At 54.0% G+C, this 57,422-nt stretch carries 56 protein-coding genes (2 of these 56 cut by a window edge); 20 read left to right on the forward strand and 36 right to left on the reverse strand.

Going from position 1 to position 57,422, the window contains the following annotated elements; genetic code table 11:
* A protein-coding gene (gene phoB / locus EYY67_RS11325; protein ID WP_131693517.1) for a phosphate response regulator transcription factor PhoB crosses the window boundary here: on the reverse strand, window positions 1-462 show its 5' portion. It extends 228 nt beyond the left edge of the window; only the first 462 of its 690 coding nucleotides appear in the window; the start codon lies at window positions 460-462; its stop codon lies off the left edge, out of view.
* Window positions 463-700: 238 nt separating this feature from the next.
* Here phoB and sbcD point away from each other — a divergent pair, with 238 nt between their 5' ends.
* From sbcD to EYY67_RS11350, 5 genes are all read left to right on the forward strand, one after another.
* Window positions 701-1,939 (forward strand): exonuclease subunit SbcD, encoded by a 1,239-nt coding sequence (gene sbcD / locus EYY67_RS11330; RefSeq protein WP_095924919.1) that lies wholly within the window; start codon window positions 701-703, stop codon window positions 1,937-1,939.
* Window positions 1,936-5,184 carry an exonuclease subunit SbcC gene (gene sbcC, locus EYY67_RS11335; RefSeq protein WP_131693518.1) on the forward strand — a complete coding sequence of 1,083 codons (3,249 nt, stop codon included), beginning with the start codon at window positions 1,936-1,938 and terminating at the stop codon, window positions 5,182-5,184. Before sbcD ends, sbcC begins: the two co-directional genes overlap by 4 nt.
* Window positions 5,185-5,423: 239 nt before the next feature.
* Complete coding sequence (locus EYY67_RS11340) at window positions 5,424-6,437, forward strand: ABC transporter substrate-binding protein (protein ID WP_119826815.1); 1,014 nt, start codon at window positions 5,424-5,426, stop codon at window positions 6,435-6,437.
* An 11-nt stretch (window positions 6,438-6,448) separates the two neighbouring features.
* A complete protein-coding gene (locus EYY67_RS11345; RefSeq protein WP_095924916.1) occupies window positions 6,449-7,213 on the forward strand; it encodes an ABC transporter permease in 765 nt (254 codons plus the stop codon).
* Window positions 7,210-8,031 (forward strand): ABC transporter ATP-binding protein, encoded by an 822-nt coding sequence (locus tag EYY67_RS11350; RefSeq protein WP_229920935.1) that lies wholly within the window; start codon window positions 7,210-7,212, stop codon window positions 8,029-8,031. The genes EYY67_RS11345 and EYY67_RS11350 overlap by 4 nt, the downstream gene beginning before the upstream one ends.
* Window positions 8,032-8,101: 70 nt before the next feature.
* Here the strand turns inward: EYY67_RS11350 and mak are convergent, their stop codons facing one another.
* Complete coding sequence (gene mak, locus EYY67_RS11355; RefSeq protein ID WP_095924915.1) at window positions 8,102-9,022, reverse strand: fructokinase; 921 nt, start codon at window positions 9,020-9,022, stop codon at window positions 8,102-8,104.
* A 210-nt stretch (window positions 9,023-9,232) separates the two neighbouring features.
* Between mak and rdgC the strand changes: the two genes are divergently transcribed.
* Window positions 9,233-10,147: a recombination-associated protein RdgC gene (gene rdgC, locus EYY67_RS11360; protein ID WP_119826819.1), complete on the forward strand. Its 915-nt coding sequence runs from the start codon at window positions 9,233-9,235 to the stop codon at window positions 10,145-10,147.
* Between the two features lie 68 nt (window positions 10,148-10,215).
* Here the strand turns inward: rdgC and ppnP are convergent, their stop codons facing one another.
* The 8 genes from ppnP to EYY67_RS11400 form a co-directional block, all read right to left on the reverse strand.
* A complete protein-coding gene (gene ppnP / locus EYY67_RS11365; RefSeq protein ID WP_013576688.1) occupies window positions 10,216-10,506 on the reverse strand; it encodes a pyrimidine/purine nucleoside phosphorylase in 291 nt (96 codons plus the stop codon).
* Between the two features lie 181 nt (window positions 10,507-10,687).
* A complete protein-coding gene (locus tag EYY67_RS11370) occupies window positions 10,688-11,365 on the reverse strand; it encodes an AroM family protein (protein WP_131693519.1) in 678 nt (225 codons plus the stop codon).
* 4 nt (window positions 11,366-11,369) lie between these two features.
* Window positions 11,370-12,299, reverse strand: a complete 930-nt coding sequence (locus tag EYY67_RS11375) for a DUF1177 domain-containing protein (RefSeq protein ID WP_131693520.1) — start codon at window positions 12,297-12,299, stop codon at window positions 11,370-11,372.
* Window positions 12,300-12,434: 135 nt separating this feature from the next.
* A complete protein-coding gene (locus tag EYY67_RS11380; protein WP_095924911.1) occupies window positions 12,435-14,012 on the reverse strand; it encodes an OPT/YSL family transporter in 1,578 nt (525 codons plus the stop codon).
* A 73-nt stretch (window positions 14,013-14,085) separates the two neighbouring features.
* Window positions 14,086-14,865 (reverse strand): IclR family transcriptional regulator, encoded by a 780-nt coding sequence (locus tag EYY67_RS11385; RefSeq protein ID WP_095924910.1) that lies wholly within the window; start codon window positions 14,863-14,865, stop codon window positions 14,086-14,088.
* A gap of 547 nt (window positions 14,866-15,412) precedes the next feature.
* Window positions 15,413-15,937 (reverse strand): shikimate kinase AroL, encoded by a 525-nt coding sequence (gene aroL, locus EYY67_RS11390; protein ID WP_095924909.1) that lies wholly within the window; start codon window positions 15,935-15,937, stop codon window positions 15,413-15,415.
* Window positions 15,938-16,211: 274 nt separating this feature from the next.
* Window positions 16,212-16,790, reverse strand: coding sequence for a class I SAM-dependent methyltransferase (locus EYY67_RS11395; RefSeq protein ID WP_095924908.1), 579 nt, complete (start codon window positions 16,788-16,790; stop codon window positions 16,212-16,214).
* A 252-nt stretch (window positions 16,791-17,042) separates the two neighbouring features.
* Window positions 17,043-17,318: a YdgH/BhsA/McbA family protein gene (locus tag EYY67_RS11400; protein ID WP_131693521.1), complete on the reverse strand. Its 276-nt coding sequence runs from the start codon at window positions 17,316-17,318 to the stop codon at window positions 17,043-17,045.
* Between the two features lie 389 nt (window positions 17,319-17,707).
* On the opposite strand from EYY67_RS11400, the gene EYY67_RS11405 reads away from it, so the two are divergent.
* Window positions 17,708-18,628: a DUF808 domain-containing protein gene (locus tag EYY67_RS11405; protein ID WP_095924906.1), complete on the forward strand. Its 921-nt coding sequence runs from the start codon at window positions 17,708-17,710 to the stop codon at window positions 18,626-18,628.
* Window positions 18,629-18,683: 55 nt separating this feature from the next.
* On the opposite strand, the gene EYY67_RS11410 is transcribed toward EYY67_RS11405, so the two are convergent.
* Entirely contained in the window at window positions 18,684-19,454 is a 771-nt protein-coding gene (locus tag EYY67_RS11410; RefSeq protein ID WP_095924905.1) for a class I SAM-dependent methyltransferase, read from the reverse strand.
* A gap of 138 nt (window positions 19,455-19,592) precedes the next feature.
* On the opposite strand from EYY67_RS11410, the gene EYY67_RS11415 reads away from it, so the two are divergent.
* The 3 genes from EYY67_RS11415 (at window position 19,593) to sseA (ending at window position 21,934) form a co-directional block, all read left to right on the forward strand.
* Window positions 19,593-20,384: a helix-turn-helix transcriptional regulator gene (locus EYY67_RS11415; protein WP_119826823.1), complete on the forward strand. Its 792-nt coding sequence runs from the start codon at window positions 19,593-19,595 to the stop codon at window positions 20,382-20,384.
* A 121-nt stretch (window positions 20,385-20,505) separates the two neighbouring features.
* Entirely contained in the window at window positions 20,506-21,054 is a 549-nt protein-coding gene (locus EYY67_RS11420; RefSeq protein WP_095924903.1) for a GNAT family N-acetyltransferase, read from the forward strand.
* Between the two features lie 34 nt (window positions 21,055-21,088).
* On the forward strand, window positions 21,089-21,934 hold the full coding sequence (sseA, locus tag EYY67_RS11425; RefSeq protein WP_131693522.1) for a 3-mercaptopyruvate sulfurtransferase: 846 nt from the start codon (window positions 21,089-21,091) through the stop codon (window positions 21,932-21,934).
* Here the strand turns inward: sseA and EYY67_RS11430 are convergent.
* The 5 genes from EYY67_RS11430 to purL all read right to left on the reverse strand — a co-directional run bounded on the left by EYY67_RS11430 (window position 21,903) and on the right by purL (window position 30,068).
* A complete protein-coding gene (locus tag EYY67_RS11430) occupies window positions 21,903-22,736 on the reverse strand; it encodes a phosphate/phosphite/phosphonate ABC transporter substrate-binding protein (protein WP_131693523.1) in 834 nt (277 codons plus the stop codon). The two genes, sseA and EYY67_RS11430, sit on opposite strands and share 32 nt — an antisense overlap.
* 12 nt (window positions 22,737-22,748) lie before the next feature.
* Window positions 22,749-23,756, reverse strand: coding sequence for a fatty acid desaturase (locus EYY67_RS11435; protein WP_131693524.1), 1,008 nt, complete (start codon window positions 23,754-23,756; stop codon window positions 22,749-22,751).
* A 101-nt stretch (window positions 23,757-23,857) separates the two neighbouring features.
* Window positions 23,858-25,159, reverse strand: a complete 1,302-nt coding sequence (gene agp / locus EYY67_RS11440) for a bifunctional glucose-1-phosphatase/inositol phosphatase (RefSeq protein ID WP_131693525.1) — start codon at window positions 25,157-25,159, stop codon at window positions 23,858-23,860.
* A 150-nt stretch (window positions 25,160-25,309) separates the two neighbouring features.
* Entirely contained in the window at window positions 25,310-25,921 is a 612-nt protein-coding gene (gene pagP / locus EYY67_RS11445; RefSeq protein ID WP_095924898.1) for a lipid IV(A) palmitoyltransferase PagP, read from the reverse strand.
* Window positions 25,922-26,174: 253 nt separating this feature from the next.
* A complete protein-coding gene (gene purL / locus EYY67_RS11450; RefSeq protein ID WP_207391090.1) occupies window positions 26,175-30,068 on the reverse strand; it encodes a phosphoribosylformylglycinamidine synthase in 3,894 nt (1,297 codons plus the stop codon).
* Between the two features lie 275 nt (window positions 30,069-30,343).
* Here purL and mltF point away from each other — a divergent pair, with 275 nt between their 5' ends.
* Window positions 30,344-31,804 (forward strand): membrane-bound lytic murein transglycosylase MltF, encoded by a 1,461-nt coding sequence (gene mltF / locus EYY67_RS11455; RefSeq protein WP_131693527.1) that lies wholly within the window; start codon window positions 30,344-30,346, stop codon window positions 31,802-31,804.
* Between the two features lie 12 nt (window positions 31,805-31,816).
* On the opposite strand, the gene tadA is transcribed toward mltF, so the two are convergent.
* The 4 genes from tadA to murQ are packed head-to-tail and all read right to left on the reverse strand — an operon-like array spanning window position 31,817 to window position 35,369.
* Complete coding sequence (gene tadA / locus EYY67_RS11460) at window positions 31,817-32,380, reverse strand: tRNA adenosine(34) deaminase TadA (protein ID WP_205948386.1); 564 nt, start codon at window positions 32,378-32,380, stop codon at window positions 31,817-31,819.
* Between the two features lie 41 nt (window positions 32,381-32,421).
* Window positions 32,422-33,060, reverse strand: a complete 639-nt coding sequence (yfhb, locus tag EYY67_RS11465; RefSeq protein ID WP_095924895.1) for a phosphatidylglycerophosphatase C — start codon at window positions 33,058-33,060, stop codon at window positions 32,422-32,424.
* Window positions 33,061-33,064: 4 nt separating this feature from the next.
* Window positions 33,065-34,435 carry a PTS transporter subunit EIIC gene (locus EYY67_RS11470; RefSeq protein WP_095925289.1) on the reverse strand — a complete coding sequence of 457 codons (1,371 nt, stop codon included), beginning with the start codon at window positions 34,433-34,435 and terminating at the stop codon, window positions 33,065-33,067.
* Window positions 34,436-34,463: 28 nt separating this feature from the next.
* Window positions 34,464-35,369: an N-acetylmuramic acid 6-phosphate etherase gene (gene murQ / locus EYY67_RS11475; protein ID WP_131693528.1), complete on the reverse strand. Its 906-nt coding sequence runs from the start codon at window positions 35,367-35,369 to the stop codon at window positions 34,464-34,466.
* Window positions 35,370-35,511: 142 nt separating this feature from the next.
* On the opposite strand from murQ, the gene EYY67_RS11480 reads away from it, so the two are divergent.
* Together EYY67_RS11480 and EYY67_RS11485 are read left to right on the forward strand one after the other, a co-directional pair.
* Window positions 35,512-36,360 carry a MurR/RpiR family transcriptional regulator gene (locus tag EYY67_RS11480; protein WP_095924893.1) on the forward strand — a complete coding sequence of 283 codons (849 nt, stop codon included), beginning with the start codon at window positions 35,512-35,514 and terminating at the stop codon, window positions 36,358-36,360.
* 102 nt (window positions 36,361-36,462) lie between these two features.
* Window positions 36,463-36,717: a YfhL family 4Fe-4S dicluster ferredoxin gene (locus EYY67_RS11485; protein ID WP_095924892.1), complete on the forward strand. Its 255-nt coding sequence runs from the start codon at window positions 36,463-36,465 to the stop codon at window positions 36,715-36,717.
* A 33-nt stretch (window positions 36,718-36,750) separates the two neighbouring features.
* Here EYY67_RS11485 and acpS read toward each other — a convergent pair whose 3' ends face one another.
* From acpS to lepA, 7 genes are all read right to left on the reverse strand, one after another.
* Window positions 36,751-37,131: a holo-ACP synthase gene (gene acpS / locus EYY67_RS11490; RefSeq protein ID WP_095924891.1), complete on the reverse strand. Its 381-nt coding sequence runs from the start codon at window positions 37,129-37,131 to the stop codon at window positions 36,751-36,753.
* Window positions 37,131-37,862, reverse strand: a complete 732-nt coding sequence (gene pdxJ, locus EYY67_RS11495) for a pyridoxine 5'-phosphate synthase (protein WP_095924890.1) — start codon at window positions 37,860-37,862, stop codon at window positions 37,131-37,133. The genes acpS and pdxJ overlap by 1 nt, the downstream gene beginning before the upstream one ends.
* Window positions 37,863-37,966: 104 nt before the next feature.
* Complete coding sequence (recO, locus tag EYY67_RS11500) at window positions 37,967-38,704, reverse strand: DNA repair protein RecO (RefSeq protein WP_095924889.1); 738 nt, start codon at window positions 38,702-38,704, stop codon at window positions 37,967-37,969.
* A gap of 11 nt (window positions 38,705-38,715) precedes the next feature.
* Window positions 38,716-39,621: a GTPase Era gene (gene era, locus EYY67_RS11505; protein ID WP_095924888.1), complete on the reverse strand. Its 906-nt coding sequence runs from the start codon at window positions 39,619-39,621 to the stop codon at window positions 38,716-38,718.
* Complete coding sequence (gene rnc, locus EYY67_RS11510) at window positions 39,618-40,298, reverse strand: ribonuclease III (protein ID WP_015698392.1); 681 nt, start codon at window positions 40,296-40,298, stop codon at window positions 39,618-39,620. Before rnc ends, era begins: the two co-directional genes overlap by 4 nt.
* A 211-nt stretch (window positions 40,299-40,509) precedes the next feature.
* Window positions 40,510-41,487, reverse strand: a complete 978-nt coding sequence (lepB, locus tag EYY67_RS11515; protein WP_131693529.1) for a signal peptidase I — start codon at window positions 41,485-41,487, stop codon at window positions 40,510-40,512.
* A 28-nt stretch (window positions 41,488-41,515) separates the two neighbouring features.
* Window positions 41,516-43,315 (reverse strand): translation elongation factor 4, encoded by a 1,800-nt coding sequence (gene lepA, locus EYY67_RS11520; protein WP_095924886.1) that lies wholly within the window; start codon window positions 43,313-43,315, stop codon window positions 41,516-41,518.
* 424 nt (window positions 43,316-43,739) lie between these two features.
* Here lepA and EYY67_RS11525 point away from each other — a divergent pair, with 424 nt between their 5' ends.
* Window positions 43,740-44,558, forward strand: a complete 819-nt coding sequence (locus tag EYY67_RS11525) for a DUF6585 family protein (RefSeq protein WP_095924885.1) — start codon at window positions 43,740-43,742, stop codon at window positions 44,556-44,558.
* A 58-nt stretch (window positions 44,559-44,616) separates the two neighbouring features.
* On the opposite strand, the gene rseC is transcribed toward EYY67_RS11525, so the two are convergent.
* The 4 genes from rseC to rpoE are packed head-to-tail and all read right to left on the reverse strand — an operon-like array spanning window position 44,617 to window position 47,344.
* On the reverse strand, window positions 44,617-45,093 hold the full coding sequence (gene rseC / locus EYY67_RS11530) for a SoxR-reducing system protein RseC (protein WP_095924884.1): 477 nt from the start codon (window positions 45,091-45,093) through the stop codon (window positions 44,617-44,619).
* A gap of 47 nt (window positions 45,094-45,140) precedes the next feature.
* Window positions 45,141-46,091, reverse strand: coding sequence for a sigma-E factor regulatory protein RseB (gene rseB, locus EYY67_RS11535; RefSeq protein ID WP_095924883.1), 951 nt, complete (start codon window positions 46,089-46,091; stop codon window positions 45,141-45,143).
* Window positions 46,091-46,738: an anti-sigma-E factor RseA gene (gene rseA / locus EYY67_RS11540; protein WP_095924882.1), complete on the reverse strand. Its 648-nt coding sequence runs from the start codon at window positions 46,736-46,738 to the stop codon at window positions 46,091-46,093. Before rseA ends, rseB begins: the two co-directional genes overlap by 1 nt.
* Window positions 46,739-46,768: 30 nt before the next feature.
* Window positions 46,769-47,344, reverse strand: coding sequence for an RNA polymerase sigma factor RpoE (gene rpoE / locus EYY67_RS11545; protein ID WP_095924881.1), 576 nt, complete (start codon window positions 47,342-47,344; stop codon window positions 46,769-46,771).
* Between the two features lie 214 nt (window positions 47,345-47,558).
* Between rpoE and nadB the strand changes: the two genes are divergently transcribed.
* Window positions 47,559-49,160, forward strand: coding sequence for an L-aspartate oxidase (gene nadB / locus EYY67_RS11550; protein ID WP_207391089.1), 1,602 nt, complete (start codon window positions 47,559-47,561; stop codon window positions 49,158-49,160).
* Between the two features lie 48 nt (window positions 49,161-49,208).
* Here the strand turns inward: nadB and trmN are convergent, their stop codons facing one another.
* Window positions 49,209-49,955 carry a tRNA(1)(Val) (adenine(37)-N(6))-methyltransferase TrmN gene (gene trmN, locus EYY67_RS11555; protein WP_119826842.1) on the reverse strand — a complete coding sequence of 249 codons (747 nt, stop codon included), beginning with the start codon at window positions 49,953-49,955 and terminating at the stop codon, window positions 49,209-49,211.
* 156 nt (window positions 49,956-50,111) lie between these two features.
* On the opposite strand from trmN, the gene srmB reads away from it, so the two are divergent.
* Window positions 50,112-51,440 (forward strand): ATP-dependent RNA helicase SrmB, encoded by a 1,329-nt coding sequence (gene srmB / locus EYY67_RS11560; protein WP_095924878.1) that lies wholly within the window; start codon window positions 50,112-50,114, stop codon window positions 51,438-51,440.
* 90 nt (window positions 51,441-51,530) lie between these two features.
* On the opposite strand, the gene grcA is transcribed toward srmB, so the two are convergent.
* Complete coding sequence (grcA, locus tag EYY67_RS11565) at window positions 51,531-51,914, reverse strand: autonomous glycyl radical cofactor GrcA (RefSeq protein WP_056770823.1); 384 nt, start codon at window positions 51,912-51,914, stop codon at window positions 51,531-51,533.
* Window positions 51,915-52,247: 333 nt separating this feature from the next.
* Here grcA and ung point away from each other — a divergent pair, with 333 nt between their 5' ends.
* Window positions 52,248-52,928 (forward strand): uracil-DNA glycosylase, encoded by a 681-nt coding sequence (ung, locus tag EYY67_RS11570; RefSeq protein ID WP_119826844.1) that lies wholly within the window; start codon window positions 52,248-52,250, stop codon window positions 52,926-52,928.
* A gap of 59 nt (window positions 52,929-52,987) precedes the next feature.
* Here ung and grpE read toward each other — a convergent pair whose 3' ends face one another.
* A complete protein-coding gene (gene grpE / locus EYY67_RS11575) occupies window positions 52,988-53,575 on the reverse strand; it encodes a nucleotide exchange factor GrpE (protein WP_095924876.1) in 588 nt (195 codons plus the stop codon).
* 137 nt (window positions 53,576-53,712) lie between these two features.
* Between grpE and nadK the strand changes: the two genes are divergently transcribed.
* The 3 genes from nadK to bamE all read left to right on the forward strand — a co-directional run bounded on the left by nadK (window position 53,713) and on the right by bamE (window position 56,806).
* A complete protein-coding gene (nadK, locus tag EYY67_RS11580) occupies window positions 53,713-54,591 on the forward strand; it encodes an NAD(+) kinase (protein WP_119826847.1) in 879 nt (292 codons plus the stop codon).
* 96 nt (window positions 54,592-54,687) lie between these two features.
* Window positions 54,688-56,349 carry a DNA repair protein RecN gene (recN, locus tag EYY67_RS11585; RefSeq protein WP_165497960.1) on the forward strand — a complete coding sequence of 554 codons (1,662 nt, stop codon included), beginning with the start codon at window positions 54,688-54,690 and terminating at the stop codon, window positions 56,347-56,349.
* A gap of 112 nt (window positions 56,350-56,461) precedes the next feature.
* Entirely contained in the window at window positions 56,462-56,806 is a 345-nt protein-coding gene (gene bamE, locus EYY67_RS11590) for an outer membrane protein assembly factor BamE (protein WP_095925288.1), read from the forward strand.
* Between the two features lie 77 nt (window positions 56,807-56,883).
* Here bamE and EYY67_RS11595 read toward each other — a convergent pair whose 3' ends face one another.
* Both EYY67_RS11595 and EYY67_RS11600 read right to left on the reverse strand, forming a co-directional pair.
* On the reverse strand, window positions 56,884-57,168 hold the full coding sequence (locus tag EYY67_RS11595) for an RnfH family protein (protein ID WP_095924873.1): 285 nt from the start codon (window positions 57,166-57,168) through the stop codon (window positions 56,884-56,886).
* Window positions 57,161-57,422 carry the 3' portion of a type II toxin-antitoxin system RatA family toxin gene (locus EYY67_RS11600; RefSeq protein ID WP_095924872.1) on the reverse strand. Its footprint extends 173 nt past the window's final position, so only the last 262 of its 435 coding nucleotides appear in the window; its start codon lies off the right edge, out of view — the gene reads right to left on this strand; it ends in the stop codon at window positions 57,161-57,163. Before EYY67_RS11600 ends, EYY67_RS11595 begins: the two co-directional genes overlap by 8 nt.

Below are 57,422 nucleotides of genomic sequence, written 5' to 3' on the forward strand. Positions count from 1 at the left end.
ATCGAGCGCCTGCTCGTTGGCCATCACACGGTGAGACGACGGATCCAGGCTTAAACCCTGCATGTCGATCACTTCTTCTACCGCCATTGGCGAGATGCGGCGCATCACGGCTTTAATGCGGGCAACCAGTTCTTTCGGAGAAAACGGTTTGGTGATGTAATCATCGGCACCGACTTCGAGGCCGCGCACCCGATCTTCTTCTTCACCGCGCGCGGTCAGCATCATCACCGGGATTTCGCGGGTCAGGGCTTCACGTTTCAGGTGTTTAATAAACTGAATACCGGAACCGCCGGGTAACATCCAGTCGAGCAGGATCAGTTCAGGGTAAGGTTCAGCAAGCTGCCCGATCGCTGAATCAAAATCCTCAGCTTCTACTGCCTGATAGCCATTCTGTTCCAGTACAAAACACACCATTTCACGGATTGGAGCTTCGTCTTCAACCACCAATATACGTCTAGCCATCGTAGGTCCTGCCAATAGGTTAGCGATCTTTTATTTGATTGCGGGCGCCATTATGCGTCAGTTTTGTGACAGATTTATGAATAGAAAGGATGGTTCATTACAGTCAAATATGACAGAGACATTTCTTCTATTTAGCGGCCATCTTGCTGAAATTGGTCTGATTTATCGGGGACAGCGTCCCCTGCCGACGTTTATACTTTGCCCCATCGTTGTCATCCAGGATCCACACGGGAGTCTCATGCGCCTGATCCACACGTCAGACTGGCACCTCGGCCAGTACTTTTTCACCAAAAGCCGCGCTGCCGAACATCAGGCATTTTTGCGCTGGCTGACCGGTCAGGTGCAGCAACATCAGGTCGATGCCGTGATTGTCGCGGGGGATATTTTCGATACCGGATCACCGCCCAGCTATGCCCGCGAATTGTATAACCGCTTCGTGGTGGAATTACAACAAACCGGCTGCCAGCTGGTGGTGCTGGCCGGTAATCACGATTCTGTCGCCACGCTCAACGAATCCCGCGAACTGCTTTCCTGCCTGAATACCCGGGTGATTGCCACCGTGGGTGAAAACCTGGCGGAACAGATTTTAGTGCTCCGTCAGCGCGACGGAACGCCCGGCGCGGTGCTGTGTGCCATTCCGTTTTTACGTCCGCGTGATTTGCTCGCCAGCCAGGCCGGACAATCCGGCAGCGACAAACAGCTGGCATTACAGGAAGCCATTGCCGCCCATTATGACGCGCTGTGGCAGGCCGCGCAGGCGAAACGCGATGAACTGGGCGTACCGCTGCCGGTGATTGCCACCGGCCATCTGACCACCGTCGGCGTCAGCACCTCCGATTCGGTGCGCGACATCTATATAGGCACGCTCGATGCGTTTCCGGCACAGGCTTTTCCGCCAGTCGATTATGTGGCACTCGGCCATATTCACCGCGCGCAGTGCGTCGCCAAAACCGACCATATCCGCTACAGCGGCTCGCCGATTGCCCTGAGTTTTGACGAACTGAGCAAGGCCAAAAGCGTCTACCTGCTTGATTTCGAGGGTGCGACACTCAACGCCATCGAGACGCTGGAAATCCCGGTTTTCCAGCCGATGCAGATCATCAAAGGCTCGCTGGCGGAGATTGAAAAGCAACTGACACAGTTCGAAGGCGGCGATCCGGCAAAACCCGTCTGGCTGGATATTGAAGTCTCCACGCAGGATTATCTCAGCGATATTCAGCGACGTATCCAGGCGCTGACGGCAGATTTGCCGGTAGAAGTGGTGCTGTTACGCCGCAGTAAAGAACAGCGCATCAACCGCATTGAGCAACAGGAAAAAGAAACCCTCAGCGAACTGAGCGTCGGCGATGTCTTTGAACGGCGGCTGGCGCTGGAACCCGATCCCGATGAACCGCGTCAGGCGCGGATGCGTACCTTATTTGCGCAGGTGGTTGAACAGGTCACCAGCGGTCAGAACGCGGAGGACAGCGCACAATGAAAATTCTCAGCCTGCGTTTAAAAAACCTGAATTCGCTGGAAGGCGAATGGAAAATTGACTTCACCGCCGAACCTTTTGCCAGTAACGGATTGTTCGCCATTACCGGCCCGACCGGCGCGGGGAAAACCACCCTGCTCGATGCCATTTGTCTGGCGCTGTATCACCAGACGCCGCGTCTGAACATCACGCCAAGCCAGAACGAACTGATGACCCGCCACACCGCCGAATCGCTGGCGGAGGTGGAGTTTGAAGTCAAAGGCGTGGGTTACCGCGCATTCTGGAGCCAGCGCCGCGCCAAAAACTCGCCGGACGGCAACCTGCAGGCACCGAAAGTGGAGCTGGCATTGCTGGCCGACGGCAAAATTCTGGCTGACAAAGTACGCGATAAACTCGACACCATCGCCTCACTGACCGGACTGGATTTTGGACGTTTCACCAAATCGATGATGCTGTCTCAGGGGCAGTTCGCCGCCTTCCTGAATGCGGATGCCAACGATCGCGCCGAACTGCTGGAAGAACTGACCGGCACCGAAATTTACGGACTGCTGTCTGAGCGTGTGTTTGAGCAACATAAAGAAGCGCGCATTACCCTCGACGGCCTGCATCAGCGCATGGCGGGTATCGAACTGCTCAGCGAAGAACAGCGCCAGACGCTGGAGGCGCAACTTGCTGAACTGAACGCACAGGAAATCAGCCTCAGTCAGCAGGCACACCAGCACCAGCAGGATCTGAACTGGCTGCAACAGTGGCAACAGGCACAGCAAAAACAGCAGCAGTCTCAGCAGCAGCTCACCGCCGCAGAACAGGAAAATCTGGCCGCCGCGCCGCAGTTACAGCAACTGGCGCGCAGTGAACCGGCAGAAAAACTGCGTCCGTTACTCGTGGATCGCCAGCGTTGTCAGGACGAATCGCAACGCCTTCAGCAATGGCTGACACAACTGACGCAGCAGCAGGAACAGCAGATTGCGCAGCTGACGCCGCTGAAACAGGCGGAAGAACAGGCACAAACGGCGCGGCAGACACAGGCGGAAGCACAGCGCCAGATGCAGACGCTGATCGAGGAAAAGATCCTGCCGCTGGATGGCGACATCGCCCTGCTGCGTAAATCGCTGGCTGAAATGCAGCAGTCGGCCGGTGACGCACAGAAACAGGTCGCTGAACAACACGCGGCGCTGGTGCAAATCACGGCAGAACGTCAGAAACTGGACGAAGAAAGCCGTCAGCATCAGACCAGCCAGACCGCACTGACCGACGCACTGAGCAGCGCACAACAACGACAAGCGGCGCTGGAAAAACAGCACCCGCGGGCGGCATTGCAGCAAAGGCAGACTGAACTCATCCAGCTGCGCCCGGTGCGTCAGCAGCTGTTCTCCCTGATGCAAATTTTCCCGCAACTTAACCAGCGGGTGCTGCAACAGCACAACGATGCCGCGCAGTACCAGACGCAACTGGCTGAAGAAGAACAGCGTCTGGGCGCCATCCGTCTGCAATGTCAGAAACAGCTGGACCATCTCAACGACGTCAAAACCCTGCATAAACAGGAAATGCTGATCGTCAGCCTCGAAGCCGAACGTGCCAGCCTGCAAAGCGGCCAGGCCTGCCCGCTGTGCGGCTCGACATCGCATCCGGCAATTGAACATTATCAGGAGGTCAAACCTTCTGAAACGGCGCTGCGCGTCGAGAAAATGCAGCTGGAGTTTGATGCGGCGAAAGCCAGCGGCATCGAACTGGCAGCGAAAATCAAAAGCCTGAAAGAGCAGCAAACCCGCCTGCAAAGCCAGCTGGAACAAGATCAGCAGCAACTGAATGCACATACTGCGCACTGGCAGCAGCTCAGTGAATCACTGAATCTGACCTTCACGCTGCATGACACCGCTGACATCACGCAATGGCTGACCGCACGCGACGACGAAGAGCAGCAGTCACAGACGCTGATCAGCCAGCACGAACAGCTGGCACGGGCGCTGCAACAGGCCAAAGATGCCCTGAATGATGCCCTGAACGCACAGCAGAAAGTGCAGCAGCAAAGCGCGTTGCTGACTGAACGTTTCACACGGCTGGAAGAGACGCAGGCGAAATCCCAGGAACATCTCGCGAAGCTGCAAAAACAGTGCGCTGAGGGTGAAAAATCACTGGCGGAACTGAACGCCAGACGTCACGAACTGTTCGGCGATCGTCAGGTGGCGCAGGTACGCGGGCACTTACATCAGCAACAGCAGGCGGCAGAAAAGGCCGTCAGCGATGCTCAGACCGCGCTGCAAAAGGCGCAGGAACAGCGTGATCAGCTTGCCGGTCAGCTCGCCAGTACGCAGCAGCAACAGCAGCAGGCGCTGACACGTCTGACGCAGGCGGAACAGGCGTGGCAACAGGCGCTCGGCGCCAGCGGCTTTGCGGATGAGGACGCCGTAAAACAGGCGTTGCTGGATGACGCGTTACGTCAGCAACTTCAGCAACGGAAAGAACATCTGCAACAACAACTGGCGCAGGCGCAGGCCTTGCTGGTCGACGCCAAAGACATGCTGGAAAAACAGAGGCTTGCCCGCCCCGCGCATCTCAGTGAGACCGACAGCGATCTTCACGCGCTGACCGCGCAACAGGCGGAGCTGGCGCAACAGCTGAAAGCCTTACAGCAACGTCTGGGTGAAGTGAAGAATCAGCTGGAAAGCGACAAACAGCGTCACAGCGGACAACAGGCGCTGATTGCTCAGATTGCGCAGGCGCAGCTGACCTGTGATGACTGGGGCTATCTCAATCAGATGATTGGCTCCAGCGATGGCGCGAAATTCCGTAAATTTGCGCAGGGTCTGACGCTCGATCATCTGGTGTATCTGGCCAACCGACAGCTGGAAAAACTGCATGGCCGGTATCTGTTGCAGCGTAAAACCAGCGATGCGCTGGAGTTGCAGGTGGTCGATACCTGGCAGGCGGACGCGGTGCGCGACACCCGCACGTTATCCGGCGGCGAAAGTTTCCTGGTCAGTCTGGCACTGGCGCTGGCACTGTCAGATCTGGTCAGCGATAAAACCCGCATCGACTCGCTGTTCCTTGACGAAGGGTTCGGCACGCTCGATGCCGACACGCTGGATACCGCGCTGGATGCCCTCGACAGTCTGAATGCCTCAGGTAAAACCATCGGCGTGATCAGCCATGTCGAGGCGATGAAAGACCGTATTCCGGTGCAGATCAAAGTCACCAAAGTGAACGGTCTGGGCGTCAGCCGCCTGAGCAGTGAATTTAAAGTCTGATCCCTCGCCACCGCCGGGCAGGTTGCTAGATAAATTGCTAGCCGCATGCCCTGCGGTGGATCCTTTTTGTGAAAGCGTGCACAAAAATCGCACCAGTTCAGTGCGCGATTTTTCCCCAACCTGCTGAATTTACGCTTATTCCCGCTGCCGGAATGAACTGGCACGCCCTGTGCTTAACGTTATGTATACAAGTTGCAGTACAAGTTGCAACGTCCTCATAACCGCTTAGGGAACCGCCAATGAAAAACATCAAACCTGAAGTTGATAAAAAACGTCGCCAGCTGATGAAATGGCTCGCCATTACCGGCGGAGTGTCCACCCTTGGCGGAATGATCCCGACGTCCGTCTTTGCCGCCGAAGACGATGAGATCCGCATCGGTTACTGGCCGATTGTCGGCGGTTTACCGCTGTATGTGGCGCTGGAACAGGGCTTTTTTAAACAAGCCGGACTGAATGTGAAAGGCGTTAAATTCGCCAGCGCCCAGCAAATTGTCGAAGGGATGATCACCGGCAGGATCCACGGCTGCGCCAACGGCACGGCAACCGGCGCGCTGGGGCTGGGGGCGATCACCTCACCGGGGCTGTTCAAAATTATCTGCTCCAACCCGTCCAACCATAAGCTGGTGCTGGATGAATTTCTGGTGCCGCTGAACAGCACAGCCAGCGCCATCAGTGACCTGAAAGGCAAGAAAATCGCCTGCGGTCCGGGGATCCAGAACGTCACCATGGCAAAAATTATTCTGGAGAAAAATGGCTTCACTCACCCGTCGGTGATCGAACTGCCGGTCGGCCAGCACGCTCCGGCGCTGGCGGCCGGACAAATTGACGGCGTCTATACGCTGGAACCGACCGGCACGGTCGGGCGCATGAAGCATCTTTCCCGCACGCTGGAAACCGGCGTGATTTCTAAATACGTGCTCGGCAATGCCGACGCCCCGTGGTTTGGCGGCGCGGCGGCACTGAACGCCAGCTTTATCGCGGACAAACCGGAACAAACCAAAAAGTTTATTGCTGCTTATCAGAAAGCCGTGGAGTTCATCGCCGCACAGCCTGACAAAGCCCGCGAAAACGTCGCCGGTTACACCAGCATTGAACCGGCGCTGGTGAAGGAAGTGCCGCTGCCGGGCTTTGTGATGTATCCCGATTTAAAAGGCGACAACCTGCAATGGTTCCAGAAGTTTTATGACGTCTTTACCGAAAGAAAAATCTTCAGCAAGCCGGTAGATGTCGCCTCGCTGATTTATCAGGGATAAGGAGAAACAGGATGACTTCACGCTGGTCTTCAAGGTTACTGCCGCTGGTCGGTCCGGTATTGCTGTTTTTATTCTGGCAACTGGCCGTCAGCGCAAAATGGCTGAACCCGGTGCTTCTGCCCTCGCCCGTCGAGACAATCGGCTACATGTTTCAGTCGTTTTCGGATGCGTCCATGCGCACTGACATCGGCGCAACCCTCTACCGCACGCTGGTGTCCTTTGCCTTTGCGGCGGTGATCGGCGTGCCGCTCGGCGTGATCTTAGGCAGTAACGAAAAGGTTTACCGCAGTCTGGAATTCCTCATCGACTTCTTTCGCTCTACTCCCTCGTCGGCACTGATCCCGCTGTTTATGCTGATTTTCGGCATCACCGATGCCAACAAAATCGCTATCGCCGCCTTTGCCGCCGTGCTGGTGATCTTGTTTAACAGCGCCTACGGCGTGATGAATGCCAAAAAAACCCGCCTGATGGCGGCCAGAGTGATGGGGATTTCCCGCTGGCATATTTTCAAAGACATCATGCTGATGGAAAGTCTGGCGCAGACGTTTGTCGGTTTGCGTACCGGCGTGTCGATAGCGCTGGTGATCGTCATCGTCGCCGAAATGTTTATCGGATCCGAAACCGGCCTCGGCCACCGGATCATTGATGCCCAGCAGGTGTTCAATATCAAAGACATGTACGCCTCGATCCTGATCACCGGCGCGCTGGGTTACCTGCTTAATCTGGCCTTTTTGCTGATCGAGAAAAAAACCGTCCACTGGAGTAGCAAAGCATGACGCAACCTCTCTCGCTGAACCCGGATTATAAAGGCCCGCAGTTGCCGCAATACGCCACCCGCCCCGACACCCATGTAACGATCCGCGGGCTGAGCAAGGCATTTGCCGGACAGCCGCTGTACACCGATCTGAATCTGGATCTGCCGCGTGGCAAAATCGTATCGATTTTCGGGCCGAACGGCTGCGGAAAATCGACCCTGATGAACATGATCGCCGGGCTGATCCCGGTCGATAAAGGCGACATTCTGTTTGACGGAAAAACGCTGGCACAGACCACCATCGGCTACGTATTCCAGAACTACCGCGACGCGCTGTTTCCGTGGATGAGCGCACGCGCCAATATCGCCTACCCGCTGATCCGCCACGGCATGAGCAAAGCGGATGTGAATGCGCGGGTGGAGGAACTGACGCAGATGTTTGATATCCGCTTCGATCTGAAACGCTATCCGTACGAGCTTTCCGGCGGCCAGCAGCAAACCGTGTGCATCATGCGTGCGCTGGCAACGCGGCCGGAAGTGATGTTCCTCGACGAACCTTTCTCGGCGCTGGATTTCGAAATGACCTTGTTTATCCGCGATAAATTGCAGGAAGTGCAGCTGGCGACCGGCGTCACCATGCTGATTGTCTCGCACGATCTGGAAGATGCGGTGTTTCTGGCGGATGAGATTTTACTGCTGACGCGGCGGCCGACGCAGATCGCAGAAATCGTGCCGTTCGATCTGCCACGTCCGCGTGGTTCAGAAATCATGAGCCATCCGGAATTTATCCGCGTGAAGGCGCATACGTTGGAGGTGTTTAAACGGGAGATGGCGCTTTAACGGTGGGGCGATGAATGAGATCAGGGGCGCAAAAGCTGCGCCCCTTTTTATTGCCTGACAACGCCCTGTTTTATAACGCGAAACGCGATTGAGGCCACAGCCAGGCGGCGCCGCGTACGCCGCTCGAATCGCCGTGAACCGCTTTCAGCATCGGCGTTTCACATTCACCGCCAAACACCCATTGTTTGATCAGCAACGGCACGGTCTGATAAATGCGATCGACGTTGCTCATGCCGCCACCAAAGACAATCACATCCGGATCGAGAATATTCACCACGTTCGCCAGGGCTTTTGCCAGACGACGTTCATAACGCCCCAGCGCCCGCTCTGCGGTTTCGTCGCCCTGCTCCACCAGCGCAATGATCTCTGCGCCTTTCAGCCGCTGACCGGACAGACGGAAGTAATCTTCGGCAAAGCCGGTGCCGGAAACAAAGGTTTCGACGCAACCGGATTTCCCGCAGTAGCAAGGCACCTCGCGGGCAAACTGCATTTCCTCTTCATCCTGCCACGGCAGGGGATTGTGTCCCCATTCTCCTGCGTTACCGTTGCCGCCCGCATGGGCCGCGCCGTTCAGTGCCACGCCGGAACCGCAGCCGGTGCCGATGATGACCGCAAACACCGTATGACGACCGGCACCTGCGCCGTCGGTGGCTTCCGACACCGCCAGACAGTTGGCATCGTTGGCGATATGCACTTCACGTTTTAACAGCAGCGCCAGATCCTCATCCAGCTGCTGTCCGTTCAGCCAGACCGAGTTTGAATTTTTCACCTTGCCGGTAAACGGCGACAGTGTGCCGGGGATCCCCAGCCCGACGCTGCCGTGCTGACCGGTCGCCTTTTCGGCGTCCAGCACCAGCCCCTCAATCGCTTTCAGCGTGCGCTCGTAGTCATTTCTCGGCGTATCAACACGCTTGCGAAACAGCTCTTTGCCTTCATCAGATAACGCAATCACTTCTATTTTTGTGCCGCCTAAATCAATGCCAATTCGCACGTGTTGTTCTCCTTTTACACCTTGCAGGGTCAGTTTTTTTTGAGTTTATTCAGTTTAGAAGCCAGACGCGACTGTCACCAGAATAAGCTGTTATGCAATGTTACAGGGTGCCGCGATTTCTTAACGACGACTGGCGCTCAATTGGTTATCATGCCGCCCTGCATTCATTTATTCAGCGTACCACGGGTGCGCCGGGACAGGGATAACGCCATGTTATGGTTTAAGAATTTGTTGGTTTACCGTTTGAGCCGTGAAGTTTCGTTATCTGCTGACGAAATGGAAAAACAGCTCAGTGCTTTCACCTTTACCCCGTGCGGCAGTCAGGATATGGCGAAAACCGGCTGGGTCTCGCCGATGGGTTCTCACGGTGGCGATGCACTGACACACGTCAACGGCGGGCAGATCCTGATCTGCGCCCGTAAAGAAGAAAAAATTCTGCCTTCTCCGGTGATCAAACAGGAGTTACAGGCCAAGATTGAACAGCTTGAAGGCGAGCAACACCGCAAGCTGAAGAAGACCGAAAAAGACTCCCTGAAAGATGAAGTGCTGCACAGCCTGATGCCGCGCGCCTTCAGCCGTTTCAGCCAGACGTTCATGTGGATCGACACCGTTAACGGCCTGATCATGGTCGATGCCGCCAGCGCCAAGAAAGCCGAAGACATGCTGGCGCTGCTGCGTAAAAGCCTCGGTTCGCTGCCGGTGGTGCCACTGACCATGGAAAGCCCTATCGAACTGACGCTGACCGAATGGGTGCGTTCAGGCGATACTCCGGCCGGGTTTGCCTTGCAGGACGAAGCCGAGCTGAAAGCGATTCTGGAAGAAGGCGGCGTGATCCGCTGTAAAAAACAGGCGCTGGTCAGCGACGAAATCGCCACGCACATCGAGAATGGCAAACTGGTGACCAAACTGGCAGTGGACTGGCAGGAACGTATTGCGGTGGTGCTGGCCGACGACGGCAGCATTAAACGCCTGAAATTCAGCGACGTGATCCGCGATCAGAACGAAGACATCGACCGCGAAGATTTCGCCGGACGTTTCGATGCGGACTTCGTGCTGATGACCGGTGAACTGGCCGCGTTAATTCAGAATCTGATCGAAGCACTGGGCGGCGAAGCGCAGCGTTAACACCGGATTCAGCACATAAAAAAGGCGCTAACCGGGCGCCTTTTCTCTTTTAACGGTGTCTGAATAAATTACTTGGTCAGGTATTTACACAGGTACGACGTGGTTTCGCCGACCTGCAAGTTGAATTCACTTTTACCCGGAATGTAGAAAGTTTCGCCCGGCTTAAACACCTGCCAGTCCGGCGATCCCGGGATCAGCACTTTCAGGGAGCCGCTGATCACAGTCATTTCTTCCGGTTTTGCGGTACCGAAGGTGTACTCGCCGACGGCCATCACGCCAACACTGGCTGAACCCGTACTTTCGCTGTCGAAACCAATCGACTTCACTTTCCCGTCAAAATACTCATTATTTTTCAACATAGATTGGCCCTTTGCGATAATTTTCAGAGCCTTCATATTAGGGGCAGAAACCGTCTTCTGTCACTGATTATTACCGCTTTATCTGCACCAGACGACACCGCCCGCAAAGCGGTATTGCTGATTTGATTTTACGGCCACACAGTGCCATTGTGGGTGGCTGTCCGCCCTGTTCGTCTCAACCTCAGACCACCAGTTCCGCCGCCAGTTTTGCCATCAGCACATTCGACAACAGCACCGGAATATTCAGATGCTTTTGCAGCACGTCAGCGTGATGACGGTTGTAACCAATGCAGTCGAGCACCACCACTTCCGCGCCCTGCTCTGCGAGACGTGTGGCCGCTTCCGTCAGCGTCTGGTCATCTGAAATGTACGGGCTGGCGACCGCGAAGCACGGCGGCGTGGCTAATTTTCGCCATTTGTTCGCCTGCTCAACCACCTGCGATTCCACCGGAACCACAATGCCCGCCCGGTGCTTCCCGACTATCGCGCCGATCAGCGGCGGAATGATGCGGTCAGGCTCGAGCAGCAGCGCGTTGCGGGCATGCAGACGGTTAAATTCACCGGTGCACAGCAGCAGAATGGTCTGGCAACCCAGCGCTTCCAGCACATCGATTTTTTCCTGCAGACCGCGCTCGACGAGGTGCGCGGCCATCGACACCTGTGAACCATCCAGCAACCGCGTGACCAGCACGGCATCGCCTTCCGCAGGGGCATAACGCTGTTCAATGTGCTCCGTGCTCAGCCCGTCCAGTAACCCCACATGGGTCACGGATCCGGCTGGCAGATGCGCCATCAGCAGCGGCATGATATCGCTGCGTGGCGCCTGTCCGATGGTTAACGTCGCAAAGGATGTCATCATGGTGTTACTTCCGGTTTTGCAGGTGACGCAAGCTTCCGTACAGCGACAACAGGAGTTGATATTCATCGGCATCAAAGAACTGACAGGTGCCGCGGCCAAACTCTTTCGCCACTTCCACGGCAAATTTTGCCGCCAGTGCGATATCCACTTCGTGACTTGCCCCGGTGCCACAGCCCGGCACCACCGATTCTGCGGTGATCGCCACACCGACTACCGGTACGCAGGTCGCCGTGGACGGTTGCAGAATGCTGTTCAGGTGATGCACGCCGTTGCCGTAAGGCGTGATGTCCTGCGTGGTGATCGGGAACGTCACCGCCGGTTTGCCGCTGGTCATTTCCATGATGCGCAGTAAATCTTCGGAAACACGCAGGATGTACCCCTCTTTCACCGTCGGCGAAATGGCGTATCCCTTGTGGTTGATAATGCGGTTGCCCTTGGTGGTGTCGATGGAGAGGATCGCATCCACACCGTCCACCACTTCGTTGTCATTCATGGTCACGTCGTCAATCGGTGAATCCATAAAATCCACCGGATCGTGCGGACGGGTCGGGGCGTTCGGGCAGATGTGTGTCGTGATGATCACATCGCCGTCAAGCACATCGCCTTTGCGCTGCATGTCAGCCAGTTTCAGCGCGCTGGTGACGGCGGCAATCGCGCCATCGCCATCAGACACCAGACCGATGCGTGTCGGACGTGCGCCGATACCGCCCAGACGGCCGATAATGCCCAACGTCGGCGCGGTGCCGCCGCTGCTTTTACCCTGACTGCCCGGCACGGTGATACGGACAAAATCCGTGCCGCCTTTCGGGCCATCAGCGCGATGCGTGCTGGCCGTGATGCCCGGATAGCGGGCGAATAAGTCCACAATGTCCTGACCGCTGACGTGTGCACTGTCAATCAGTTCGAATACCGTTAATGTCTGTTGCAAACTCATCACAAAATCCTCTTAAAACATCGCGGCTGGCGTATTTCACGCAGTAGCCAAAACAGTCGCGGGCGCTGTTCATCGTGGAACAGTCAGGTGTTTAATGCTGGCTAAACATCAGCCCTGGTGTTGGTGCGGTACTCACTACTTTTTGGCACTGAAAACCGACGTGAAGAAGCTGTAAAGTGCGTCACCGGCGATAAATCCTGCCGCCAGCACTTCCATTGGCGTACGCCCTTTTTCACCCCAGATACGAATAATGATGATGCGCAGCACAATGCCGCAAACCACGGCCCATCCGGCCATCACGCTGTTGATCAGTAAACCGGTGGCCAGCAATACGCCGAGCTGGCGTTTCGGCCCGCCAATCAGCTGGATCAGCGCCCCCGGAATGGCCCAGATCAGCAGACTGTGGGCAATGCCCGGCTGCGCACCGGCCTGAATAGTTTTGGCATACACGCGCGCCACCGGCGGCACCAGATCCTGTGCGAAGTAACCGTAATGGGCATACCAGACCACCGGAATGGCGATGATAAAGGCCAGCAGGGCGGCGAATAACTGGATGCGGCGACCGGCGAGTTCAGCCTGCAAATCTTTGCCATAACCCCGCAGGATAAATCCGGCTTTGAGGTCAAACCCCATGTCGGCAAATGCCGGGCCGGTCGCGGCGGTAAAGCCGGTCAGCACGCACAAGGCCAGCGGCGGGAAGCCAATCAGAATACCGATAATCAGCGTGATCAGCGCAACAGCAAAGGCCGGGAACCAGCCGGAGTGCATCGCGGCAATGCCGACAATCAGCTCATGGAAGAAGGCGGCAAAAGCGGCGTAAATCACGAACGCAATCAGCATGCCGACGGACATCTCGCTATATAAACCGCCCGCCAGCGCCAGCAGCGCGGCAATGGCGATATAGCCAAATGCGCCCAGCCCGAGCGCGGTTCGCACTTCTTTCGCCGGTTGGGTAAAGGTGGTTCTGGCGTCAGCATTTTTCGCTCGCACCACCTGAATCACCTGCAACAGCGAGACCAGCCCCGCGCCAACCATCATGCCGTGCGGAATATACATCGCATTCAGATCCAGCCCGGCCAGCGGCTGTGCGTAAGCGCGGATCAGCAAACCAATCCCGAACATACTCAGCGCCCAGATATTGCCGATAAATGCCGTACCAAATGCCGCCATCGGAATTTTAAGCATCGCGCCGCCCAGCCCGATCACCACACCGGCGACCAGCAACCAGGCCTGACGCCCGCCGTTATCCCCTGCTTTAATGGCTTCCGCTGCCGCCACACCCGGCGGCCAGGCATTGCTGGCCGGGAACACTTTGGTGTCAAACAGGCGGTAAAGCAGATAGGCATCGAGCAACATCGCCACCGCCACACCGGTAAACATCGGCATGATCAGTTGCGGTTGCCCCATGACATACGGGATAGCAATGGGCATCAGCAGGCTGTTTGCCGCGCCAAAGGTGGCAGAAGAAATGACGGTTTGCGCCAGATTCTGGGTATGAACAGAACGGTAACGCTGAAACGCCTGCATCGGAATGCGCGCCAGCAGCATGGCAAACAGCGCGCCGATAATGGAAGTATTAGGCGTCACGCCTAAGGTGGTAATCAGTTGAACACCGATGATTGCGCCTAACACAGACAACAGAATCATCACGATGAGAGTGCCAATATCCTTTAGCTGATTTTCCTTATTATTCTTAACAGGTTGATCTGACATAAGGCCCCTGGTGTTGAGCAAGTATTTCACATAAAAAAATTCCGGGCCCGTTACCGGTCATTCCCTTTGCGGATTATTCCCGTGTCGGTAAATGCCAGTATTCATCACCCAATTTTTCGGCGAGTTGCCGGGTTACAGCAATCAGCCCTTCTTTTATTCCTTGCGGAATTTCTTTCCCTTGTGCAGGCGAAGGGAAAGACAAACATAATCCGACGGTTTCATTACGGTGCTTATTAAAAATGCTGGTGGCTAATGAACTGATGCCCAGCAAGGTTTCATTATTGGCAAAAGACACACCGGTGTTCCGTACCTCTGCCAGACGGGCTAATAACAATGCCATACTGGCCGGGGCATTCACCGAATTCACCTGATATTCCCCGTGAAAACGCTGCATCACCTCGTCATCGGAATACCGAGCCAGAATCGCCCGGCCAATCGCGGTTTCATGCGCCGGGAGCAGGCTGCCTGCGGGTGTCACCACCTGCAGATAGGTTCTGCCGGGAAACATCCGCATGACCAAAATATCCCGCCCTTCCAGCATCGAGATATAGCCGGTGCATTGCGTCAGCTGACTGAGTTGCGTCATATACGGCGATGCGGTATCCACCAGCGGCGTCGATAAATAATGACTTGAGACGGCCAGTAATAATTTTCCGATGCGATACAGGCGACTGTCCGGATCGCGTTCCAGCAATCCTTCTGTTTCCATGGTCATCAGCAAACGCGAAACCGTACTTTTCGGTAATTTTAAATTTTCGACCACGTCACTGAATGACAAACCGGGATGTCCCTGACGGATCCCCTGCCTGGAAAATAATTTCAGTACCGCCGACGCATTTTCTAAAGTGGTCATAAAGGAGTGAGTTCCGGTATATGGAACAGGGTTCCTGTTAAGTTAAATAAAAACTAAAGCTGATACGTGTCAGCGTCAAGCCGTTTATTTTTCACTCAGAACGGAACAGACAAAGGAATATGCTTAAAGAAATTCCTAAAGCCATTTATTTTTGTGAGAGGAAGAGGGGATGCCGAGCATTTATGAGGTGACGGACGTCAAACTCAGCAGATTATCGTGATTAAATATTACGCAAAATATATAAAGCGATGGAGGCTTCGACGAGGATAATGGTGACTGACCAGATAGCGGGCATGGCTTTGGCGTGCTGGTGGAAGAACGACATCAGGGATTTCATCATGGGTTCCAGGTTTAAGGACTGAACTAATCACATGGGTTATTATTTTACGCCCAATAATTCACCAGTACAATACTTAGACGACTGTGATCTTCCTCACAGGCGATGGCCCGTTTTGTTTACATGCCACAACCCTGCCCGCGTTCAGGCAAAAAAAACGAGCCACAGCGGCTCGTTTCTGAAAAGACATCATCACGTTCAATGCTGAATTTAGCGCGCCATGGGCAAGGCCAGCGCATCCATAATGGCATTCACCACGTCGGCAGGATCCTGCGTGCCATCGACCACATGATGGGCGGCCTGCTGGTAAAGCGCTTCACGTTCGTTCAGCACTTCCGTCATTTCTTCAGTGATCGGTTTGCCGGTCAGCGTCGGGCGCTGATCTTCCAGCGGAGCATCTTCCAGACGGTTTGCCAGCGTTGAAGCCGGCGAGCGCAGATAAATCACGGTGCCCGCTTCCCGCATAAAATCGCGGTTTTCCTGCGCCAGCACCACGCCGCCGCCGGTGGCAATGACAGTCAGCGGCGAACAAATCGCTTTCAGCGTTTCAGTTTCACGACGACGGAATCCCTCCCAGCCTTCACGTTCGACAATGTCTGCGACGCTAAGACCCGAAGTGCGCAGCAGATGCAGATCGGTATCGACAAATTTGTAGCCCAGCACTTTCGCCAGTTCGCTACCTACTGTCGTTTTACCCGCGCCGCGCGCGCCTACCATGAAGATGGGTTGTGTCATTACCGCTTCCTTTATTCCCCGGGAGCCCCGTTGCTCGCCTGATAAAAATCCATCCTCTGTAAGGAGGTTGAACGTCAAACGTTACCTGATGTGCTGACTGTCGTTGTACTCGCGAGATAGTACAACAAAAAAGCTTCACTGGCAGATTTTTGTCACCTGCCGGTGAAGCTTCTGTAGCGTTTTATTTACGCCGTTCAGGGCATCATACTGAAAAATCCTTGTTACGCAACGGCCTGCAATGAGCTTTGCGAGCCTCCGCCCTTAAGTGACTGTATCAGCGGGGTTTACAGATATACACCAGTGCGGGAGGAAAATTCCTGACCACACGGATTTTTTTCCAGGTGAAATAGCGTGACAACAGTTTTTCTGACAGCTGGCTGTACTGAAACAAAATCAGCACTCCGTCTTTCTCCTTCAGTTGTTGCTGCGTTCTCTGCAAAATCCTGATGCTGGTACGCACGGGCATCGACAGCAGCGGCAGACAAGAAAATACCGCGTCGTAATTCGTGCTCATGTGCTCCGCAGAATGCGCCATCACCTGCAAACGGCGATCCTCCATCTGGTTCAGCTTACGCACAAAAGCGGGCTGAATTTCGAAAGCCTCCAGTTTGGCATCGGCGCGCATCCGGCTGAGAATACGGCGGGTCAGCACCCCGTCGGCCGCGCCAAGTTCTGCAATATCCAGCGAGGTGGTCCAGTCAATCTGGCTGAGCATCGCATGGCATAACCAGGGTGACGACGGCATCAGCGTGCCCATGGTCCTGGGTGAAGTCATAAAATTCTGTAAATAAAAAAAGCGGTTCTGAATCGAAAGTCCGGTGTTCTTAATCGTCATTATTGCGGCGTTCAGCATATATACGTCCTCCTGAAAGGGATAGACCCCTATCAGGCCAAAAAATTCTTAAGAAATGATTAATAAGAGAAATAATGACCAGTAAGATTCAAACAAAATAAATTACATGGGATAACTCTCAAAAAAGACGTCAACCGCAGGCAGGATTCAGATAATAAAAAGGCCAATGTCAGGTGACATTGGCCTTCTCACACTACATTCACTTAATCACGTTTAAATAAAAAACGTTGAGGGATATTCCGTCAGACGATTTTATTTATACAGCTCGACGTTGGCACGGCTCAGGCTGGAATCCCCCGGGGTGTCGGCACCGATGACGCGGTAATGGGTTGCCCCTTTATCGCTGGCAATCTGGTTCAGCTGGTCACGCATGCTACCCGGAACCGTATTCGGTGCACTCACAGACACGGTACCCAGTGACTGAAAGTTACCGCTTTGCGCCTGCATTTCTGAAATAGGCGTAGCCGCGAGGGCTGAGAATGAAGCGACAGTAATAGCAACAGCGGCAATTGCAGGTAAGATTTTCATATTACGCACCTTTCTTTCGTTAGTTTCGTTAATTAATGGGGCGGAAGCAATCCGTTGAAATAATTATCGGCGAATCAATGAAAGCGGACGTAATCGAATGTAAAGAACTTCAACCATTGTGGTAAAAATAAGGAGAGGATGAAAATAAATATTTCTGAGAAGGTAACTTACGAGGAAATAAAGATATTTAATGGAGAAAGTGTGGAGAGTTGTTAATGTTATTTATGACCCGGACAACATTCGCACAAATCGACGCCGGGATGCAATCACTGTTATGATTATTTTTTATGAATTTTCTGTTGTTGTGATCACCTGCATGTCAGGGCAACAGAGGTCGGGTGACCGCGTGCGCGGAAAGCCCATTGCACAATGATAAAAGGGAGTGATTTATGGCGGGTGGCAGCCTTCTGGCGTTAATCGATGATATCGCGTCGATTCTTGATGATGTGGCGGCGATGAGTAAGGTCGCGGCGAAAAAAACAGCCAGCGTGCTGGGTGACGATCTGGCGCTGAATGCGCAACAGGTCACGGGGGTGAAAGCCGATCGTGAGTTGCCTATCGTCTGGGCAGTGGCCAAAGGGTCGATGATCAATAAAGCCATTCTGGTGCCGCTGGCGCTGCTGATCAGTGCGTTTATTCCCTGGGCCATCACACCCTTGCTGATGATTGGCGGTGCTTATCTGTGTTACGAGGGTTTCGAAAAAGTCGCCCATAAGCTGATGCCGGGCGAGCATCATGAAGAAAAAAAACCGGCAGCCGCTGAAATTAAAAATGAAGCGGATGCCAAAAAGCTGGAGAAAGAAAAGGTTAAAGGTGCGGTGCGCACCGACTTTATCCTGTCGGCTGAAATCATCGTTATCTCGTTAGGTATTGTGTCAGCAGCACCGTTCCTGAATCAGGTCACCGTGATGGTACTGATTGCGGTGGCGATGACTGTCGGGGTTTACGGGCTGGTCGGGGCGATTGTGAAAATCGATGACGCCGGTCTGTATCTGAGCAACCTCAACGGCGAAAGCGGGATGATGAACGCCGTACGCGCTTTTGGTCGCGGTATCGTCAACGCCGCCCCCCTGCTGATGAAAACGCTGTCTGTCGTCGGCACCATCGCGATGTTCCTGGTCGGTGGCAGTATCATCAGCCACGGCCTGCCGTTTATGCACAGCCTGATTGAACCGCTGACTCACGGCCACGAAAGCTGGGTAAATACACTGATCACCGGCGCGACCGATTTAGTGGTCGGTCTGGTGGTCGGTGCTGCCGTGCTGGTGCTGGTACTGCTGGGGAAAAAGATCTTCGGCAAATCGTCATAAGATCACATTCTGCGCCCTTCCCTCCGCGGAAGGGCGCAACTCATCGCACTTCTCTTCAGTTCTTCGACGCCACCAGCATCATGATATCGCTGGTGAAGGTGCCGTCAGGCTGGATCTCAAAATGTTTAACCACGTCTTCAGACATCGTTTTTTGCAGCTCACGGATGGCGACAGCAAAATGTTCCGGTGTACGCATACGCGCGATCCAGCTGGTGAATTCCAGCGGCAGACGGTCTGTCGTCACTTCACGGGTAATCAGCCCGGCTTCAGCGGTCATGTTCAGCCATTCGCCTGGTGAATAGTTGCAAACATGGGACGTGTCACGCAGCACTTCGACGGTTTGCAGATAAATATTCAGCAGCGGATGCCCCGGCGACACCACGTCCATCATGATGAATTTGCCGCCCGGCTTCAGCACGCGCGCCACCTCGCGCAGCGCCTGCCCGACGTCATGCCAGTGGTGCGCAGAATAACGGCTGATGATCACATCTGCGCTGTGGTCGGCAAACGGCAGTGATTCCGCGACACCCTGTTGTACGCTGATGTTCGCCAGTTGCTTGTCGCGGGCGGCCTGCGCCACCACGTCCAGCATCTGCGCCGACAAATCATAGGCAATGACATTATTGACGATGCCCGCGGCGACAAAACTGGCGTGCCCCGCACCGCAGCCCAGATCAATCACCTGCGCATGCGGAAAGGGTGCCAGCAGCGTCGCCAGACGTTGTAAATCCGCCCCCTGCGAGTGCACGGCGCTGGTCAGATAATCCTGCGCCTGAGAACCAAACTGCTTATCGACCGCCTGACTGTGGGTATTTTTCATGTTCATCATTGCTCCTGTCTGTCTTGTTTTTGTATTGAGAAAGCGGGTTTCAAATGACCTCAAAATCACTATAGGGATTGTTCTATACGGGTACAATATGAGCGTTTATACTGGTATGAGTTACTCCCTGTTTAAGAGCAAAGCATGATTGATAACGCAGACTCACTGAGCGGTCCGAAGGCACTGGGGACATTTTTACGCACACACCGCGAGCGGGTGACACCTGAAATGGTCGGGCTGCCCGGTTCTTCACGTCGCAGAACCAGCGGATTGCGCCGTGAAGAACTGGCGCAAATCAGCGGCATCAGCGCCACCTGGTACACGTGGATTGAACAGGGGCGCGACGTGTCCATCTCCGCCGCCACGCTGGACAGTCTGGCGAAGGCGTTGCGCATGGAGCCTGCCGCCCGCGAGTATTTATTCAGTTTAGCCTCGGTGAAAGATCCGCAGGCGTTGCCCTCCTCCGGCGCACCGGACGCCAGCCTGAGAGATTGCGTCAATCAGCTGACCTGCCCCGGCTATCTGCTCGACAGCGGCTGGAATGTGCTGGCATGGAACCCGCAGGCGCAGGCGTTGTTCAGCGGCTGGCTGGGCGTTGACGAACACCCTAATCTGCTGGATTTCATGTTTCTGCATCCGCTGGCGCGCGAACTGGTCACCAACTGGGCCGAACGCGCCAAACGGGTGGTGGCCGAATTTCGTGCCGAAACCAGCCATTACGCCCATTCTGACGCGGTCCGTCAGTCGGTGATCAGTCTGCGGGAGCGCAGCAGTGAATTTAATCAGTGGTGGTCGCAGCAGGAAGTACTGGCGCGCGAAGGCGGAGAACGGCGCTTCCATCATCCGCTTAAGGGTGAAATCTGTTACCGCCAGCAGACCTTTTTCCCCGCCGGTTATGCAGAATGCAAGCTGGTGATCCTGGTGCCGGACGCATGACAGCATCGCCGGGCCAGCCTGCTGTTTTTTCTCACTTAATGCGCCTTTTCACCAATTGACATACGGATGCCAGATATGTGAGGCTGATTTGATTGGTTTCCTTTATGACAGGATAACGCCCATGATGACACGCCAGATTTATCAGGATGAAGAGTTCGAGATCCGCGTCGCGACCGAGCTTGAAGCCATCACGCATTTTGCCGCCGTTCAGGCATCCGTGAAGGATATCGGCGCGTGGGAATCCTGGTGTTCGGATAAATACTCGCTGGAAGACAGCCGGAAATATCTGGCTGACTGCGAGCAAAAACGCCATCGCGGCGCAGAGTTTAATTTCTGTCTGTTTGAGCGTGCCAGCGGAAATCTGATTGGCAGCGTGGGCATCAACCGCATCACGCCGGAGTATAAGTTCGCCAACCTCGGTTACTGGATCCGCACTGGTTATACCGGCCGCGGACTGGCGACACTGGCGGCCAGAACCGCGGCACGTTTTGCATTTACCGCGCTGGAACTGACCCGTCTGGAAATCGTGGTGATGGATGGCAATGACCGCAGCCGCCGGGTGGCCGAAAAAACCGGCGCGATATCCGAAGGTCTGCACCGTAACCGGCTTTATTATCACGGTCAGCCGCGTGATGCCTGGATGTATTCCCTGATCCCGGGCGATCTCTGAGGCTGGCTCCACAAAAAAGATAAGGCAACAGAACATGACTTTTTCTACCCATACCGTATCTACCGACTGGCTGGCGAAGAATCTGAATTCACCGGACGTGGTCATTATCGATTGCCGTAAATCCAAACCGGGCATTACGCCGCCGGTGGATTTTCATGGCAAATATCTCGAAGCGCACATTCCCAACGCGATCTATGTGGAAGTCGACAGCATTTCCGACTGCAGCACCGGCCTGCCGCATATGATGCCGACGGAGGAAGAATTCGCCGCATCGATGAGTCGTCTGGGTGTGGCCGACACGCAAACCATCGTGCTTTACGATGAAGGTGATTTGTTCTCCGCCCCGCGTGTGTGGTGGATGCTGACCAGTTTCGGCGCGAAAAGCGTGCGCGTGCTGGATGGCGGGCTGAATGCGTGGATAGCGGAAGGCAAACCGACACAAAGCGGTGAGCACACCCGCGTGCCGTCGACGTTTAATGCAAAACTGGTGCGCCCGGTGGTGGTCAGCGCCGAAGAAGTGAAAAACGCCCTCGGCAAGGTACAGATTATCGATGCCCGCTCGCTGGCACGCTTTAAAGCCGAAGCGCCGGAACCGCGTCCGGGGCTGCATGGCGGCCATATTCCGGGCAGCCTGAGCGTACCTTTTACCGAACTGACGCAGGACGGACACCTGAAATCGCCGCAGGCACTGAAAGCGACGTTCGAAGGTCTGGGCGTGGATCTGAACAAACCGGTGATCACCAGTTGCGGCTCCGGTGTGACGGCGGCCGCGCTGGCTTTCGGCCTGGATTCTCTGGGGGTGAAAGACGTGATGCTGTATGACGGATCATGGGCCGAATGGGGCGATGTTAACGAAGACTTCCCGATTGAAACCCACTGATTTCTGGTTGCGGTAATGGCGTCAGTTCGCTGACGCCAAACGCCAGCGCCATGTCTTTCATCTGACTGATCACGCTGTAAGCCGGCCTCGGCACCACAGTGAACTCTTCGATCAGCAAACACGCGCTGACCGGATCATGCGCCGTCTCGCGCAATGCCTGCCGCAAAACAGCCAAATCCTCAGGCGATGTCTTCGCCGACGTAATCAGCGGTAAACCCGGTACGGCTGCGGTTTGTCCGATCACCGCCAGTCCTTCCAGCGCCTGCGGTTCCGTGCGGCGGAGGAGTTCCAGCGTCACACAATCTATCGCCGCCAGATCGGCAAGGTTTTGCTGAACGTAGCGCAGGGATCCACGGTGACTGCCGGTGGCGGTGACCTGCGAGAAAAAGCGTCCGTCCACCGCCAGAGGCGCGACCAGCGCCCGCAAACTGTTGTAACCCGATTGCGAATCCGTGCTGTTAAACGCCAGACGACGCTGACGAAAACCGGCCAGATGCAGACTGGCATCTTCTTCCCGCGCCAGCAAAAAGCTGCGGTAACGGAATCCGTCACAGCCCGGCGCACGGTAGCTGAATGTCCCCACCAGCTGAACCTGCGGCAGACTTTCCACCAGCGGATAACCGCAGGTCTGGCTGAGCAGCAGATCCGGTGTCTGCCAGTGATGGAGTAAATCCTGCGGCCAGCTCAGCGCATCCGGCACGGCATTCAGGCCAGCATCTTTCAGTTTTTGGCGCAAAATATCGGCGAAAGCCTCGACATCCGGCGGAGAAATCGCATACATCGGCAAAGACATCAGCATCATCTGGCCACTCCGTCAGGGGGTTTCCTGCTGATAATCATAGTCGCTGCGCGCGGGTTGCGCCGCTGTTGTGCCGGTGGCAAACGGATGCGCTTCGACGTCAACCGGCACCCGCGTGTGATCGCGGAACCACTGCCGGTATCCTTTCACCACAAACCCGTCGCTGCGCTGAATATAGACCTCGCGATCGGCGACATACACCTGTCGCAGTGCATACCACGGCACGCCGGGTAAATCATGATGGACCAGATGATAATTCAGGTTGAGGAACAGCAACCGCCAGACCACACCGGCTTCATTGAGGGTCGATCTCGCCTGTGGCAGGCGTTCGGCGCGGTGCTCGAAGAAGGAGCGGACTTTGGTCAGACTGAGCGCCGGATAACTCACCGCCAGAATAAAATACAGCGGCGATAATCCGCGCTGCGCCATCCAGCCGAGCAACATCGCCAGCAGTGCGCCATGCACCAGCCACATACTGACGGTGCGCCATTCGCCGCGTAAAACAGCCAGCAGCGCGCCGGTCAGCGTACTGAGGATATCCAGCAGCGGGCCGGTCAGCATTCTTCCGGGCAAGGTATTGCGCAGGCGCACCGCCGTCTTCATCGCCGGTGACAGGGTTTCCCAGCGGGCACGGCTGAAATAATAGGCTTCAGGATCATCGCCCGGCAACGTCAGATGCTCGTTACGGTGATGCTGCAAATGGGTGTCGCGGTATAAACCGTAGGGATACCAGACCGCCAGCGGCAGCGTTCCGAGCAGCTGATTAAGCCAGGGTTTGCGGGTCGGATGCCCGTGGATTAATTCGTGTTGCAGCGACATATACCAGATGGTGAACCAGATAAGCCACGGCGTCCCGAGCCACGGACCCAGATCGCGCCAGTAGAATACGCCGGCAAACCAGCCGCCATAAACCGAGGCAATCAATAACCAGGTGGGGATTTCCAGCCGCCACCCGAGGCTGCGGCGACGGGCTGCAATGTCGGCCCGCTGGCGGGCGCTGAGGTAAAACGAAGAGGACGCCATAATGTGCCAGAGTCAGAAACCTTTGGCACATTATCGGGCAGCCGGGGACCGCCGCTAACTAACTTAAAACACTATCTATTGCCAGTCAGCAGCTAAGCGACTCAGCCTTGCAGATCCTTTTGCACGGCCTGAGTGAACTGCTCCATCGGGCAGAAGCCCTGTTTATCAACGGTGCAGCCTTCAATTTGCAGGGTGACACGCTCCGGCGGATTTTTCAGGCTCAGGGCCACATTGTTGCGGATCTGATGCGCCGTCGGATAGACGTATTCGATTTTCATCAGATCTTTATTGGCTTTCTTATCGTGCCAGCGCTGGAAGACCACCGTGCCGCTGATCGGCGTACGTTCATACTGCCCCGGCAACTGGTAATCGCGAGTTTTCAGCGCCGCGAGCAATGAAGCGATGTTCGAATCATGCCCGACCAGCACCGCCAGTTTTGCCTGTTGCGCGGCTTTCTGATCGTCTGACGTGGCAGGCTGAGCATCAAGCGCACCGGCGATAAATGTCAGCAGGGGTTTCGCGGCATTCGCTGCGATAGCCGGTGAGCCGAACAGCGTTTCGTGATACAGGTTCTTGATGGTTTCAAGTTTGGTCCACTGGTCCGGCGTGCTGATTTGCCCCCAGGCGACGTCCTTCATCGGGAAACCTTCGTAATACTGCAACATGAACGCATCGGTCGCACCGGTCGCCATCCGCAACGGACCGGTAATGCCCGGCTCTTTGCCCTGCGTCAGCACCACGTCCGAAGGCTGAGACGCCAGATCGCACTGTTGTTTCTCTTTGCAGATTTTGCTGTTTTTGTAATCGAGGATATTTTCGAGCAACGCATAGTTTGGCTGGAGACGCTGATTCAGGCCATCAAGACCGCCCTGCCCGGCGTGCTGATTCACTGAGTTCAGCGCACTGGTTTTAAAACTGTCGTTCACGTCGGCGGTGATAATCGGGTTGAAGACCGGATCCATTTTGCCGATTTCAACGCGGTTGATCACAGCGACATCACAGCCGGGGAAAGCACCGGTGCTGAAATGCTTCGCGGTATCGATGGTTCGCGGCAGGCTGTTGGCGTAGGTAAACACCTGATTTTTATCCGGACACTCCGCCGCAGGCAGCAGGTTATCTTTCGCCAGCCAGGCGCGGAAATAATGCCCCATATGTTCGGAAATCTGGCCACCTTTTGGCGTCAGCAATCCGCCTTCAGTTTTCCATACCGGCCAGGTGTGCGTGGTGGATTCGGCGAGCACATCGCCATAGTTGACCAGCGGCGCACGGATGCCGTGGCGACTGAGCACCAGCACCTGTTGCAGTTCTAAATTGTCGGATTGCGCCGCCTGAGCGGCAGGCATGGCAAGCGGTAATGCGCAGGCAAGTGCAGACAGCACAAGAAAACGGGATGCTTTTTTCACGAGTGATCCTCTTCTGTTGATTCCCTGTAATAAGAAAGCACCGGACGCGCCAACAGATTGATTCGTCCGGTGAATTTTCAGCATAGTGGATTATTCAGCAGAAGTGGGGGATCAGCTTCACAACCTCTCCCCATAAAGGCGTTAACTCACTCAGAACCGGAAGCGCAGCCACGCGAAGAACACGTTACCGTTGTTATAGGTGCCGGGAATGTAGGTCGCCTGAAATGTCAGACGATCGTATCCGACGGACGCCAGCGGTAAGACAATCGGGATCGGAATATATTTATAGTCGTCACGCGCTGTCACGGCCGCGGTATACCCCAACCCTAAGCGAAAATTCTTATCCTGCGCAGGCGTCCATATTTTTTCCCAGCCATAACCCCCGATAGGTTCCCATTTATTATGGGAATCTTTAAACGCCATAAAATAAATGCCGTTCCAGTTACCTTTTTCATCGTATCGGGAAATACCGTAACCCCCGCCCCACGGACGTTCGTTATATTTGTCGGTTTTCTCTTTATCGTAGGTAAAACGGTTATGCCAGGTGATCACCGGCAAATACAGATCCTGCGACTGTGGTTCATTCCAGGTGGTGGACACCTTCTCTGTGAACGACGACCAGATACCGGGAATGATCGATTCTTTATGTACCTTGTTGGGATCGCTGACGGGATTATCTCCGTTGCTGGCCGCAAAAGCCGGAACACAAAAAGCCATGGAAACAGTAAGGCTAAAATCCCTGATTAATTTTTTATAAGACATCTTTTAAATAACTCCCTGACGTAAGGTTTTATTATACCTAACCCCGGACAGGAAATAATTAAACAACAGAAGAACAGCAGTCAGAATGGGTTTAATTGCCTGAAATATCAGGCATTGAGGGTTTTATTATGGGAGTTTTCCTAGCAGGATAAATAAGACAAAATATGAACAGTTCGTAAGAAATAAGTCAGCGCCATAAAAAAATCCGCAGGCTTTCGCACTGCGGATTTTTATTACCGGTTCCGTTTACGCATCAGCCAAGCTGTTTACGCGCGTTACGGAACATGCGCATCCACGGGCTGTCTTCGCCCCACTCTTCCGGATGCCAGGAGTTGCTGACAGTACGGAAGACACGTTCAGGGTGCGGCATCATCACGGTGACACGGCCTGACAGGTTAGTGACCGCCGTGATGCCGTTCGGTGAACCGTTCGGGTTCGCCGGATAGTTTTCTGTCGCCTGACCGTTGTTGTCCACGAAACGCAGCGCCACCAGATTGCTGTGTTCGATTTGCGCCAGATGTGCCGCATCACGCACTTCCACATGGCCTTCGCCATGAGACACCGCGATGGGCATCCGTGAACCGGCCATCCCCTGCATAAACATCGACGGGCTGGCGGTCACTTCCACCAGACTGAAGCGCGCTTCAAAGCGGTCAGACAGGTTACGCACAAAGCGCGGCCAGTGTTCTGCGCCCGGGATCAGCTCTTTCAGGTTCGACATCATCTGACAGCCGTTACACACGCCCAGCGCCAGTGTTTGCGGACGGTGGAAGAATTCTTCGAACTCTTCACGCACGCGGTCGTTGAACAGAACCGATTTCGCCCAGCCTTCGCCCGCGCCCAGCACGTCACCGTAAGAGAATCCGCCGCACGCCACCAGCGTGTGGAAATCCTGCAAATCGCGGCGGCCGGCCAGCAGGTCACTCATGTGCACGTCAACCGCATCAAAACCGGCACGGTGGAAGGCGGCCGCCATTTCCACGTGGGAGTTGACGCCCTGCTCACGCAGCACAGCGACTTTCGGACGCGCACCTTTGGCGATGTACGGCGCAGCCACGTCCTCATCCGGTGCGAATGTCAGTTTGACGTTCAGACCCGGGTCAAGATCCTGAGTTTTCGCCTGATGTTCCTGATCGGCACACTCAGGGTTATCGCGCAGACGCTGCATCTGCCAGGTGGTTTCTGCCCACCAGGTGCGCAGCGTGGTACGGCTTTCGCTGTACACCGGTTTGCTGCCGGAAGTGATGATGAAGCGATCGCCGGTTTCCACACTGCCGAGGTAATGCGTGCAGTCCGCCAGACCAAAGTCGGCCAGCGTTTTCTCAACGGCTTCACGGTCAGACGCACGCACCTGAATCACGGCACCCAGTTCTTCGTTGAACAGCGCGGCCAGCGAATCGTTGCCCAGCGCCGCGATATCTGCGGTCAGGCCGCAATGTCCGGCAAAGGCCATTTCCGCCAGTGTCACCAGCAAACCACCGTCGGAACGGTCATGGTAGGCCAGTAATTTCTGCTCAGACACCAGCGCCTGCATGGCGTTGAAGAAACCACCCAGTTGCTCAGCACTGCGCACGTCGGCAGGCGTGTTGCCGAGCTGACGGTAAACCTGCGCCAGCGCGGTCGCGCCCAGCGCGTTATGACCGGCACCCAGGTCGACCAGCAACAGCACGGTGTCGCCTTTGTCGGTGCGCAGTTGCGGCGTTACGGTGTGGCGCACGTCTTCGACACGGGCAAAGGCGGTGATCACCAGCGACAGCGGAGAAGTCATCTCGCGTTGTTCGTTACCTTCCTGCCAGCGGGTTTTCATCGACATCGAGTCTTTGCCCACCGGAATGGTGATACCCAGCGCCGGACAAAGTTCTTCGCCCACCGCTTTAACCGCCGCATATAAACCGGCATCTTCGCCCGGGTGACCGGCCGCCGACATCCAGTTTGCAGAAAGTTTGACGCGTTTCAGGCTGCCAATTTCAACGGTAGCGAGGTTAGTCAGTGCTTCGCCCACCGCCATGCGGCCGGACGCCGCGAAGTCCAGCAAGGCCACCGGAGCGCGTTCGCCCAGAGACATGGCTTCGCCGTGATAGCTGTCGAGGCTGGCGGTAGTGACCGCGCAGTCAGCAACCGGGATCTGCCACGGACCGACCATCTGGTCACGAGCCACCATACCGGTGACGGTACGGTCGCCGATGGTGATCAGGAAGGTTTTCTCAGCCACCGCAGGCAGATGCAGAACGCGTTTCACCGCTTCGGTAATCTGAATGTTTTCCGCATTCAGCTCGTCGCCTTTGGCTTTAAGCGTGGTGACGTCGCGGGTCATTTTTGGCGTTTTGCCCAGCAGAACGTCCAGCGGCATATCAATCGGCTGGTTGTCGAAATGGCTGTCTTCCAGAGACAGATGCATTTCTTCCGTCGCTTCACCGATGACAGCGTAAGGTGCGCGTTCACGCTGGCAAATCGCATCGAACTGTTCCAGCTGTGCCGGAGACACCGCCAGTACATAACGTTCCTGCGATTCGTTACACCAGACTTCCAGCGGGCTCATGCCCGGCTCGTCGTTGAGGATGTCGCGCAACTGGAAACGGCCGCCACGGTTGCCATCGCTGACCAGTTCCGGCATGGCGTTGGATAAACCGCCTGCACCGACGTCATGGATGAACAGGATCGGGTTGGCTTCGCCAAGTTGCCAGCAACGGTCGATCACTTCCTGACAGCGACGTTCCATTTCCGGGTTGTCGCGCTGTACGGAAGCAAAATCCAGATCCGCATCCGACTGACCGGATGCCATGGAAGATGCCGCGCCGCCGCCCAGACCGATATTCATCGCCGGGCCGCCGAGCACGATCAGTTTCGCGCCCACGGTGATTTCGCCTTTCTGCACGTGATCCGCGCGGATGTTGCCGATACCGCCCGCCAGCATGATCGGTTTGTGGTAACCGCGCAGCTCAGGGCCGTTGTGGCTGTTAACGTTTTCTTCGTAAGTCCGGAAGTAGCCCAGCAGCGCCGGACGACCAAATTCGTTGTTAAATGCCGCGCCGCCCAGCGGGCCGTCGGTCATGATATCCAGCGCGGTGACGATACGATCCGGTTTACCGAAATCTTCTTCCCACGGCTGTTCAAAGCCCGGAATACGCAGGTTGGACACAGAGAAACCCACCAGACCGGCTTTCGGTTTTGCACCGCGACCGGTTGCGCCTTCGTCACGGATTTCACCACCGGAACCCGTTGCCGCGCCCGGCCACGGAGAGATCGCCGTCGGGTGGTTATGGGTTTCAACCTTCATCAGGATATGCGCCTGCTCCTGATGGAAATCGTACAGACCGTCTTTCGCATCGGCGTAGAAACGGCCGACCTGCGAACCTTCCATCACGGCGGCGTTATCTTTATACGCCGACAGCACGTGATCAGGGGTCTGTTCGAAGGTGTTTTTGATCATCTTGAACAGGGATTTCGGCTGCGTTTCGCCGTCGATAATCCAGTCTGCGTTGAAGATTTTATGACGGCAGTGTTCCGAGTTGGCCTGTGCGAACATGTAGAGTTCGATGTCAGTCGGGTTGCGCCCCAACGACGTAAAGGCTTCCATCAGGTAATCAATTTCGTCCTGCGCCAGCGCCAAGCCTAATTTGATGTTGGCGGCTTCCAGTGCGCCACGGCCAACGCCCAGGATATCCACATGCTGCACCGGCGCAGGCTGATGCTGCGCGAACAGCGCGCTGGCATCTTCAGGCTGAGTGAAGACGGTTTCCATCATGCGGTCATGCAGCAACGCGCCCAGTTCGTTCCACTGTGCTTCCGTCAGTTGCGGTGCCTGTACATAAAAGGCCAGACCGCGCTCAAGACGCAGAACCTGCGACAAACCGCAGTTGTGCGCGATGTCGGTGGCTTTGGAAGACCAGGGAGAAATGGTGCCGGGGCGCGGAGTGACCAGCAGTAAACGACCAGAAGGAGCGTGTTCAGCGAGAGAAGGACCGTATTTCAGGAGGCGTTGTAACTTGGTTTGTTCGTCCGAATTCAGCGGCGCGCTGACATCGGCAAAGTGTACATATTCGGCGTAGATATCGCTGACCGGAAGGCGGGCTTCCTGACAACGTGACAATAATTTGTTAATGCGAAAAGCCGACAAAGCGGGCGAACCACGCAGTATTTCCATAATCACAGATCTCTCGTCTTCGAAGACACTGACCACAGTGCTTCATTGGGCGCAACAGGGGGAAAACGCGGGCTATTATAAAGAAAGCTGGCGTCCGACGAAACCGTTTGCGTAGTGAAACTTGATATTCATTTATAGGCCCACATATCTTACGGGTATCATGAATAAAGTTGCAGACTGCCGTTTTGTTGAGCAAAATGCGTCAGCACTGGGGATATAACCATACAAACTGCACAGCATAGCGTAAAAAAACAAGAGCGCCGCAGCGAGATAACTATTTGACGCGACTAAAAATTAATTATGTTCTGATGGGGATCGCCGCCCTGTTGCTGGCACTGGCCTTATGGCCAGCCATCCCGTGGCACAGAGGTGAAGGCGACCTGCTGGATCAAATAAAATCCCGTGGAGAATTGCGCGTCAGCACGCTCAATTCTCCACTGACTTTTATGGACTCCCCGGAAGGCAATCTCGGCTTCGATTACGAACTGGCTAAACGCTTCGCAGATTATCTGGGCGTGCAGCTGGTCGTCACGCAGCACACCACGGTTGACGCCATGTTTGACAGTCTCGATCAAAATAAAGCCGATTTACTGGCGTCGGGTCTGGTCTACAACAATGAGCGGCTGAAAAACTACCGTGCCGGGCCTGAATATTATTCCATCTCTCAGCAACTGGTTTACCGGCAGGGTGCCCCGCGTCCGAAGAGTTTCGCGGATGTGAAAGGCTCGCTGATGGTCTCTGCGGGTACGGCACACATCCCGACACTGGAAGCGGCCAAAAGCAAATACCCGGATCTGACCTGGACGACCACCGACAAAATGTCACCGCGTGACCTGCTGCAACAGGTGGAAACCGGCAAGCTGGATTACACACTGGGTGACTCGGTGACCATCGCGCTGATGCAGCGCGTTTATCCGCGTCTGGCTGTCGCTTTTGATGCGACGGAAGACGAGCCGGTGACCTGGTATTACCGCAAGGTGCCGGATGACGACAGCCTGTCTGCCGCCATGCTCGACTTCTTCAGCCAGATTTCAGAAGACGGTACGCTGGAAAAACTCGAGGAGAAATATCTCGGTCACGTCGGTGATTTTGATTACGTCGATACGCGGACATTCCTCAAAGCCATCGACAGTACGCTGCCGGACCTGCAACCGCTGTTTGAGAAGTATGCGCAGGACATCGACTGGCGTCTGCTGGCGGCCATCGCCTATCAGGAATCTCACTGGGATCCGCAGGCCAAATCGCCGACCGGCGTGCGCGGGATCATGATGCTGACCCGGGCAACGGCGGGAGGGCTTGATGTGGATGACCGCACCGATGCCGAGCAGAGTATCCGCGGGGGCGCACAATATCTGTCGCATCTGATGGCGAAAATGCCGGAGACGATTCCGCAGGATGAACGGATCTGGTTTGCGCTGGCGGCCTATAACATGGGGTACGGACATATGCTCGATGCCCGTAAACTGACGGCACAGCAAAAAGCCAATCCGGACAGCTGGGCCGATGTGAAACAGCGCCTGCCGATGCTGAACCAGAAACGCTTCTTCAGCCGCACGACGTACGGTTATGCGCGCGGCACACAGGCGTATAACTACGTGGAAAATATCCGCCGCTATCAGCTGAGTCTGGTGGGATACCTGATGGAAAAAGAGAAGCAACAGGCGCAGAAAGCCGCGTTACAGGCGCAACTGGGTCAGGGCTATCCGGCCGTGGCTCCGCAGGAAGCACTGGCGCAGTAAGGCCGGTACGGTTTATTCCTGCGGTTTATCGTCGGTTGGTTGCGCGGCCTGCGCGGCACGTTCGGCCTGTCTGAGGGCTTTTTTCTGGCTGCGGCGAAAACGGAAGAAGGCGCTCAGCTGTTCCGAACATTCTTCCGCAAGCACGCCAGCGGTGATGTCGATCTGATGATTCATGCCCGGATGACGCAGGATATCCATCAGGGAACCGGCGGCACCGGTTTTGGCATCTGCCGCGCCATACACCACGCGGCGGATCCGGCTGTGAACCATCGCCCCGGCACACATAACGCAAGGCTCCAGCGTGATATACAGCGTGGCATCGAGCAGACGATAGTTTTGCACGGCACTTCCGCCCTGACGCAATGCCATAATTTCCGCATGCGCCGTCGGATCATGATGGCCGATAGACCGGTTCCAGCCTTCGCCAATCACCTGATTGTCTAAAACCAGCACCGCGCCGACCGGCACTTCGCCCTCTTCCTGCGCTTTCAGCGCCAGCGTCATGGCGTACCGCATCCAGTGTTCATCGTCATTCATTACTGCCAACTCAGCCTCTGCCACTTCAACCTCAATCATTTTTTACCGGCAGACATGTTATCTGAATTTTGCGCTGGCCGTTATTCCAGTTGCTGTAACTCGCCCTGTTTACTGACGCGGAAACGATGCTCACAGAAGAACAGCAGCGGGTTGTCCTGTTTGCTGTCGCTGTAACCGCTGTACAGTTTAAGCGGTGAACCGATACGGCTTTCAAGCTGGGCGACCTTTTCTTCTCCCAGACAACGCAATGGCAACACCCAGCCGCCTTTACCGCGCGCAATCCGGCTGCCGACCAGACGAACCTGCGGTAAAAACAGAGAGGTGTTGTATACCTGCTGCACCAGATTTTCCGGTGAGCCGGTGATCAGCCACACTTGTGTATCATCGCTGTCGAGATATTCCCGCAGCCTGCGCTGCACCACCGGAAACTCCACCACTTTCTCACGAAACGCAGTGACAAATTGCAGCTCCAGCGCCTTCAGCCGTGCCTCACTGTGACCGAAGGTAATCGACCACAGTAACAGGCTCATCGGCCAGCGCGCGGCGCGTCCGTGGATAAACAATCCTATCCCCACCAGCGGCAGAACCGGCACTACGAGGATCAGATTCTGCGGCATGCGTCTGAGCAAAAACCGCAGAAAGCTGCCGAACATATCCTGCTGGTGCAGCGTGCCATCGAGATCAAAAAAGACCACCCGTCGATCAGGCTTCGTACTCAATCCGTTACTCCTCGGGATCGTTGAACCCCATCAACCAGGTAAAAATAAAACCTGCTATTACCGTAATGACTAAACCGATCAGATACAACATCACCTTGCCGGAAATAATGGTCAGTGCCAGCGGCAGGCCGGAAATGCCGAATGTGATGACCGTCGCGACTTTCCAGTAACAGATTAGCGCACCGCCGACGGCTCCGCCCAAACATGCGCCAATAAAAGGACGACCGAGTGGCAGCGTAACACCGAATATCAGCGGCTCGCCGATGCCTAAAATCCCCACCGGCAACGCCCCTTTGATCACTTTTTTCAGCCGTGCGTTGCGGGTTTTCATGTACACCGCGATCGCCGCCCCCACCTGTCCGACACCGGCCATGGCTAAAATCGGCAACAGCGGGTTGGAGCCGTGCGCCTGGATCAGTTCAACGTGGATCGGCACCAGCCCCTGATGCAGGCCTGACAGCACCAGCGGCAGGAACGCACCGGCCAGCACCGCGCCCACCAGTAATCCGCCTTTATCGATAGCAATATTGACGCCGTGAGCAATGCCATCCGAAATGTAACCGCCGATGGGTTGCAGGATCACAATCGCCAGCGTGGCGGTGATCAACGTGGTGATCAGCGGATTGAGGATCAGTTCGACCGATTCCGGCAGCCACTGGCGCAATCTTTTCTCCAGCCAGCACATCAGGGCGACCACCAGCAATACCGCGATCACCCCGCCACGACCGGGCTGTAACGCTTCGCCAAACAGGGTGATTTGCGCCAGCGCAGGGCTGGAGAGAATTCCTGCCATCACGCCGCCCATCGCCTGTGAGCCGCCGAAAACCCGCGCCGCATTCACACCGACCAGAATGTTCATGATGGCAAAAACCGCCCCGCCAAAAATCGCCAGCAGCCCGAGGATATTGGGGTAATCAAGGGCAATGGAACCGGCGATATCAGGCCGTTTGAGCAGATTGATAATGCCCATAATCAGCCCGGAAGCGATAAAGGCCGGGATCAGCGGAATAAAGACGTCAGCCAGTTTGCGCAGCGCCCCGCTCATCGGGGCAGAGTATTTTGCTTTGGCGCTGGCTTTGTTGCGGGCGATCTCGTTTTCTCCCGCCCCGCTGACCGCTCCGGCCGGACTCAGCAACAGACGCATGGCATCCACCACTTTTGCCGCCGCACCCGGCCCGACAATAAACTGATGCTGTTCGCCCTGCTTCAGATACCCTTTGATGCCTTCCAGCGTTTTCAGGCTGGCCAGATCCAGCCGTTCATCGTCGCGCACTTCCACGCGCACGCGGGTCATGCAGTTTTCCAGCTTGCTGATATTGCCCTCACCGCCGACCCCCAGCAAAATCTGCGAAGCCAGCCGCTGCGTTTTATCCATTGCCATCGCCATGCTCAACTCCTTGAGGTTAATCCGCCAGTGCGGCGCGCAGGAATCCGTGGTGTTTCGCCAGTCGCGTTTTTGCCTGTCCGGCATCAATGCCCGCCAGCAGCATCAGAATGGCCGGTTTCACTTCAAAATCAGTCTGAGAAAGTGCCGCTTCGGCATCACTGCGCGCCGCGCCCGTGGCCTCGACCACAATGCGGCAGGCGCGATCGACCAGTTTCACGTTGGTGGCTTTCACGTCCACCATCAGGTTCTGGTAAACCTTGCCACTTTTGACCATCGCACCGGTTGAGATCATGTTCAAAACCAGTTTCTGCGCGGTGCCGGATTTCAGGCGGGTGGAGCCGGTCAGCGCCTCCGGCCCGACCACAGGTGAAATGGCGATAGCCGCTTCGCGGGCAATCGGCGAATCCGGATTACAGGAGATCGCCACCGTGGCGCAACCCAGTCCGGTGGCGTAGCGCAGGGCGCCGATCACGTAAGGCGTCCGGCCGCTGGCCGCCAGCCCGACCACGGTATCTTTTGCGCTCAGGTTGAGATTCTTTAAATCCTCCACACCCAGCGATTCGCTGTCTTCCGCGCCTTCCACCGCTTTGAGCAACGCGCCAGGCCCGCCGGCAATCAGGCCAACCACCATGCCGTGCGGAACACCAAATGTTGGCGGGCATTCTGACGCATCAAGAACGCCAAGACGGCCACTGGTGCCAGCGCCAAGATAAATCAGTCGTCCGCCAGCCTGAAATGACGCTGCGGCTTTATCGATGGACTGCGCAATCTGTGGCAGTACATGGCTGATGGCTTCCGGCACTTTGCGGTCTTCACGGTTGAAGCAGGCCACCAGTTCCAGCGTGGACATTTCATCGAGATTCATCGTGTCCGGATTGCGGCTTTCTGAAACCAGCGCACCGAGATTGAGGGTTGTGTTCATGTTTCTCTCCTGAATTTTTAATTCAAATTTATTACACAATATTTGAATATATTATTCATCAATGCGAGGAATATTTGCTATTTTAGATAACATAATCCGTAAAACGTGATGTAAGTATTCAGAGACGCCGGGATAACCCACCATGAGTTGTATGATCCGTATCCGCCAGCTATATCCGACACTGGCGCAAAATGACCGTAAACTGGCTGATTTTTTACTGGCTCAGCCGGAAAAAGCCCGTCATATGAGTTCGCAAAAGCTGGCTGAGATGGCCGGCGTCAGTCAGTCTGGCGTGGTGAAGTTTGCCCAGAAACTCGGTTATAAAGGCTTCCCCGCGCTGAAACTGGCCATGAGCGAATCGCTGGCCTCAGCCGAACACAGCGAGCCGGTTACCGTCCATAATCAGATTTTAAGCACCGACAGCCTGCATGTGGTGGGCGAAAAACTGCTGACAGAAAAGCAATCGGCATTGCGCGCCACCCTCGATATCAACAGCGAACCCCGCCTGCAAATTGCGTTGTCGATGCTGACGGATGCCCGGAAAATTATCCTCACCGGGATTGGCGCGTCGGGACTGGTGGCGAGGGATCTGGCGTATAAGTTGCTGAAAATCGGGGTCACGGCAATCGCCGAATCCGATACGCATGTGCTGGTGGCGACTGCGCAGGCCCTGTCAAAAGAGGATTTATTGCTGGCGATTTCTTTCAGCGGAGAGCGCAGTGAGATCAATCTGGCGGCACGGGTAGCGCGGGAAAGCGGCGCGAAAGTGCTGGCGATCACCGGCTTTTCGCCTAACCCGTTGCAGCAACAGGCCGACCACTGTTTATACACCGTGGCAGAATTACCGGCGACCCGCGGCGCGGCGCTTTCAGCCACCACGGCACAATACTCCCTGACCGATTTACTGTTTGTGGCGCTGGTTCAGCAAGATACAGCACACGCACCGGAGCGCATCCGCCATAGCGAAGAACTGGTGAAAAAGCTGGTTTGATCAGGATCATTTGGCAGGCGGAAAGGCGCAGGAGCAGAACCTACGCCAGCGCAATTCTGCTATACTGCGCGCCCTGATGACTGAACGATACGAGAAAACGCCATGGCCCTGCTGATCACACACAAATGCATTAATTGCGATATGTGCGAACCGGAGTGTCCGAATCAGGCGATCTCGATGGGTAATGAGATTTACGAAATCGACAGCGATCGTTGTACGGAATGTGTCGGCCATTACGATAAACCGACCTGTCAGAGCGTCTGTCCGATCGACAATACCATCATCATCAATCCGCAACACACCGAAACTAACGAACAGCTTTGGGATAAGTTTGTGGTGTTGCATCACGCCGTGTAAGGGCACGTGATGCATTGTGAAGGATGAAGGGTATTAGTTTTCGATAATCACTGTGGCGCAGGCATAACGGCGCTCATCGGCCAGCGTGACATGCACTGATTTCACGCCCATCTGTGCCGCCATTTCTGCCGCGCGGGCATGAAAAACCAGCCCCGGCTTGCCCAGCACATCATTGACCACTTCGAATTGCTCAAACGCCAGCCCGTTGCGGATACCGGTTCCCAGCGCTTTTGCGGCGGCTTCCTTAACGGCAAACCGCTTCGCCAGAAAACGTACCGGCTGCTGATGCTGCTGATAAACCGCCCATTCACTGGCGCACAAAATACGCCGGGCCAGGCGGTCACCACTGCGTTCAATCACTGCCTGGATACGGGAAATTTCTACGATATCCGTACCTAAACCTAAAATGCTCATTACCGGCGCGCTTCCCGCATCAGGTTTTTCATTTCACGCACTGCACCCGATAATCCGTCGATCACTGCCTGACCAATAATGGCGTGGCCGATATTCAGCTCATGCATTTCCGGCAAGGCCGCGATCGGCTGAACGTTGTGGTAAGTCAGGCCGTGGCCCGCATTCACTTTCAGGCCCTTACCGGCTGCGTAAGCCGCGCCCTGTTTGATACGCTCCAGCTCCGCCTGACGCTCAAGATCCGTTTGCGCTTCGGCATAGGCACCGGTGTGGATCTCGATGTAAGGTGCGCCAACGGCCACCGCTGCATCGATCTGACGCAAATCAGGATCGATAAACAAAGACACCAGAATACCGGCTTCGCTGAGACGGGAAACTGCCACCGTCATTTTATCCAGCTGACCGGCAACATCCAGACCGCCTTCGGTGGTCACTTCTTCACGTTTTTCCGGCACCAGACAGCAGAAATGTGGCAGGATTTCGCAGGCAATCCCCACCATTTCATCGGTGACGGCCATCTCGAGATTCATACGGGTTTGGATAGTCTGACGCAGAAGGCGCACATCGCGATCGGTGATATGACGGCGGTCTTCACGCAGATGGACGGTGATCCCATCGGCACCTGCCTGTTCAGCGATAAATGCTGCCTGAACCGGATCAGGATAAGCCGTACCGCGTGCATTACGCAGTGTCGCAATGTGATCAATGTTAACGCCCAACAGCAACTCAGCCATAACAGCTCCAGATTTAAGAATGAATTGATTTATGAATGGAACAACAACGCTAATTTCTGCAGTTTACACCCTTGAGAGTGGCAGCGTGTAGCCCGGAGTCTGAATTAGCTGGAAGAATTGTCAGAAGGTGAAACAGGCTTTTTAACCTGAAACTGGCGGAACAGTTCGCGGCTTTTCAGGGGCTTGCCGCCAAGGTAAGGTTTCAGCGCCATGCGGGTAAAACGTTTTGCGGCGCGCAACGTCGCAACATCCGGAAAATCACGGCTGGCCAGCGCTTTTAAATCCCGCCCCGTAAAGCTGGAATTATCAATCACCAGACTGGCGATAAAGCCTTTTTCTTCACGGTACCGGTAAGTCATGGTGTCGCTGACTTCTTCACCGCTGCCCGCGCAATGCAGAAAATCCACGCCATAGCCCAGATGATGCAACAAAGAAAGCTCGAACTGGCGCAACGCATACTCCGGAGAGCCGCTGGCACCCGCCAGATTTTGCAGACAATTGAGGTAATCGAAGAACAGGGAAGAGTAATTCGCTTCCTGCTCAAGAACCCGGGAAACGAGTTCGTTGACGTACAGGCCGCTGTAAAGCATCAGACCCGACAGAGGAAGGGCGAGAGAGACAGGTTCGGCATTGCGCAGGGTTTTCACTTCTCCCCGCCCGCTCCAGCGAACCAGTAAAGGCGTAAAAGGCTGCAGGCAGCCTTTCAGATTGGACCGGCGGCCACGCGCACCTTTAGCCAGTATGCGTACCCGCCCTTGTCCCTCAGTGAATAAATCCAGCATCAGGCTGGTTTCACTGTAAGGTCGCCCATGCAAAACAAATGCGCGTTGCCAGCCTTCCATAGGCGCGGACCTTATAAGTCGTCTACATAACCCAGACTGCGCAGCGCACGTTCGTCGTCTGCCCAGCCGGATTTGACCTTAACCCACAATTCAAGATGGACTTTCGCTTCGAACATGTTTTCCATGTCTTGGCGGGCTTCAATGCCGATCGTCTTGATTTTAGAGCCTTTGTTACCGATAACCATTTTCTTCTGGCCTTCACGTTCTACCAGAATCAGGCCATTGATGTCGTAACCACCGCGTTCATTGCTGACAAAGCGTTCGATTTCGACTGTCACGGAATACGGCAACTCTTCGCCCAGGAAACGCATCAGTTTTTCACGGATGATTTCTGAGGCCATAAAGCGTTGTGAACGGTCAGTGATGTAATCTTCCGGGAAGTGATGAACCGCTTCCGGCAGACGCTTACGCACCAGTGCCGCGATGGTATCGACGTTAGTCCCTTTCTCTGCAGAAATAGGCACGATATCCACGAAGTTCATCTGCTCACTCAGGAATTGCAGATGTGGCAATAATTTAGACTTGTCGGTGACGTTATCAATCTTATTGATCGCCAGCAGAACCGGTGATTTCAAATCACGCAGTTTGTTGACCACCATTTCGTCATCGGCAGTCCAGTGGGTGCCTTCGACCACGAAGATCACCAGTTCAACATCACCAATCGAGCTGCTTGCAGCACGGTTCATCAGGCGGTTAATGGCACGTTTTTCTTCAATGTGCAGCCCCGGGGTGTCCACGTAGATGGCCTGATAAGGCCCTTCGGTATGGATACCCATGATGCGGTGACGCGTGGTTTGTGGTTTGCGGGAAGTAATGGAGATTTTTTGCCCCAATAATTCATTCAGCAAGGTCGATTTGCCGACGTTAGGTCGGCCGACGATTGCAACAAAACCACAGTAATTCTTTTCTTCGCTCATTCAAGCTCCAGCTGTATCAGCGCTTGTTCCGCTGCCGCCTGCTCGGCTTTACGGCGACTTGAACCGGTTCCTACAACCGGCTGGCTCAAGCCACTGACCTGGCAGTGGATGGTAAACTCCTGATCGTGCGCTTCACCGCGAACCTGCACAACCAGATAAGAAGGCAACGGCAGATGACGACCTTGCAAAAACTCCTGTAAACGGGTTTTTGGGTCTTTCTGCTTATCACCGGGACTGATTTCGTCCAAACGACTACGGTACCAATCGAGAATCAGCTTTTCGACGGTCTGGATATCACTGTCCAGGAACACGCCGCCAATGAGTGCCTCCACCGTATCCGCAAGAATCGACTCGCGGCGGAAACCACCACTTTTCAATTCGCCCGGCCCTAAGCGTAAACATTCGCCGAGATCGAATTCACGTGCCATTTCAGCTAACGTATTTCCACGTACCAGGGTGGCACGCATACGACTCATATCGCCCTCGTCGACGCGAGGAAAACGATGGTACAGCGCGTTAGCAATGACATAACTAAGAATTGAGTCACCCAGGAACTCTAAACGCTCATTGTGTTTACTGCTTGCGCTGCGGTGAGTCAGTGCCTGCAATAAAAGCTCCTGCTGTTGAAAAGTGTAGCCCAGCTTCCGCTGAAGCCTGTTTATTACGATGGGATTCATGAGTTACCAATAGATCAAGAATGCGTCAAAAACTTCAGCATACGGAACAGGCCTGCTTCGCCCTAAGCCAATCCAAAGCTGTTTCGTTTGCAGTGGCTCCCTCTGTGCGTTTTAAATTTAGATTTAAAATCAGGGGAGCCAACTTTTATCGCCCGAAAGGATATTCTACAACGAGTGGAAATATAATGCTGCGCTAATAGCCACCATTAAATTAATGAATTCCACCGATACGGCTTAAACGAACACCGGTAGGCCATTCACCTTCCTGTTTTTTAAAGCTCATCCAGATAGCAGAGGCTTTACCGACTAAATTCTGTTCCGGAACAAAGCCCCAATAACGGCTGTCAGCGCTGTTATCACGGTTATCGCCCATCATGAAATAGTGCCCTGCTGGCACGACCCATGTTCCCAGCGGCTGACCCGGTTGCTGATAATAAGCACCCAGTTGGTCACGCGCACCCGGTACCGTCAAAATACGGTGTGTCACGTTGCCCAATGTTTCATTGCGCTGAACCAGACGGACACCGTCCTGCGGCACATTGCTGGTTGGTGGCGTTTCAAAGAAACCGCTGCTGGCTTCACCACCGGTAGACTGACCAAACGTCTGCACGAAATCGCTGGCCACACCGGTGTCATACGTCACCGCTAAAGCCGTATTGCAATTTTTACCGCTTTCACAGGCTGGCTGAACCGTGACCTGTTTGCTGAACGGATCATACGTCACGCGGTCACCCGGCAAGCCGACCAGACGTTTAATATAGTCCACGCTCGGATTCTGGGGATATTTAAATACCACCACATCGCCACGCTTAGGCTCACCCGTTGGGATCAGCTTGGTCTGAGTAATAGGATCTTTCAGGCCATAAGCATATTTCTCAACCACGATGAAATCGCCAATCAGCAAGGTTGGCATCATGGAGCCGGACGGGATCTGGAAAGGTTCATAAATAAATGAACGCACCACAAACACGACTAACAATACCGGGAATACCGATGCACAGGTTTCCACCCAGCCCGGCTGCTTTGCCACTTTACTCAGTGTTGAATCGTCAACGGCGCCGCCCGTTTCAGCCTTAATTTTGGCAATTTTCGCCCGGCGTGCAGGTGCCAGCTTGAAACGATCAAGGCACCAGATAATCCCTGACACCAGCGTTGCAACCGCCAGAATCAGGGCAAACATGTTAGCCATGCATACTCCCTACGACTCAATTAAGGATTTACTTGCTGTCTTTGCCCACGTGAAGAATGGCCAGGAACGCTTCCTGTGGTAACTCGACGTTACCCACTTGTTTCATGCGCTTCTTACCATCTTTCTGTTTCTGCAAGAGTTTCTTCTTACGGCTGACGTCGCCGCCATAACATTTGGCGAGAACGTTTTTACGCAATTGCTTCACAGTGGAACGGGCAATGATGTGAGCACCAATTGCCGCCTGAATAGCAATGTCGAACTGCTGACGCGGGATCAGTTCCTGCATCTTCTCAACCAGCTGGCGTCCACGGAACTGTGAATTGCCACGGTGAGTGATCAGCGCCAATGCATCCACACGGTCGCCGTTGATTAGAACATCAACACGCACCATGTCAGAAGCCTGAAAACGTTTGAAATTGTAATCAAGCGACGCATAACCGCGCGAGGTTGACTTCAGACGGTCGAAGAAATCGAGCACCACTTCCGCCATTGGAATTTCATACGTCAGCGCAACCTGGTTACCGTGATAAACCATGTTGGTCTGAACGCCACGCTTCTCAATACACAGGGTGATCACGCTGCCGAGGTATTCCTGCGGCATCAGCATATGACACTCAGCGATCGGTTCGCGCAGTTCCAGAATGTTGTTCAGGGCTGGCAGTTTGGACGGGCTGTCGACATAGATGGTTTCATTGCCCGTCGTCAGCACTTCATACACTACCGTTGGCGCCGTGGTGATCAGATCCAGATCGTATTCACGTTCCAGACGTTCCTGAATGATTTCCATGTGCAACAGACCCAGGAAGCCACAACGGAAGCCGAAGCCCAGCGCGGTAGAACTTTCTGGTTCGTAGAACAGGGAAGCATCGTTAAGGCTCAGTTTGCCTAATGCATCACGGAAGTTTTCATAGTCATCAGAGCTGACCGGGAACAAACCGGCGTAGACCTGTGGTTTAACTTTCTTAAAGCCAGGCAACGCTTTTTCAGCAGGCTGACGCGCTAACGTCAGCGTATCGCCGACCGGTGCGCCCAGAATGTCTTTAATCGCACAAACCAGCCAGCCTACTTCGCCGCAGTTCAGGATATCGCGATCGACACGTTTAGGCGTGAAAATACCCAGACGATCGGCGTTATACACCTGTCCGGTACTCATCACTTTTATTTTGTCGCCCTTTCTCATGGTACCGTTTTTGATACGCACCAGAGAAACCACGCCAAGATAGTTATCGAACCAGGAGTCGATGATCAATGCCTGAAGCGGGGCTTCAGGATCACCTTCCGGCGGTGGCACATCACGCACCAGGCGCTCGAGGACTTCAGGCACACCGACACCGGTTTTCGCGGAACAGCGAACGGCATCCGTCGCATCAATACCCACGATGTCTTCGATTTCCTGTGCAGCGCGATCAGGATCGGCGGCAGGCAGGTCGATTTTGTTCAGAACCGGAACAACTTCCAGATCCATTTCCATCGCGGTATAGCAGTTCGCCAGCGTCTGTGCTTCTACGCCCTGACCTGCATCCACGACCAGCAACGCGCCTTCACAAGCTGCGAGAGAACGGGAAACTTCATAGGAGAAGTCGACGTGACCCGGCGTATCGATAAAGTTGAGATGGTAAACCTGACCATCTTTCGCTTTGTAATCGAGCGTAACGCTTTGCGCTTTGATCGTGATGCCGCGCTCACGTTCCAGATCCATTGAATCGAGGACCTGCGCTTCCATTTCACGGTCGGATAAGCCGCCGCAAATTTGAATAATACGGTCTGACAGCGTCGACTTACCGTGGTCAATGTGGGCAATAATGGAGAAATTTCGTATATGCTTCATTATAAAAGTTTTTCTACCTTGGTATTTCTGAATCATTCGCCATGAACATACAGCGACGGTTTGTAGGTTGGCTGTCTTTCGCCTAAGTCGCAGCATTCTACATGCCAGCACCGTGAAAACCTAGTCTCGGCAGATGCTAACTCCAGATTATGCGAGCTTTCACGAGACGAAATCCTTCCGTTTTCATTTGTTTTCATCATCGGTGCGTGCCGTCGCCCCTTTTCGGGACATCAGGAAAGTATTTTATGTGTCTGCTTCCCGCGCACCGTTTTAGGAAAATACCCATTTACAGAAAGCGACTCTGAATCTTAATATATTGTTATAAAAGAAATTACATAATTTCACACTCATAAAGCTCTCATTAAACTTCTTCCTTAAATATCTTTTTTTCTTTTTAATTCAATCCGGTCACAAGGTTATCAATATGATCAATGAAGGGCGGCTGCTCAGTCAGCATGGCTTTGCCAAAGCCAACTCTTGGATCACTCTGGTCCTGTCGGTTCTTTTACTGATTGGCGGCGCGGTGCAAATTGCATTCCTGCTGGCTTTTGGCCATACCGCAGAAGGGCTGCACAGCGTGATTCTGTCTGCTCTGCTCAGTATTGCACTTGGTGTGGTTCTCATCATGCTGAGGCGTATTATCAGGCCAAATCAATTCTATCAGCTTCATGAAAACGGTATTTTAGTTATAAGCCAGACGGATCAAAAAAACCGTTTCATCCCTTTTGAACGGATTATGGATATATATCGTTTCAGAACCGGGAAATACACGCGACGTATTTTAAATACCATGACGTTCCGTGAGGAAAATAGCAAAGTCTGGCATCGCATCACGCCTGACATCGCCAATTCTGAAAGACTGATCGAGGTGATTAAGAACGAACAGCTGATGTTCCGCGGCCCATGGGCATTAAATACCCTGGCGCAAGGTGGGGATATTTTATTTACTAAACTCGACAACTCACATTGCGGTTTGAAACGGTTTATCGGTGCCAACCTGCTGGCCGGACATGAAAAAAGGATCCGTCTGAGCGCCCTGATGCTGACTACGGATGAAGGCAAAACTGTGCCTGTTGAGGATATCCAGTTTATTAGTGGCGGCAGTAACAGTCCGCTGATCAGGCTGCTGGACAAGCATGGTCGTATCCTGTTTTCTGTGGCTTATACGTCACTCTCAAGCGCAGATCTCTTCATCGCGCTGATCGAACATATGATCCAGAACCGGATACCGGTCAGAAACTAAAAATGCCACCGGTTTCAGAAACACGGTGGCACATTGGCATGTTGCGGTTTGAGAAATATCAGGAAGGAAGTTTGCTGTCTGAGGCGTACCGGAAGGCATCGGGAGGTAATCCGACCTGTAAGATGACAGGTTGATATCCGGCCTTTCCGTCCACTTTCGCCGCCAGTGCTTTGGCAATCAGAAAACCTAATCCACCACCCAGCACGGCACCAATCACTGCGTACATGTCTGCTTTCAGCAGTGCCTGCAGTATTCCGCCGCCCGCGATCACACCGAATAACGGCGTCATGTAAACCAGAAATGCTGAACGCAGCAGGCTGCCTTCCTGTATCCCCAGTTCAACTTTCTGACCCGGTGCAAGAGGTTCGTTGATGCTGACCTGGAGATTATGTTCGGTCTGCGGCCCCAGCTCGTTCAATACGCGGGCACCACAACCTGAACGGGAATGGCAGCTACTGCAACCAGCCTGCGTTTCACAACGCAGAGTCGCAATACCATCTTGCCACGACACAACCGTGGCCCATTCTTTCATCATGTGATCACCCTGTATTTCTTTCGCTGAGACAGTCGTTGTGAGTAATGCTATTTCGCTGCGAAAACAATGCTCTCTGCGATACGCTTGGCGGTTGAAGGCGGCAATTCGCCCACAACAGTAATTTCGTTGCCGTTACGTATTTCAGTCTGCACCGTTCTGCGCCCTTGCCTGATAAGTTGCTCAGAAGGGCCGTTAGTTGTGGCACTGATATTGACAGAGAAGCTGAACAATCCGTCAGTGTACAACCGTGATTCTATCGTGACTGGCATATTTGGCAAGGTTCGGCGACTGCTGGCGACTTCGGTCACCCCAGCCGGCAGCCATTTCACCTGCCAGCCAAACTTCACCTGCTCGGAAGCGGGTAAAGAAAGCACAGGTGGCAGATTGGCTTTTTCGAGATCAGCAAGCGAGGTAAGCGCCTGTTTCCCGTCATCAAAACTGATGACCCGGAACTGCTCCAGTGTTTCGCCATCGCGATCCAGCAAATCCACGCGCATAGGTAACTTCGTCTCTTCATCAACCCAGATAACATAGCTGAATCGTGTACCATCACGCGAAACAACACGGATCACCTGGCTCAGACGATCGGCGGCACGTGCGCGCCCTACGGCGATAAAATCGTAGTATTTTGTCAGAAGAGAGAAATCACTGAACACAATGGAAGGCAGAGAATCAACGATGTGATCGCCATCCAGCGTAAAAGGCTGCAACCCGGTCTCAAAGTAGCTGATGTCTTTTCCGCGCTGGACAATTTCACGGCGCGGTCCATCCATCAGAACCAGTTGAGCGAGTGAGGCTTGATTGGAAACGGCATGACGAAAGCGGAAGGAATCAATCCCTTGCTTCGTGATGTTGATAAAACCCATTTCATAATTCAGCGTCTGACTGGCCTTGCCCATCTCTTGCAGTAACGCCTCGGAAGTGGGATCTGCCGAGGCGATACTTGGAGTAAGCAGGCTGCCCGTTGCTAAACAAACGGCAAACCAAAATTGCTTCATTACTGCGTTTGCGTTCCTAAAGACTGTGTACCAGGGACCTGAACAGCGGCTTGCTGAGGAGTAATCGGTTCGAGTTGAAGCTGCTCTGAATGCAAGCGACGCTGCAATTCGTAATCCTGCAACATCGCATTAATGCGCTTGCGTTGCTCTTGCACGTTTTGTTGCCCGCTGGCGGTATTGCCTTCATTCGGTACGCCGAAGCTCACCGGAGACGCTTTACCCATCATAGGCAAGGTATTGAATGCAGGGGTTTCCGGAGAAGCACCTGTCGCATCAGGCTGATTGTAGTGCTGAACACCGACAATCACCGCCAGAGAAACACAGGCAGCAACACCAACCTGAGTCAGCTGGCTCGCCCACGGGCGCACCTTCTGCCAGAAAGGCATTTTTTGCCAGGTATGAGGCTGAGGTTGTGATTCAGTGGCTGAACCCGGAACCAGTTTAACCGGCTCATTTGCCAGCGCTGCGGCCACACGGTCTGCGATATCCAGATGCACCACATTCCCAATATCACCGCGTAAGGTATCGCGGATCAAATGATAACTCTGCCAGTCTTGCTGAAGCTTAGGATCGGTTGATAAAGAACTTAACAGTTCAGAATCAATGGCTTCACCATCCATCAGAGCGGAAAGCTTTTCTTTCTGCATGCCTAAGTACCCTTCCTGTGTCCGTCATCTCTAACGCTGGATGAGCGGTTGAACCTTGTTATCAATTGCTTCCCGGGCACGGAAAATTCGCGATCTTACCGTACCCACCGGACAATCCATGATGGAGGCTATTTCTTCGTAGCTCAATCCATCCAACTCCCTTAAGGTGATCGCCATGCGAAGATCTTCAGGAAGTGCTTCAATAGTACGGAAAACTATCTGCCGTAACTCTTCAGACAACATTAAGTTCTCAGGGTTCGAAATTTCTTTCAGGGCACCGCCACTTTCGAAATTCTCGGCTTCGTTCGCATCAACATCACTGGATGGCGGACGACGCCCCTGAGCGACTAAATAATTTTTCGCTGTGTTGACTGCAATACGATACAGCCAGGTGTAAAAAGCACTGTCGCCGCGGAAAGATTCCAGCGCACGATACGCTTTAATAAAGGATTCCTGAACCACATCAGGCACATCGCCTTGTGGCACATAGCGGGATACAAGGCTCGCTACCTTATGCTGGTAACGAATAACCAGTAAATTGAACGATTTTTGATCACCTTTCTGGACCCGCTCAACCAGAACCTGATCGGCTAACTGCTCGCTCATCCGAGGTAAAATCTCCCCAAAACTATCTCCGCGCATAAAGTCGTACTGCCAGCTTTCATCATTATATTCCTGAGCAAGTACTGCTTGGAGTTCACATGGATCATTAAGTTCCACATCGTCATTGTTTTTTCTATTGAAGTCTCAAGCCCGTGGCTTTTGCACGGAGGTTTAGGCTAACATGAATTTCCCTCTTCTTCTGCAAACATCATACGTTATGCAACCTTCATCTGAATTTGTTAGCGATGTATTGATAATCGGAAGTGGCGCTGCGGGCCTTTCGTTGGCTTTGCGACTAGCAGACCACTGTCATGTCACTGTTCTCAGTAAAGGCCCCCTCAACGAAGGCTCCACGTTCTACGCACAAGGCGGTATCGCCGCAGTTTTCGACGAAGCAGACAGCATTGCCTCACACGTTGATGACACATTAATTGCCGGCGCAGGTTTATGCGATAAAGAAGCGGTTGAATTTATCGCCAGTAATGCGCGTCATTGCGTCCAGTGGTTGATCGACCAGGGCGTGCTGTTTGATACCGAAACCAACGCCAGCTCAGAAGAGCGCTATCACCTGACTCGCGAAGGCGGTCACAGCCACCGCAGGATCCTGCATGCTGCTGATGCTACAGGTAAAGAAGTAGAGACTACGCTGGTGGGGAAAGCAAGGGCGCACGCCAATATTTGCGTGAAAGAGCGCTATAATGCCGTTGATTTAATTACCTCAAGCAAACTCGGATTACCGGGCACGCAACGCGTCGTGGGCGCGTATGTCTGGAACCGCGATAAAGAACATGTGGAAACCTTGCGCGCCAAAGCCGTGGTTCTGGCGACAGGCGGCGCAGCAAAGGTGTATCAGTACACCACCAACCCGGACATTTCCTCCGGTGACGGCGTGGCGATGGCGTGGCGCGCAGGCTGTCGTGTTGCCAACCTCGAATTTAACCAGTTCCATCCGACCTGCCTTTATCATCCCCAGGCACGCAACTTTCTGCTGACAGAAGCCCTGCGGGGTGAAGGCGCACTGCTCAAACGTCCGGACGGCACCCGTTTCATGCCTGATTTCGATGAACGTGGCGAACTGGCACCGCGCGATGTGGTGGCAAGAGCCATTGACCATGAAATGAAACGTCTCGGCGCGGATTGCATGTATCTCGATATCAGCCACCGGCCACCGGAGTTCATTAAGCATCATTTCCCGATGATTGATGAAAAGCTGCAATCACTGGGGATTGATCTGACCAAAGAGCCGATCCCGATTGTGCCGGCGGCACATTACACCTGCGGCGGCGTCATGGTCGATCAGCACGGCCGCACCGATCTCGACGGGCTCTACGCTATTGGTGAAGTCAGCTACACGGGCCTGCATGGCGCAAACCGTCTGGCATCGAATTCCCTGCTGGAATGCGTGGTCTACGGCTGGTCAGCGGCCGAAGACATCATCAAGCGTCTGCCTCATGCCAGACTGGCAAAAAACATTCCGCAGTGGGATGAAAGCCGGGTGGATAATTCCGATGAGCAGGTTGTGATCCAGCATAACTGGCATGAACTGAGGCTGTTTATGTGGGATTACGTCGGGATTGTGCGCACGACCAAACGTCTCGAACGCGCCCTGCGCCGTATCATGACCCTGCAACAGGAAATTGATGAGTATTACGCGAACTTCCGCATTTCCAACAATTTACTGGAACTGCGAAATCTGGTGCTGGTCGCCGAACTGATTGTGAGAAGTGCGCTGGAACGTAAAGAAAGTCGCGGACTGCATTTCACGCTCGATTATCCGGAATTACAGGAAAATCCGCAGCCGACGATTTTGCAGCCATAACGCCAAAAAGTGCGAAGGAACGCACTTTCACCACCGCAACACTCTCTGTCAGTAATTCAGATAGAAATCCGTAATCAGTGCGCAAAACGCCTCACTGTAAACCCCTTCCGACTTCCGCAGTGCCAGCTCGTGATCTTCCCGTGCAACGGCTTGCCGGGATAATGTCAGCAGCAAACGGTTTAACGGCTTGCCCGGCCTGTCGCGAACCGCCATCTGCCATGCGCTGTACCAGCCTTTCTGATGCGCAAGCGCTTCAAAGGCCAACCCGATGTCATACGGTAACACGACACTGAACAATCCTTCCGGCGTGATCAGCCTCTGCGCGCAATCCAGCAGGGCTGCATGCGTCAGGGTTTCCGTGTAACGGGCCGCATTTCGGGCCTCGTCGCGGCAGGCTACGGCAGATTCAAAATAAGGCGGATTACTGACAATCAGATCGTATTGCGCCGGATGTTCCTGCGCATACACATTGATGTCCTGCGCAAACACCGCCAGACGGTGTGACCATAAGGACTCACGGAAATTCTCATCAGCCTGAGCTGCCGCTGGCGGATCGAGCTCCACGGCATCAATACGCGTCTCATCGGAACTGCGCTGCGCCAGCATCATGGCAATTAACCCGCTGCCACAGCCGATATCGAGAACGCGCCGCGCTTTACTGACCGGTGCCGTGGCGCCGAGCAGAACGCCATCGGTGCCGACTTTCATCGCACAGCGGTCATGGGCAACGAAAAACTGTTTAAAGGTAAATCCATTACGCCGTAAAGGCTGTGCGGAACTGACTTCTCTGGTCACTGATTTCACCGTAATTACGCCCGCCAACAGGCCTGTAAACGAAAACTGTCGTAGCATAGGGGAAAGAGAAGCAGAGTAAAAGCCACGCAAACCGCTTAAATAGGTGAAGATCGCGTCTAACACGTCTATAATCGGCGCCCCAAGTAGAGGTAGACCATGACTGTAACCACTTTTTCCGAACTCGAACTCGATGAACGCCTGATTGACGCCCTTGGCGACAAAGGCTATAGCCGCCCTACTGTCATCCAGGCAGAGGCCATTCCGCCAGCAATGGACGGACGCGATGTGTTGGGTTCGGCTCCTACCGGCACCGGCAAAACAGCGGCATTCCTGCTGCCTGCATTGCAGCATTTGCTGGATTTCCCGCGTAAGAAATCTGGTCCGCCACGTATTCTGATCCTCACGCCAACCCGTGAACTCGCCATGCAGGTGGCGGAACAGGCGCGTGAGTTAGCCAAACACACCGATCTGGATATCGCTACCATCACCGGTGGTGTGGCGTATATGAACCACGCAGAAGTATTCAGCGAAAACCAGGACATTGTCGTTGCGACAACCGGTCGTCTGCTGCAATACATCAAAGAAGAAAACTTTGACTGCCGTGCCATCGAAACGCTGATCCTCGATGAAGCCGACCGCATGCTGGACATGGGGTTTGCTCAGGATATCGAAACCATTTCTGCCGAAGCACGCTGGCGTAAACAGACGTTGCTGTTCTCCGCAACGCTGGAAGGGGAAGCCATCCGTGAATTCGCAGAACGCATTCTGACAGAGCCGGTAGAAATCGAAGCCGACCCGTCACGCCGCGAACGCAAGAAAATTCTGCAATGGTATTACCGTGCCGACGATCTGGCGCATAAAACCCAGATGCTGATCCATTTGCTGAAACAGGAAGACGTCACGAAATCAGTGATCTTCGTGCGTAAACGTGAGCGGGTACATGAACTGGTCGCGTGGCTGCGTGAAGCCGGGATCAACTCCTGTTATCTCGAAGGCGAAATGGTACAGGTCAAACGCACCGAGGCCGTAAAACGTATGGTTGAAGACCGCGTTAACGTGCTGGTTGCCACTGACATTGCTGCCCGCGGTCTGGATATCAACGACATCAGCCACGTCTTTAACTTTGACCTGCCGCTGACCGCTGACATTTACCTGCACCGTATCGGCCGTACGGGTCGTGCCGGTCGTAAAGGCACCGCGATTTCCTTCGTGGAAGCGCATGACCATCTGCTGCTCGGTAAAATCGGTCGTTATCTGAACGAACCGCTTAAAGCTCGTGTGCTGGAAGGATTCCGTCCAAAAACCAAAGCGCCAAGCGAAAAAGTGACCGGTAAGCCATCGAAGAAAGTGCTGGCGAAACGCAAAGAGAAGCAGAAAGCGGATCAGGAAAAATCGAAGGTGAAAGTGAAAGTTCGCCATCGTGACAGCAAAAATGTCGGCAAGCGCCGCGTTAAACCTGACGCTGCGAAAGACGCCTCGAAATAAGCATTGCCTGATTGAATGCAAAGAAAAACCGCCCCGAAAGGCGGTTTTTTTATATCCAAAATCTGCAGCTCTCTGAAAACTCAGAAGCGATTACAGGCTTTCAGTAAAAGTACGGGTAATCACGTCACGCTGCTGTTCAGCAGTCAGTGAGTTGAAACGTACCGCATAACCAGACACACGAATGGTCAGCTGTGGGTATTTTTCCGGGTGCTTAACGGCGTCTTCCAGAGTCTCACGACGCAATACGTTAACGTTCAGGTGCTGACCCCCTTCCACGCGTACAGTCGGTTGAATTTCCATCGGCACTTCACGGTATTCGAACTGGCCCAGCTCGCTGACAGCAACGATCTGGTCTTCCGCATAACCCGCTTTTGCACATACACAGCGCGCTTCCGCTTTCTCGTCATCCAGCAGCCAGAAAGAGTTTTTCAGCGCTTCGTTGTTGGTTTTGGTAATTTGGATCCCGGTGATCATATGTTGCCTCCATAATTGGCTACGATACTGTTAATTGATGGGTGTCAGGCTTTAACCTGCTTTCCTGTTGTCAGATATAACAGCACGGCACCCTGTATTCTTTGATAAATATCAATCTTTACCGTGTGGGTGTTCTTAGCTCTTAGCATATTTATGTTTTATATCAATTTTTCCAAGGGCTCCGATTAAATTATTTTTGTAAATTATCAAAAATAATTTATACAGAAAGGTTAAGTCGCAGATAAACATCAGCAAAAGCTCAGGCGGGTTTCACTCAGCAGGATGAGCAGGTAAGCTACCGTCAGTTAAATTTACCGGTAAAGGAGAGCGTCAATGTCTTCAATTCTCACCTGGCATGACGTGATTGGTCAGGAAAAGGAACAACCCTATTTTGTGGATACGCTGAAGTTTGTGGCCGCCGAACGCGCCGCGGGCAAAACGATTTATCCGCCCCAACAGGATGTCTTCAACGCATTTCGATCGACGGAACTGGCTGACGTCAAAGTCGTTATTCTCGGGCAGGATCCGTACCACGGCCCAAATCAGGCGCACGGGCTTTCTTTCTCCGTCCGTCCGGGCATTCCGGCGCCGCCTTCTTTAGTGAACATGTATAAAGAACTGATCACTGATATCCCGGGCTTTGAGCGCCCTGCCCATGGCTATTTACAGAGCTGGGCCGATCAGGGGGTGTTGTTGCTTAATACCGTGTTAACGGTCGAAGGCGGGCAGGCGCATTCCCACGCCAAACTGGGCTGGGAAACCTTTACAGACAAAGTGATTGCCGCACTGAACGATAATCGTGAGGGCGTGATATTCCTGCTCTGGGGATCTCATGCGCAGAAAAAAGGCAATATCATTGACCGCAACCGGCATCACGTCCTGAAAGCGCCGCACCCTTCTCCGCTCTCAGCGCATCGCGGGTTTCTGGGCTGTAAACACTTCTCGCAGGCAAATACTTTGCTGGCGCAGCAAGGTCTGGCACCAATTGACTGGGTACCGCGATTGCCGGAATAATAAAAAAGAGGCACCCGCAAAGGTGCCTCTTTCAATATATCAGTCTGCTTAAAACTGAATCAGGCTTTGGCTTTAGAAACTGCCACCATTGCCGGACGCAACAGGCGGCCATTGAGCGTGTAACCCTTCTGCATCACCATCATCACGTGATTAGGTTCCAGCTCTTCAGATTCCATCATGGTCATCGCCTGGTGCAGTTCAGGATTGAATGGCACGTGAATATCACCCACCACTTCCATACCGAACTTGCGAACAGCATCCAGCAGAGATTTCAGGGTCAGCTCGACGCCTTCAATCAGACCCGCCAGTTCTGAATTCGATTTATCAGCCAGATCCAGCGCACGTTCCAGATTATCGATAACCGGCAACAGTTCGCCAGAGAATTTCTCCAGAGCGAATTTGTGGGCTTTCTCAATATCCAGCTCGGTACGACGGCGGATGTTTTCCACTTCCGCTTTCGCACGCAGCAGGCTGTCACGCTCACGCTGCTGGAGTTCTTTCAGCTGTGCTTCCAATTCAGCAATACGTTCATCGCGCGGGTCAACGACATCTGCCGCCTGAGTTTCCGCTTCCGCATGCAGCTCTTGTTCCTGATTGAGTTCTTCAGAGACTTGCTCGTCAGGTGTCTTATGTTCTTTACTACTCATGAATCTCTCCGCGTTTTAGCATTAATCTTGCTAGTTGGCTTATTATGGGGATCAAAACCGGGGTTTCAAGGTTTGGTTTTTAATGAAACCGGTCATAATGCAGGAGTCATCACACCCTGCTGAGGATAACCACAGCGATGAATAAAAAATTTGAGTGCATTGGGATTGTCGGACACCCTCGTCATCCTTCCGCACTTGCCACCCATGAAATGCTTTACCACTGGTTAATCTCCAAAGGTTATCAGGTCATCGTTGAACGACAGGTGGCGCAAGATTTAGCCCTGGAAGGCGCACAGACAGGCAGCCTGGCGGAGATCGGTAAACTGGCTGATCTCGCCGTGGTCGTCGGCGGTGACGGCAATATGCTGGGCGCTGCCCGAGTTCTGGCACGCTATGACATTAAAGTCATCGGTATCAACCGCGGCAACCTGGGCTTCCTGACCGATCTGGATCCGGACAACGCGCTGCAACAGCTCGATGACGTGTTGCAGGGCGAATACATCAGCGAGCAACGTTTCCTGCTGGAAGCGATGGTACGCTGCAAAGACCAGCAATGTCGCGTCAGTACCGCTATTAATGAAGTCGTTCTTCATCCGGGAAAAGTCGCGCACATGATTGAATTTGAAGTCTATATTGACGACAAATTTGCCTTTTCCCAACGTTCAGATGGCCTGATTATTTCTACGCCAACTGGCTCGACCGCCTATTCGCTTTCCGGCGGCGGTCCGATCCTGACGCCGACCTTAGAAGCCATCGCATTGGTCCCTATGTTTCCACACACGCTCTCGGCGCGACCGCTGGTCATCAACAGCAGCAGCACGATTTGCCTGCGTTTTTCACATATGAGCAATGACCTGGAAATCAGCTGCGACAGCCAGATTGCCCTGCCGATCCAGCCGGGTGAAGAGGTCGTCATCCGACGCAGTGATTTCCACCTGAACCTGATCCACCCTAAAGACTATAGCTATTTCAATACATTAAGCACTAAACTCGGGTGGTCAAAAAAACTCTTCTGATCAGATAAAAATAATTCGCCAGCCCCTTTACTGTATATAAAACCAGTTTATACTGTATGTAATTACAGGTCTGTTGTTATGTACAGGAAGGTGATCATGCTGGCGCAATTAACTATCAGTAACTTTGCCATTGTCCGTGAAGTAGAAATCGATTTTCATGCCGGGATGACGGCTATTACCGGCGAAACCGGTGCTGGTAAATCCATTGCCATTGATGCGCTCGGGCTTTGTCTGGGTAACCGTGCAGACGGCAGCATGGTGCGTCTCGGCGCCAGCCGTGCCGATATCTGTGCACGCTTCACTTTAGCGGATACCCCCTCGGCAAAACACTGGCTGGCTGAGAATCAACTCGATGAAGGTCAGGATTGTCTCCTGCGCCGCACCATCAGCAGCGATGGCCGCTCCCGTGGTTTCATCAACGGTAAGCCGGTTCCCCTGTCACAACTTCGTGAACTGGGTCAGCATCTGATTCAAATTCACGGACAACACGCCCACCAGCTTCTGCTCAAACCTGAGCATCAAAAAGATTTGCTCGACGCGTATTCCGATCAGCCTCTGCTGCTGGCTGAGATGCGCAAAGCTTACCAAAACTGGCATCAGAGCTGCCGCCTGCTGGCGCAGTATCAGCAGCAGGTCAGCGAACGCGAATCGCGCCGTCAGTTGCTGCAATACCAGTTAAAAGAGCTCAATGAATTCGCTCCTCAGGCAGGGGAATATGAGCAAATTGACGAAGAATACAAACGCCTGGCCAACAGCGGGCAACTGCTTTCACTGAGTCAAAATGCGCTTTATTTACTGGCTGATGGTGAAGAACAAAATATTGTCAGCCTGCTCTACAGCGCCCGCCATCAGTTGGCTGAGCTTGCAGAACTCGACAGCAAAATGAATGATCTGATTGTGATGCTTGATGACGCGTCCATTCAGGTCAGCGAAGCCAGCGATGAATTACGTCATTACAGCGAACGTCTGGAAATGGATCCCAACCGTCTGTTCGAGCTGGAGCAACGCCTGTCCCGCCAGATGAATCTGGCCCGTAAACACCATGTCAGTGCCGAAGAGTTACCTGAATTACATCGCCAGTTGCTCGAAGAGCAGCAGGCGCTGGACGATCAGCAAACCAATCAGGCAGAACTGAGCGAAGCGGTACAGCACCATTATCAACAGGCCGTGGCTATCGCTGAGCATTTGCACGAAAAACGCCAATATTTTGCCAACGAATTAACCCATCTGATCACGCAAAGCATGCAGGCGCTTTCCATGCCTCACGGTAAATTTAATATTCAGGTGCAGTTCGAACCTGAGCATTTAAATATGGAAGGGGCAGATCGCCTTGAGTTTCAGGTCACCACCAACCCCGGCCAGCCGCTTCAGGCGCTGGCGAAAGTGGCTTCCGGCGGTGAACTGTCCCGCATCGCACTGGCGATTCAGGTGATCACCGCGCAGAAAATGGAAACACCGGCATTGATTTTCGATGAAGTGGATGTAGGGATCAGCGGTCCGACAGCCGCGATCGTAGGTCGCCTGTTACGTCAGTTAGGCGAATCCACGCAAGTCATGTGCGTCACCCACTTACCTCAGGTTGCAGGTTGCGGTCATCAGCATTATTTTGTCAGCAAAGAAACCGACGGCGAAGTGACAGAAACCCAAATGCATCGCCTCGATAAAAAGGCGCGATTGCAGGAACTGGCCCGTCTGCTGGGCGGAAGTGAAGTCACCCGAAACACGCTGGCTAATGCAAAAGAGTTGCTCGCAGCGTAAAAAGCTCAACTTTTTTACATTTAAGCGGTCATACAGGTGCCCCGCAAAGGTTTCAAACTGATGAAAGGTCTATTATCATCGGCATCTTATGCCCTAAAGGAATGTAATGACTATGCGCTGTAAAACGCTAACTGCCGCCGCTGTAGCTCTTGTAATGCTTACTGCGGGCTGTTCCACTCTGGAAAAGGTGGTTTATCGGCCTGACATCAATCAGGGGAACTACTTATCTCCTGCTGATGTTCAAAAAATTCATACCGGTATGACTAAACAACAAGTTGCTTATGTTCTTGGCACGCCGATGCTGCACGACCCGTTTGGCAGTGATGTTTGGTATTACGTGTTCCGTCAGGAGCCAGGTCATGAAGGTATCACTCAGCAGACTTTAACGCTGACCTTCAACCAGTCTGATACGCTGACTAACATCGACAACAAACCAAAGTTGAGCGATCAAAAATAAATCGCCCGGTGTGATGGTCTCTGGTAGTTACCAAAAATCATCTTTCAGGGTAAAAAAAATAAGGCGCCTCAGGCGCCTTATTTTTTAGAACGTTCGGCTCTGATACGCCGTAACTCTTTCGGGTCTGCAATCAGTGGCCGGTAGATTTCAATGCGATCACCGTCGCTGACCACGTCGGCAAGCTTCACCGGCCGGCTATAGATACCTAATTTATTTTGTTTTAAATCGATATCCTGACGCAACTCAAGTAAACCGGAAGCCTTTACTGCCTGCTCGACGCTGCTTCCCTCTTCCAGTTTTACCGTCCGCAGATACTGACGTTCCGGCAACGCGTAAACCACATCAACGCGGATCTCAGACACTGTAGACCTCTTTCGCGCGCAAGGTGAAAGCCTGAACCATACTGCCCGCCAGTTCCTTGAAGATTTTACCGAATGCTAACTCAATCAATTTATTAGTAAATTCGAAATCAAGACTGAGCTGAACTTTACAGGCGTCGGGACTGAGTTCGATGAAATCCCAACCACCTGTTAATTTACGGAACGGGCCATCAACCAGTTGCATATCAATGCGTTTGTTGTTGATTAACGTATTTTTGGTGGTAAAAGTTTTACTG

Source organism: Rahnella victoriana (genome assembly GCF_004330295.1).
GTDB classification, from domain to species: Bacteria; Pseudomonadota; Gammaproteobacteria; order Enterobacterales; family Enterobacteriaceae; genus Rahnella; species Rahnella victoriana.

Excerpts from the sequence above, each read along its gene's own strand:
- EYY67_RS11405 (WP_095924906.1), top strand. The coding sequence starts at position 17,708 with ATGGCGGGTGGCAGCCTTCTGGCGTTAATCGATGATATCGCGTCGATT.
- murQ (WP_131693528.1), bottom strand. The coding sequence starts at position 35,369 with ATGAACACAACCCTCAATCTCGGTGCGCTGGTTTCAGAAAGCCGCAAT.
- sbcD (WP_095924919.1), top strand. The coding sequence starts at position 701 with ATGCGCCTGATCCACACGTCAGACTGGCACCTCGGCCAGTACTTTTTC.
- tadA (WP_205948386.1), bottom strand. The coding sequence starts at position 32,380 with ATGATTGAGGTTGAAGTGGCAGAGGCTGAGTTGGCAGTAATGAATGAC.
- sseA (WP_131693522.1), top strand. The coding sequence starts at position 21,089 with ATGACTTTTTCTACCCATACCGTATCTACCGACTGGCTGGCGAAGAAT.
- EYY67_RS11375 (WP_131693520.1), bottom strand. The coding sequence starts at position 12,299 with ATGAGTTTGCAACAGACATTAACGGTATTCGAACTGATTGACAGTGCA.
- EYY67_RS11350 (WP_229920935.1), top strand. The coding sequence starts at position 7,210 with ATGACGCAACCTCTCTCGCTGAACCCGGATTATAAAGGCCCGCAGTTG.
- rseA (WP_095924882.1), bottom strand. The coding sequence starts at position 46,738 with ATGCAGAAAGAAAAGCTTTCCGCTCTGATGGATGGTGAAGCCATTGAT.
- ppnP (WP_013576688.1), bottom strand. The coding sequence starts at position 10,506 with ATGTTGAAAAATAATGAGTATTTTGACGGGAAAGTGAAGTCGATTGGT.
- EYY67_RS11345 (WP_095924916.1), top strand. The coding sequence starts at position 6,449 with ATGACTTCACGCTGGTCTTCAAGGTTACTGCCGCTGGTCGGTCCGGTA.
- nadB (WP_207391089.1), top strand. The coding sequence starts at position 47,559 with ATGCAACCTTCATCTGAATTTGTTAGCGATGTATTGATAATCGGAAGT.
- pagP (WP_095924898.1), bottom strand. The coding sequence starts at position 25,921 with ATGTCTTATAAAAAATTAATCAGGGATTTTAGCCTTACTGTTTCCATG.
- lepA (WP_095924886.1), bottom strand. The coding sequence starts at position 43,315 with ATGAAGCATATACGAAATTTCTCCATTATTGCCCACATTGACCACGGT.
- EYY67_RS11485 (WP_095924892.1), top strand. The coding sequence starts at position 36,463 with ATGGCCCTGCTGATCACACACAAATGCATTAATTGCGATATGTGCGAA.
- EYY67_RS11370 (WP_131693519.1), bottom strand. The coding sequence starts at position 11,365 with ATGATGACATCCTTTGCGACGTTAACCATCGGACAGGCGCCACGCAGC.
- grpE (WP_095924876.1), bottom strand. The coding sequence starts at position 53,575 with ATGAGTAGTAAAGAACATAAGACACCTGACGAGCAAGTCTCTGAAGAA.
- recN (WP_165497960.1), top strand. The coding sequence starts at position 54,688 with ATGCTGGCGCAATTAACTATCAGTAACTTTGCCATTGTCCGTGAAGTA.
- srmB (WP_095924878.1), top strand. The coding sequence starts at position 50,112 with ATGACTGTAACCACTTTTTCCGAACTCGAACTCGATGAACGCCTGATT.
- EYY67_RS11380 (WP_095924911.1), bottom strand. The coding sequence starts at position 14,012 with ATGTCAGATCAACCTGTTAAGAATAATAAGGAAAATCAGCTAAAGGAT.
- EYY67_RS11395 (WP_095924908.1), bottom strand. The coding sequence starts at position 16,790 with ATGCTGAACGCCGCAATAATGACGATTAAGAACACCGGACTTTCGATT.
- EYY67_RS11340 (WP_119826815.1), top strand. The coding sequence starts at position 5,424 with ATGAAAAACATCAAACCTGAAGTTGATAAAAAACGTCGCCAGCTGATG.
- rdgC (WP_119826819.1), top strand. The coding sequence starts at position 9,233 with ATGTTATGGTTTAAGAATTTGTTGGTTTACCGTTTGAGCCGTGAAGTT.
- EYY67_RS11470 (WP_095925289.1), bottom strand. The coding sequence starts at position 34,435 with ATGGATAAAACGCAGCGGCTGGCTTCGCAGATTTTGCTGGGGGTCGGC.
- sbcC (WP_131693518.1), top strand. The coding sequence starts at position 1,936 with ATGAAAATTCTCAGCCTGCGTTTAAAAAACCTGAATTCGCTGGAAGGC.
- rpoE (WP_095924881.1), bottom strand. The coding sequence starts at position 47,344 with ATGAGCGAGCAGTTAGCCGATCAGGTTCTGGTTGAGCGGGTCCAGAAA.
- EYY67_RS11410 (WP_095924905.1), bottom strand. The coding sequence starts at position 19,454 with ATGAACATGAAAAATACCCACAGTCAGGCGGTCGATAAGCAGTTTGGT.
- EYY67_RS11525 (WP_095924885.1), top strand. The coding sequence starts at position 43,740 with ATGATCAATGAAGGGCGGCTGCTCAGTCAGCATGGCTTTGCCAAAGCC.
- rnc (WP_015698392.1), bottom strand. The coding sequence starts at position 40,298 with ATGAATCCCATCGTAATAAACAGGCTTCAGCGGAAGCTGGGCTACACT.
- aroL (WP_095924909.1), bottom strand. The coding sequence starts at position 15,937 with ATGACACAACCCATCTTCATGGTAGGCGCGCGCGGCGCGGGTAAAACG.
- EYY67_RS11415 (WP_119826823.1), top strand. The coding sequence starts at position 19,593 with ATGATTGATAACGCAGACTCACTGAGCGGTCCGAAGGCACTGGGGACA.
- EYY67_RS11430 (WP_131693523.1), bottom strand. The coding sequence starts at position 22,736 with ATGATGCTGATGTCTTTGCCGATGTATGCGATTTCTCCGCCGGATGTC.
- rseB (WP_095924883.1), bottom strand. The coding sequence starts at position 46,091 with ATGAAGCAATTTTGGTTTGCCGTTTGTTTAGCAACGGGCAGCCTGCTT.
- EYY67_RS11480 (WP_095924893.1), top strand. The coding sequence starts at position 35,512 with ATGAGTTGTATGATCCGTATCCGCCAGCTATATCCGACACTGGCGCAA.
- rseC (WP_095924884.1), bottom strand. The coding sequence starts at position 45,093 with ATGATGAAAGAATGGGCCACGGTTGTGTCGTGGCAAGATGGTATTGCG.
- grcA (WP_056770823.1), bottom strand. The coding sequence starts at position 51,914 with ATGATCACCGGGATCCAAATTACCAAAACCAACAACGAAGCGCTGAAA.
- acpS (WP_095924891.1), bottom strand. The coding sequence starts at position 37,131 with ATGAGCATTTTAGGTTTAGGTACGGATATCGTAGAAATTTCCCGTATC.
- EYY67_RS11420 (WP_095924903.1), top strand. The coding sequence starts at position 20,506 with ATGATGACACGCCAGATTTATCAGGATGAAGAGTTCGAGATCCGCGTC.
- lepB (WP_131693529.1), bottom strand. The coding sequence starts at position 41,487 with ATGGCTAACATGTTTGCCCTGATTCTGGCGGTTGCAACGCTGGTGTCA.
- nadK (WP_119826847.1), top strand. The coding sequence starts at position 53,713 with ATGAATAAAAAATTTGAGTGCATTGGGATTGTCGGACACCCTCGTCAT.
- bamE (WP_095925288.1), top strand. The coding sequence starts at position 56,462 with ATGCGCTGTAAAACGCTAACTGCCGCCGCTGTAGCTCTTGTAATGCTT.
- recO (WP_095924889.1), bottom strand. The coding sequence starts at position 38,704 with ATGGAAGGCTGGCAACGCGCATTTGTTTTGCATGGGCGACCTTACAGT.
- EYY67_RS11385 (WP_095924910.1), bottom strand. The coding sequence starts at position 14,865 with ATGACCACTTTAGAAAATGCGTCGGCGGTACTGAAATTATTTTCCAGG.
- EYY67_RS11400 (WP_131693521.1), bottom strand. The coding sequence starts at position 17,318 with ATGAAAATCTTACCTGCAATTGCCGCTGTTGCTATTACTGTCGCTTCA.
- pdxJ (WP_095924890.1), bottom strand. The coding sequence starts at position 37,862 with ATGGCTGAGTTGCTGTTGGGCGTTAACATTGATCACATTGCGACACTG.
- EYY67_RS11435 (WP_131693524.1), bottom strand. The coding sequence starts at position 23,756 with ATGGCGTCCTCTTCGTTTTACCTCAGCGCCCGCCAGCGGGCCGACATT.
- era (WP_095924888.1), bottom strand. The coding sequence starts at position 39,621 with ATGAGCGAAGAAAAGAATTACTGTGGTTTTGTTGCAATCGTCGGCCGA.
- ung (WP_119826844.1), top strand. The coding sequence starts at position 52,248 with ATGTCTTCAATTCTCACCTGGCATGACGTGATTGGTCAGGAAAAGGAA.